Origin of the sequence: Moraxella pluranimalium, from assembly GCF_002014825.1 — a bacterium.
Lineage (GTDB): Bacteria > Pseudomonadota > Gammaproteobacteria > Pseudomonadales > Moraxellaceae > Moraxella > Moraxella pluranimalium.
On record NZ_MUYU01000025.1, the window covers coordinates 1 to 51,025 of the forward strand.

Sequence of the window (51,025 nt, forward strand, 5' to 3'; positions counted from 1 at the left end):
CTTTTGGGGTGCGGTTCAAGATGGCAGGGTTTTTCTATGGCTATAAAAAAGTGATGGCGTGACACCACCTGTCAAATCGCTTTGTTAAACTAGCGACCTAAGACAGGGATTGTGCTTGATGAATCAAGTCGATACCGTCTTGTGGGTTTAGCCCTAAGGCTTGGCAATACCACACAAACTCCACCACATCAAGGCGACGATCACCTTCTTCGATGCGCTGGACGAATGAGTGGGGGCGATCAAGCCTGTGGGCAAGCTCACGCATGGTGAGACCTAGGCGTAGGCGTTCACTGCGTAGCCAAGTGCGTACGGCGATCATTTCGGGGCTGTAGATACTTTTGGTCATATGTCTATTTACAGCAACTTGACCGAATTACCCAAATTGAGTACAATCTGCCTAAATAATGCCGATCATCGCTAAGTCCCATATCAGTCGGTCAGGTGCTGTCTGCTGTGCTATGATAGGGGTGGCGCTGGGTTTGCCAGTATGATTAATGACATGACAAGGAATATTCTTGTATGAGTGATTCTCCACACGAAAAACTGGCGTATCGGCTATCCGACATGATCACCATGCTCAATACTGGTGAGACGCTCAATATCACTGAGTTGACCGAAAAATATCAGGTCAGTCGCCGTACCATGCTTCGAGATATCGAAGATCGCTTGGGATTTTTACCACTCCAAAAAACCGCCCAAGGCTATAAGCTTGAGCCAAGCTATCTAGGACAGCTTAGTTATAAAGACATCCGCACCTTTGCCCAAATCTCAGGTATCTCAGGACTATATCCCAATCTTGATACGGCATTTTTGCGTGAGATTTTGGATCATCGTGCTAGCCAAGTGTATTCGGTCAAGGGTTACACCTTTGAAGATGCAAAGCAATTTGAGCCGATGATGAGTCAGCTCAAATCCGCCATCAAATCCTGTCGGATGGTGGCGTTCATTTATAAAGATAAATCCCGCTTGGTTGCGCCTTATAAGATCATTCATCATCGTGGCTGCTGGTATTTGGCAGGTGTGCAGGATGGTGAGCTCAAGGCATATCGTATGAGCCGCATCAGTGTGTTTCGCTTTGATGATATGCCAAGCTTTGCCATGGATAAGGCTATCGTTGATCGCATCAACCAGGATGAGAGTATCTGGTACGGTCAGGACAAGGTGGAGGTGGTGCTCAAAGTAAGTGCCGATGTGGCGTCGCACTTTGTGCAGCGACAGCTACTGCCCGAGCAGCAGCTCATCAAAGAGCTTGATGATGGCGGGCTACTACTATCAAGCCATGTGGTGAGCGCCAAGCAGATTTTGCCACTTGTGCGCTACTGGATACCACATCTGAAGATTGTCAGCCCTGAAGGGTGGCAGGAAAAAGTCGAGAGCGAGATTAGAGCCTATCTGCAAGAAGTGCCAAAAATATAAAATTGTACAAAAAATAATCAGTTGATTAAATATTTATGAATTTTTTCTAGACAAACTTCATTGGTTGCATTATATTGCTATAAGATTTCTGTACTCATTTTGAGTACATCTTGATTTAGATTGTTACATTGGTTCATTGATAAGGAGTGCCAAATGAAAAATAAATTGAATGCGGCTGCACTGCTTGCATTGTCAGCAAGTCTAGCTGCTTGTAGCTCAGGTGGTGGCAGTTCATCTACGCCGCAATCTACACCAGTTGTATCAGCTGAACAAAAAGCTGCTGCTGAAGCTGCCAAGAAACTAGCTGCCGAAAAAGCTGCTGCTGAAGCCGCCGCTAAGAAAGCTGCAGCTGAAGCTGCTGCAAAGAAAGCCGCTGAAGAAGCAGCCAAAAAAGCCGCTGCCGAAGCCGCTGCCAAAAAAGCCGCTGAAGAAGCTGCCAAGAAACTAGCCGCCGAAAAAGCCGCTGCTGAAGCTGCTGCTAAGAAGGCTGCCGAAGAAGCTGCCAAAAAAGCCGCTGAAGAAGCGGCAAGAAAAGCTGCTGAAGCCGCTGCTCTAGAAGCTAAAATGAAACCTCTAATCGAAAAAGCACAAAAAGTTGGCTTTAGTGATGCCGAGGCAAAAGCCTACGCAGTAAAAAATGTCGCTCTGTCCAATGTAGTTGCTGAACAAAATTTAAAAACAGAAATCGAAGCTAAGGCTGACCGTGATCGTGCGCTACGCATCCCTTATGTGGATGGGCAAAAGGTATTTAATAAAGTCAATGCTATTGATTCAACTTCAAAACAGTCTGGTGCTAAGGTAGAGTACAAACGACCGGATGGAGTCTACGGTGGATATTTCACAAAGCGCACTGATATTAATAATGCCAATGGTGTTGTTGTGATTGATGGTAAGGAAGTTGCGCAAACTCGCATTGGTTCTGAGATTGTTTTGGTTCAGCCTTACTCGATTGTCTATGGAAATATGCTGAATAATGTTTCGGTTGATGGGAAAACTATCATTGATCCGACTGATAGAGTTTATTTTCGCATTGACGAGATTGCTGGCTATGCAGTGACTGATGCGTCACTACCCACTGAAGGTAAGGCAGTTTATAAACCAGCAAATGATGTTCATTATTTGGCGGATTTGCGTAGTGCTACAACATCTAATGGGCTGACTTATAAACAAGATAATGATCGCATTGATGCCTATAGCTTCAGTTATACTGTCGATTTTGCAGGCAAAACAGGCAGTGGACAAATGGAGATTGGAGGCTATCTAGCCCCGAAAGATGCTAAGTCTAGCTACAATACATACAAGGTTATGCTTAATGAGGGTGTTCTTAAGAAGCTGAAAATTGATAATGTAACCACTTATGGTGTGCAAGGCTCCGTCAATGTAGCAAGCTCTGGCTATACTGGGGAGTATAAAACAGATGGTCGCTACATTGTTGGTCTATTTGGCCCGCAAGCCGAAGAGTTGGCAGGTCGTGTCACCATCAATGCGCCATTCGCATTAATCACAAACGGCACTCAAACCGATCGCAAAGATCAAGTGGAGATTGGTGTGGTTGGTACTCGTGGTACTATCCAAAAATAATCCATGGTGCGTGATAAAAGTTACCCAAGTCATTGGGTAACTTTTTATTTGGAACAAACTAGAGAGTGTATTATGTATCATCGTTTGACAGTACTTACTGTATTATCATTGGTATCGATTACGGCGCAGGCTGTTGATGGTATCACTCAGGCTGATATCGAGGCGACTGTTTTGACGCCTGAGCCTGTGAAGTTTGAACGCAATCTACAGATGGATATTCAGGCACCGACTGTTGAGGTCATCGAGCCACAGGTTGAGATTGGACAGTCCGATGATTTGGTGGCGCGCATCAATCAGGCTTTGGTCGCCAAGGAGTGGGCATTGCTTGAGAGTCTGTTGATAGAGTATCGACAGTCTGAAGTTTATAATGTCGGTTTTGATAATTATGCCCAAGGTGCAATGCTTCGCAGTCAAGGTAAGTATAAGGCGGCAATCTCAAAGTTTGAACAGCTATTGGCGCAAGATACCGAATTGATTTATCCAAAATTTGACTATGCGATTATGCTGTATGAGAACAAACAGTATCGCCAGTCGCAGCAGGCTTTTGAAGCGGTGCGACCGAAGCTACCAGCACCAATCCAAGCTATTGTCGATCAGTATCTGAAGAATATTGACCAGGCGAGCAAGGTTGACTTTCGCTACAGTGCGCAATATGAGCAAACAGACAATGTCAATAACGCATCCAGCTCACCAACGGTCAAAGTGGGTGATTGGCTGATGCAACGGACGGAAGATTCTTTGCCGCAATCAGCAAATGGTGTGCGCTACAATACTGGTGCGAACAAAGTCTATAACATCACAGGCAATCACTATTGGTATAATGATGTTGATGTCAGTGGTGTGCATTATTGGGATAATCGGGAATTTAGTGAGACTACAGGTACGATCGAGTCAGGTTATTTATATCAGGATTTTCAGCGTCAGTTTCAGCTAACTCCGATGATTTCGTATAATCTATTGGGTGGCAATCCATATAATTTGCAGTATGGGTTATCAGCTCGCTATCAGCAATCATTGACGCCTAAGATGCGTCTTAGTCTAAATGCTCAGCATTACCAAAAACGCTATGAAGAGGATGGGATAGCAAAGCGATATAATGGTTATCTGAATGCAGAATCGGCACATTTAATGTGGTTCAAATCTCCGAAGCTAATGCTCATGGGTGGGGTTGAGCTGAGCCAAGATCGTGTGGCGGATAATGTTGAAAATTCAACCAAGCAAGGTGTGATGATTGGCGGTACATGGACAGATGGTGCAATAGGCGTGAGATTGAATGCTCGCTATGCAGTGCGCCGATTTGATCATGAGCATTATTTATTTGATGTGATTCGTCGTGATGAGGAGCAGAGATATACCACTACTTTGTGGCACAACAAGATTGCCTATAAGGGATGGTTGCCGAAGTTGAATTATCAATATCATAAAATCGACAGCAATATTCCGGATTTGTATTCTAGAAGCGGTGGAGAATTTTTTGTCAGTATTGATAGATCGTTTTAATCTATTGTTATTTGGGTTGTGTGATTTCTCTCATTGTGGATGAAGCACCAAAAAAATCTCATCAGCAAAAACTGATGAGATTTTTTATGGTCAGTAGTACGGATTAGCGTACAACTTGGCAAGTAGTGCGTGCGTTTTTTACACCTTCTTGTGGGAAGTGTAGTGTACCAACTTCGCCATTGTCGCTCCAGCCGAAACCGTTAGCATTGCTATAAGTTGCTTTTAGGTAGTTGTTTGCTGGGTTGTGACCCCATAGGTGCCATGAAGTGCGCTTGTTACGCTCTAGGATTTCAGTTTGACCATCAACAGTCACACGCATATCTTGGTATGGTGCGCGTTGAGTAGTAACAGTTTTGCCGTCTTCACATTGGAAAGTAGTTTCAACATGTTGAACTACTGGTGCATTGTAAGCACCGGCTTTTTCGTTTGCCATTGCAGTGGCTGAAGTTGCTAGTACAGCAGCGGCTAGGATAACTTTGCTAAGTTTCATAATAAAATCCTAAAATTTAAGTACGATAAAATACAGTCTATATCAAGCTGATATATTTTAAATTATAGCATTTTATTTCATAAAGCGTAAGTCAAAATCACAAAATTGTACAATCATTTACGAAATGAAACATTTTAACCAAATTTTACCACCAATACGGCGAACGATAAGGACCAAATGGACCATACCAACCAAAGGAATAAGGATATATCCAGTCTTGATTTAGACGGCTTCTTTGGTAGTATTGCTGATAGCCTAGAGCGTGCGACTGTTGAATCTCGAGCAGTCCTTCTTCTGGGCAAACTTGATTCATCGAATAGCCACGCTGACCAAGCTCATAGGCGTGTGCCTTGGTGCAGTAGCTTTTTAGTCCTGCTTGGCGACCAGCTTCCCATTTGATAGTGAGAGATTTCATAGGCGTAGCGACCGGCTTTGCCATCTTGTTCGCCGAGCGCTTGCCAGTTTGGTGCTTGGCAGTTGATACCGGGTTTGGCTGTATGGTTGCCTGTGGTGGCGCAGGCGCTAAGAACGAGTGGGGCGACCAAGATGATACCCGAGACGATGCTAAGTCGTTTCATGACAATGCTCACAAAAGCCAAAGATGATTCATTATAAACCTGCAAGCATACAGGGCGCTAGTGGCTTTTGGTTACAGTGCTTTGCATTGTGTATCCATCAAGTGGCAAAAAATAAAGGCATACCGATGGGTACACCTTTAGAGTGTGTGGACTTGGCAGATTATGATGCTTGAGTGCCAACGCTTTGTGGCGCTTGTGGTGGTGTCATATCGGCGGGTTTGCCAGTACAAGTTAGGCTGTGCTCTTTGCCATTGACGGTGACAGTTAGGATGCCATCACGACCGTTGCTGTGCCATTCATATAGGCTTTGTGGGTTGGTTTCGTTCACAAAGCGCATACCTGAGCCTGATACCGCTGATGTCAGGGTAATGTCTTGATTGGTCAGTTTCCAAGTCGGTGCATTGACGGTCAATAGAGCATTGTCGTCTTTTGGATTGTATTTGGCGGTGATGGTTGCACCATCAGTACAGGTGTAGTTGGCGACTAGGTTGTTTTTGTCGCGCTTGCCTTTGCCATCACGACCTTCGTGCTTGCCGTGTTTTTCGTGTTTGTCGTGTTTGTCATGTTTACCATGCTCGCCGTGACGACCTTCGTGCTTACCATCACGACCTTCATGTTTGCCTTGCATCATGCGACCTTCTTCGTGCGCAGGTTTGGTTTGGTTGCTGGCACAGCCTGTGATGGCGACAGCGATAGCGGCAGATGCGATGAGTAATTTTTTCATAGGACACTCCCAAATAATAGGTGTTTAAACAGGTGATAAATCACAATGACAATAGTATAAGCCAAATCCCGATGGCGTGTGTAACGGCAGCCATCGCAATTTGTGGTAATGATGTGAGTGATGTTGATGCATTTCTCGCAAGTTTTGCTTAATGATGCTATGTGTGAAAATTTGCTACTTTGGCGATAACTTTGCGTAAAATTGGGCGTATTTGGGGTTTTGATAATCCGCTTTATCAGATGCTTGAGCGTGTGATAATGAGCGTGTGATATGATGACGATTAAGCAACATTATTAGCGAATTGACCCGTACCGCTAGCCATACTCAACATCAACAATGATGGCTGGTATATCGACCTAGCTTTGTGTATCCATATCGCCAAATAACAAGTTATCCACAGTCTTATCCACAAAATCTGTGGAAAAATTGTGAAACGCAGACAAGGGCGAATTTTTGGATTATAACTGCCAAAATTTGTCAATATCTTGACGATGTCAGTACAAAATATTTTATAACTATTTGATAATTAACAATTTAATTTGATATCAGAAAATTGGTTAAATTTTAACCAATTACGACAGAACCATGACAGATTAAGGGATTACACCTAAGATTTACGCCAATTTTTAAAAGTTATCCACAATTTTTTGGGGAAAAGTGAACAAGCCTTTATGGGACAAGGCTTGGCGATAGTGGATAATAATTTTGATAAGTATTATATCATTGTATAATTAATTATATTAATTAAACTGATGGCATAATCTTGCTATTATCGCACAATGTTTCACATCGATAGATGACAGCTGTGTGAAACCATCAGCACAAATCTGTATAAGCCAACCTGATAAATACATCATTAAACGCAATCGTGCTTAACCTAGCTCATCAAGCGTGTCGGGCGTGTGCTTGAGTGCATCTAGGCAGATACCCATTTCAAAACCCCGATATTGCAAAAATCGCAGTTGGCGGGCTTTTTCTTTGGGGTCGGTGGGGATGTTGTTGCCATATTTGCGGATGCGTGCTTCGACGGCAAGTCTAAGCCAATCCACTTCATCACCAGTATCAGCCAGCACTGTGCCATCGGTGAGACTGGCAAGGTCGGCTTGGGTGATGAGTGTGTCGAGTGATTCGGCAAGGGTGATGCGAGCGTCTTTGAAGGCTTGGCGGATGTGCTGTTTGCCACGACCTTTGCGGATATTTTCACGAATCAGCATATAAGCACAGCGTTCATCGGACTGATAGCCTTTGTTGGCGAACTCTTCGATGAGCGCATCGACGGCTGTGGGGTCGCAGTCTTTGGCGAGTAGCTTTTGGCGCAGTTCATGGCGAGACAGCTCACGGTGCGATAGATAATAAAACGCCAGCCAGCGCATATAGTTAGTAGCTCGGTCAGTGATAGCCAGTGGCTCGATGGCGACATCAGCAAGAGCGGCGGCTAGCTTATCGCTGATGACGGCATTGGTCTGACCAAGCTTGGCATCATCAAGCAGGGCTTTGATTTTGGGTGTGTCGTCATGGGATTGATTGTGATGACGGTTGCGAGTTTGGCGAGCCTTATGGGTGGTTTGGGCTTGCTTTGTGTTATTGGTTAAGCTTTGCTCATTCGATACTGTGCGTGGCTTGGGCTGTGCACGGCTACCAAGTTCATCACGCTCAAGCGTTTGTTTGGGTGTAGATTGTGTTGGCTGTTTGCTGTCGGTCTTTTTTGGCGTGCGTTTGGTTGAAGTAGGTTTTTTTGGACGCAGGGCCTGTTTTTGCTTAAAGGCGGGTTCGGTGGTGGTCAAGGCATAAAAATTGGACGCATCAAGCACGGTCGGCTGATACGACTCGGCAGAAACAGGCGACTCGCCCATCTCTGCCAAGATTTCGGATAAGGTCTTGATTGTCATAGGGTTTTGTATAGCAATGACAAGCCTTGATTAAAAGGCATCGCCATCTTCCATGCCTTCGACATATTCAGGCACTTCATCAGGCTCATCCGCTGATGCGGCAGGCTTGGTAGCAAGCTTGGCTTCACGGATTTTGGTTTCGATTTCGGCGGCGATGGCAGGATTTTCTTGTAGATATTTGACCGTATTGGCTTTGCCTTGACCGATTTTGCCGTCGCCATAGCTGTACCAAGCGCCTGATTTGCCGACAGCGCCGATGTCCACGCCCAAATCAATCACTTCGCCTAGGCGGTTGATGCCTTCGCCGTACATGATTTGGAACTCGGTTTGGCGAAACGGTGGCGCCATCTTGTTTTTGATGACTTTGACACGGGTGTCTGAGCCGACGATTTCTTCGCCTTCTTTGACACTGCCGATACGGCGGATGTCTAGGCGTACCGATGCGTAGAATTTGAGCGCATTACCGCCAGTGGTGGTTTCAGGCGAGCCGAACATGACACCGATTTTCATACGGATTTGGTTAATAAAAATCACCATACAGTTTGAACGCTTGGCATTACCGGTGATTTTACGCAGCGCTTGGCTCATCAGGCGCGCTTGCAGACCCATGTGGCTGTCGCCCATTTCGCCTTCGATTTCGGCTTTTGGGGTGAGGGCAGCGACCGAGTCCACGACAATCATGTCAATCGCCCCTGAGCGCACCAGCATATCAGCGATTTCGAGTGCTTGTTCACCGTTGTCAGGCTGTGAGACCAGTAGCGCATCGATGTCCACGCCCAATTTTTTGGCGTAAATCGGGTCAAGTGCGTGCTCGGCATCGATGAATGCACAAGTGCCGCCTTGTTTTTGGCATTCGGCGATGGTCTGAAGCGTTAGGGTGGTTTTACCCGAGCTTTCAGGGCCGAAGATTTCGATGATACGACCCTTTGGCAGACCGCCGATGCCGAGTGCAATGTCCAAGCCTAGTGAGCCTGTTGAGACCACATCAACATCAAGCTTGGCGGACTCGTCGCCTAGGTGCATGATGGTGTTTTTGCCAAATTGCTTCTCAATCTGCGCTAGGGCAGCTTTGAGTGCTTTTTCTTTATTTTCGTCCACAGTGGATTCCTTGATATTCTAGGCAATACTTGCCAAACTAAAGATTGGCTAATTATAGCATAAAAAGCCAAAGCGGTTGTGATTTTTGCGTAAGTGCGTTTGGCGGTCAATTTTGCTTTGTGCTGTCGTGCCATCAAAATAATGTAATGATGGCTATAAATGGTAAAATTGGCTAATGACACACAAGATTTGATAAGTTATCCACAGTCTTATCCACAAAATCTGTGGAAAAATTGTGAAACGATAAGCCTGCACTATCGATGAATAATATCAGCCAAAATTTGTCAATATCTTGACGCTGTCAGTACAAAATATTTTATAACTATATGATAATTAACAACTTAATTTTAAATCAGAAAATTGGTTAAATTTTAACCAATTACGACAGAACCATGACAAACTATAGGGTTGCACCTAAGATTTGTGCCAAATTTTAAAAGTTATCCACAATTTTTGGGGAAAAGTGAATGAGCCTTTGTGGGACAAGGCTTTGACACTATGGATAACTTTTGGATGGATTTTTTGATTAATTTTATGATATTGATTATTTATAAAATAGCCAGAAAAAATTTTGGATGTTTCACAATCAAGGATAATCAAGCGGTGAAACATCTTGCTATGACAGGTAGTAAGTGGCAGGCGGTGAAATGGGGTTTGGTGTGGGCGTGTTTGGGTGTTTTATTGATAAATTGCATAACAATTTGTGCTACAATAAATGATATAGTTTTTCATTTTTGCCGATGTTGGCAAGTGTTGATACCCCAATTGCAATCAAAAATTAGGAATTATGATGAGTCAAACCACACGATTTGCCGATGCCATCGATACGCTGAGTGCACGATTTGGCAAGCAGTTATCCACCAATCTAACAACCAGACAGCAGCACGCGCACACGACGACTTGGCTTGACAATCAGCCTGCCGATGCTGTCTTGATGGCGCAGGATAAATATGATGTCGCCGATGCGGTGAAGATTTGTCATGAGTATGCGATGCCTGTGATTGCCTTTGGGATTGGCTCATCGCTTGAGGGTCATGTCAATGCACCGATGGGCGGGCTGTGTATCGATATGTCGCAGATGAACCAAGTGGTGGCAGTCAATGAAGAGGATTTGACCGCAACGGTGCAAGCAGGCGTGACTCGTGAATCGCTCAATCAATATCTGCGTGCCACAGGGCTATTTTTCCCGCTAGACCCTGGAGCGAATGCGACCATCGGCGGTATGGTAGCGACTCGGGCATCAGGCACGAATGCGGTGCGTTATGGCACGATGAAAGATGTCACGCTGTCGCTTGAAGTGGTGCTACCCACAGGCGACATCATCCACACGGGCACCCGTGCCAAAAAATCATCAGCAGGCTATGATTTGACCCGTCTGATGGTTGGCTCTGAAGGCACGCTTGGGATTGTTACCGAAGTGACGGTACGACTGTTTGGCATACCTGAGTGTATCGGTAGTGGCGTGTGTCATTTTCCAAGTATTGACATGGCGTGCCAAGCGACGATTGCCACCATTCAGATGTGCTTGCCGATTGCTCGTATTGAGCTACTCGATGCGGTGCAAATCCGTGCCTGCAATCAGTATTCTGGCCTAAGCTTGCCTGAGCAGGCGACCTTGTTCGTTGAATTTCATGGTACACAGCAAGGCGTGGCAGAGCAGGCGGCGCTGTTTGAGCAGATTATCGAAGAGTTTGGCGGTCATGATTTTTGTTGGGATAGTGATGAAGCTGAGCGCAAAAAACTGTGGACGGCACGGCACAATGCCTACTTTGCCAGCTGTGCACTGAGACCTGATGCCAAAGCGTTATCGACTGATGCCTGTGTGCCGATTTCACAACTGGCAGAGTGCGTGACGCAGACGCAGGCGGATATCGAAGCATCAGGGATGCTTGCGCCGATTGTGGGTCATGTGGGTGATGGTAATTTTCATGTGCTATTGCTCGTCGATGTCAATGATGAACACGAAAAACAAACAGCCGAAGACATCATCGGACGCTTAGCGCAGCGTGCGATACAGATGGGTGGGACTTGCACCGGCGAGCATGGCGTGGGGCAGGGCAAACGCAAATATATGGCGGATGAGCACGGCGGTGCGCTTACGGTGATGCAAGCCATCAAACATGCCATCGACCCAAAAGGTATTATGAATCCGGGTAAGATTTGGATAGAATGATATGCTGAACTGAAGTTTCGGCACTCTTAATTGTGATGATGTTGAGCTTGTATGATTGACAGGGATTAAAAAGTCATGGAACTTGATAAAAATTCTCAAACGCTCATTGTTAAGCAATCAATATTGATAGGATTAACCAAATTGATTGCTTTATCCATGCCTATGATTGACCTAGTTATGCTTGCACACTGGTCAACTGTAGATGCGTTGTCTGATTATTCATTCATTACGCATCTTGTGCAAATTTTTGTAGTCATGACACTGGCTTTATCTATCGGAGTGCCGATATTTTTCAATCAGTCAGAGAATCAAAAAAGTGCAATCAGACGGTGCTTGGCATACGCTTTGGTTATGAGTGTACTGATTGTGCCACTAATCACCGTTTTCTTTTATGCGTTAGATTGGGTGAACCATTTTAATCAAATCCAAACATACACTTACTTTTCTTTGGTAGCGGGTATAGTAACTTTACCAACTTATGTTGTTATTAGCCATGTTTTGGATGCGATGGGTCAATCCAAAAAGATGATTTATTTAACGGCAATATTATCAATAGTCAATTTATTGATTAATTATTATTATATATTCATTGCAGATATTCAAGAACAGCTTGGGGTTGCGATAGCAACCAGTGCAGTTAGGGTTCTTGGTTTGATAATCATCTTACTTTGGCTACTAAGACTGTTTGGGTCGTCTGTATTAATTCCTAAGTTTGACAAAAAATCTTTGTTGAGCCTAATGCGACTTGGGCGGTCAGACCTTGTTACGGGAATGGCATTTAGTGGTGGCTTTGCTTTATTGTCATTTTATTTGAGTGCTAATTATTCAAGTAAACTTGTCGGTGAATTTGGGATATTGTTAAATATCATTAATATTGTCTTTGTGTTTTATATTGGGTTTGCGGCGGCATTATCCATACATTTATCAAAGCATCCATCACAAAAGCACGAATTGCTTACAGCTGATTGGGATTATTTTATCTTAAAATCTATTGCCAAAAGTTTTATTGTTGGGCTTTTGGTAAGTCCAATTGTTACGTTGGTTTATTTTTATCCAATGTTTGCGGACAAATTGGTAATTGTTGGCTTGGCAATCACGATTGCGGTGTTGGATGGGCTTGCGATTGCTCTGATATCTCGCCTAAGGGTGGTTGGCTATGCCAAATATCCGCCATTAACCAGATTAATGCTAATTTTATTCGGTATTCCACTGGGGGTTTGTCTGTTGCCACACATGGATATATTGGGCGTGTTGCTTGCGTTCGCTTTGGCAAACGGCTTGGTTGCTTTAGTCCTGATTTTGTACAGTAGGGTGATTTTTCGCAGGCTAAAGCAGGTGTAGGTGATGATTGATAAAGGTAAAAGCTTGAATCATTTTGAGATACACAAACAAAAACCCCTTGAAAATCAATCATTTCAAGGGGTTTTGGATATGGTAGGCGTAAACGAAACCAAACTAATTTTGTAAAGCCTTGCAAATAAAGGCTTGGCAAGGGGTAGTAAAAAACCGATACCAACACTGATACCAACAAATTAAAAAGTCACCCCCAAAAATCGCCATTTTTTACCCATTTTTGATGCCATTGGCAGGCGTGCAAACTTCCAATTTTGCGGTGGTATAAATTTGCATGGGGGTGCGGTCATCTGCACCAATCGCCCAAACTTTTTCACCGCCCCTGCATGGGTGCGTTTTTTATCGAAATCATTAGGCAAATTGGCAGGCGTGGCGGTTGCTTGTATATTGCCAAGTGTGGCAGGTGCGATAATCGCCAGCTATCATCACCAGTGGAATGACAACGGTAATCAAATTGATTACCGATGGAATTAATATCAGCAATTGCCAGCACTAGCACACCGCCAGCAGACAAACACCAGCACCGCCAGCCAGCACCAAAAGTAACCAGCGGTATGATAACGACGGTTAAAATGACCGCCATTACCAATAATGGGCAATGGCTGGATAACTTGCCTTGATGACTGCCAGCACCGCCAGTCATCATGCTATTGGTGGCATCATGCAGGCGTGGCATCATTGCCATTATGTCCTATGCCATTACCATTATGTCCTATGCGTGAACCGCCCCTAGATACGCACCATTTGGGCTGTAATAGCGTTTGGCGGTGCTGTTGGTGTAATGGGTGCTTGATGGGGCAGGCGTGCTGTAATGGCTTGGTATGGGCTTTAATTAGGTTTCCTAATTTCCCAATGCTCTATATATGTGTTGGCAAGTTGTATATACAAATATTCATATTATTATATATATCCCTTATTACCCCTATACCCCCCACTTGATAGAATATCACCCCCAAAATATCGTTTTTTTATTCAAACTATGGGAAAGTGGGGAAAGTGGGAAAGTGGTAGGCTCTAGCCCTTATGGTATAAGGGTTTGCATACTTTCCCACCAAAAACACCAAAAAGGAAAGTAGGAAAGTGACAAGTACAAAAAAAGGGAAAGCGTGATACTTTCCCCATTGTAAGCCCTTGATATATAAGGCTTTGCGGTTTTATGTTTTACTTTCCCCTTACTTTCCCCAATAGGTAGGGATTAATAACAATTTCTCTAGCCTTACCGCTTTTGCCCCTGTATTCAATTTGGATATGATAGCAACATTCCAAAATTTCCATCACGCCTGCAAAGCTTTGGGCGTTTCTTAGGTGCTTTGGTGAAATATTTCTTTGTACCGTTTGATATGCCATGCGGTCTGTATGTTCGCCTTGGCATTCTTTCACAAGCCAGTCTATCGCCATTTGCTCATCGCTTTTACTTTCGCTTTGGGTGTCATCATAGCCAAGTAGTTCATTCATGCCATACCACACCAAGGCAAAGGCATTATCAAGGTACTTTGGCGTTATCTCATGTTCCCCATCATAAAACGCCAGTAATGATGCGATACGGCTTGCATTCTCTGCCATGCGTGATGCAAATGAACTAACATCATGTAGTAATTTTCCATCACCCAAAAGCGTTTCTACAGACTGCTGAAAATCGGCAAATTTCTGTAAGGTTTGATGGTCTTTAAATCGCATCATTTGGCGGTTGGGTAAGCCGTATTCATTGTATAGTTGCGGTATGTATTCACCATCTGCCATGCGTTTAAATGGGTGTTTGATGCGTGCTTGATGCGTAAATGGGCTAAGGTTTCCCCCTTGTTGTTCGCTCTCACCGCTTGGCATTTCATGCGTGCCGTTGGCTAATTGTTGGTGTGTGTCCAATAGCTGATAGCACCAATGCCAAAAGCGATTTAATAAGGGGTCTGTATCGGTCGATTGGCTCAATCGCTCGGGCGTGTTCCACTGTCTAGCCCCCATGAGTGACGGCTCATAACACACCAAAAACCGTGCCAAAAAGCCTTGTTCGGTCATTAGGCTGTCACTCATTACCCCTTGCATGATAATTGGCTGTACGGCAATATCCATGGTTAGCCTGCATCGATACGCCTTATTTTTCTGTTTGAATTTATTGGCGGTCTTATTACTGCCTACTCGTGACTTATCCACTCTGCCACTGGAATGAATATTAGTCAGGCTTGCCAATGAACTGCCTGCCGTGTCTGATTTCATGCTATGACCGTGAAAGAACTTGCCCCCATCATCGCTAACCAAAGAAAGGTTTTTGATGCCATCATGTACATATCTATCCAAAATCTTTTCTATGGTCGCATCGGTGAAAATGGGCGTTAGGTCGATTGGCTCTTTTGGCTCTGTAAATTCCTTTCTTTGCTTTGGCGGTAGGCTTTGATACTCGTTATACGCTTGAATTTGTTGTTCAAATCGTCTGTTTTCGCATTCGGTAAATTGATAGATGCCGTTGTAGGTCAAATCCTGTAAGGCGGTTTTACCTGCACCGCTTTTACCTTGTGTTAATAGCCAAAGACTTACGGGCGTGTATTTACCAAGTAGCAAAGGGGCATCGATAAAGCATTGAGCAACGGTCGATAATGCACCCAACACGCTTTGCCCTGCCCATGATAGTGGCACTTGTGCGAAATATGCACACCGTTTGACCACCGCCCCCAAATCATCACCAAACGCATCTATTGGATAGGGGTTAGCCGTGACGGTCTTTTGTGGTAGGGGCTTTGGCGTTTGCCACTGAATACGGCTCAATTCCACCTTGTCGGATTGTTCGCACACATCATCAAGGCTATCATGCGCTAATGCTGTTTGCAGGTCTGCAATGGTCAGATATAACACGCCATTGACGGCGGTTTTTAGGCTCTCTAGGCGTTGTTTGTCGGTCAGTGGTGCATATACCGCCAAAGGCTTGTTAAGCGTGCCAAAATGCGTAATAAGGGCGTTAAAATGATGCTCTAGCAGGCGTGGCAGGCATACCACACACCCTAAGTCATCTTTGACGGCATTATATAGCGCATCGGCATTTTCAAAGCCAATTACGGCATGGATTTTGGTGCATAACGCCACATCACCCAAAACCACTGCTTGCCCTTGATAATCTTTGATGACAAAGGGGCGTTTGAAATTGCTCTGAATGTCGGTATTTGGATAAATGATCAGATTGTTTTTATCGCCTGTATTGTCCTGTAAAATCACGCCTGCACTTTGTATGGCTGGATAGTCTTTGGCATCGCTATTGACTGATACAAATAAATCACACCATGCGGTGTGCATCGCAAAAGACAAATCATCATGATAAGTTGGCGTGTGGTCTAGTAATGGTAATTCTTTAATCTCAATCATGCCACACCCCCAAACATAACGGGCGTAATGCACACATCAAGCCCACAATACGCAAATATCTGGGCGATTCGCTCGGCTTGGTCTAGTGTTGGCAAGGTGCGGTGATAGTTGCCCTTGTGGCTTGTCAGCGTGTAGGCGGTTGGGCGTGGTGTGCCTGTCATGGCAGGCGTGATGGCTGAAATAGGGGCAATGACTGCCCCCTTGGTGTTGGTTTGGGTATTGGTGTTGTATGCGGTCATAATTCGCCCCCTGTATGTTCTTTTAACTCTTCCAAGGCTTTTTCGGTGCTTGTCCACATCGTCCAAAGCAATGCTTGTAGTTCATCGCTTTCTAGCGTGTTGTTATGGATAATGGCAAATAGCTGTGATAGGGTCTTAAGGCTAAATTCTGCACTCTCCACCGCTGATTTTAAAAAGTAGTTTTCTTGTTGTAATGCGTTCATCTTACACCCCCATAACCGCTAGAATGCCAAAGACAAGGCAAGCGATAGGCAAGCCAAGGACAAAGCCCAAAATTAGGCTTTCAATAGGGGTAAAGATTGAAAATTTTTGAATGGTGTTTGAGATTGCATTCATGGTGAACGCTCCTATTTCATTTTGAGTTTGAGAAAATCGCCCAAATAGGGTGATGGGGTTCACTCTCGGTTGAAATAGATACCGCCCCACATATTCGCCAAATGGCTTATTTTGTGGTGTCACCCCATCATAATATGATAGGTGCTTTGTCTGCACAAAGTCCTTATATGATGGGTTCACGCCTGCACCAATGCCACTTGTGGCGGTGTTTGGGCGTAAAAAAAGCCATTTTTGGCAGTTTGGCGAAACTGCTATTTCATTTTGAGAGAGAACGCCATTATCACCGCTCATTGCATCGATAGCAAATGATATTTTTTCATGGTTCAATGGTTTGTGATGAATATTATTCATGTTATAATTGCCCCGTTGGTAATTGATAAGTTGGTATTAGTGATACTTGCCCCTAGTTTGCATGGCTAGGGGTTTTTTTTATTCTTTGTGGGTTTGTTGTTTCTTGATGGCGTCAATATTTTTATAAATCGGCTCATCAAACAACAATAAGGCAGATAAATCCCCTGTTATTGTAGGTAAAATAACGGGGTATAATTCGGCATTATGGTAGCGTTTTGATAGCAGCACATGGGCGTATAGCTTACCGTTGTTATCCAGTTCAAGCGTTGTTACTAAACCAACGGCTTTCTCATCTTTAATATCAAAAACCAATGCGGTATCATCTACAAAAATAACAAATGGGCTTAGCGTTTGACGGCTGTTAAATGTGTTCATTATCTGTTTTATGCTATCAATGCTTAGCCCATCGCCTGCATTCATCACATGAATTTTTATTAATCCCTCTAATCCTTTCATGCCATCACTCCTGTCAGTTTGGTAATGTCGCTTGGCTCTATCCAATAGATGGCATGGCGTTTACCGCTAGGGGCTGTTGTCATGCGTGATTGGATTGGATAGCCGTCCTGTTTTAGTTCGGTGATACGCTGTGATAAGCTCCAACACCCCCAAAGGTTTAAGGCGGTCATTGGCTCAAGCGTTGCCCCTGTCTTTAGGTATGCCAAAATCAATGCCTTGTAGCTGTCTAGCGTGTTCATTCATTGCCCCCTTGTTCATCAATCCATGCCAAAATATCGGCGTTTTTCCAGGCGGTGCAATGCGTGCCAAACTTGATAGGCTGTGGAAATGTGCCGTTTTTTACCATTTTCCAAAGGGTCGATTTACCAAATGGCAGTAATGGCAAAATGTCTTTAAGTCGGCTCATGCCTTGCGGTGATAGTGTGGTTTGATTGGCCATTTCATACGCTCCAATAGTTCGCTTGTGGTTGTCGCACTTTATAGCGGTGCTTGGGCGTATGATAGGCGGTGAATGCACCGTAACGGCAATACCATTAAGGCTCACGGCAAGCACCGTTACCCCTGTATTTATCACCATCACGCAATAAAAAAGCCCTTGAAAATCAAGGGCTATAAACTGTAACGGTAAAAGTTAATCATGCGTGCCATGTCGGATAATTTTATCAATCCATCTTGCTTTACTTTGGTTCAATTCGGGGTAATTTTCCATAATCCACCGCTCTATATATTCTTGCTTTGGCTTGGTTGTTTCGTTGGTTGGGTCATAGTCCTGCCAATGCGTAACAAGCACATCATGCAGGGCTTGTAATGCCGTGTTGGTGTGATTGATGGCAGGCGTGGCATTGGCTTGTTGGTTGAGTTCGCTCTCAAGTTTTGCAATGCGTGCCTTTAGCTTGGCATTCTCTGCCTGCAGGTCTGCTATCTGCTGTTGGCTGTCATCGTTTGCGGTCGTGGCGTTAAGCTGTCTTTGTAGGTCTAAAATGCGTGTTTGTAAGCCTGCTATTATCTCACCTGCATTCATGGGGCTGTTGCTGTCATTCACGCCTGCCATGCTTGGTGATTGTTCCCCAAATGTCGGCAATTCTGATTTTTTCAAATAGTCGGTATAGGTTGGGTTGCTTGCTGTATCATGTTCAAGTTTATAAACATTCAATTCACCAGTAAAGCTATCAATGTAGCTTTGTAGCGTGTCCAAAGTATTTTCAAATATCGTGCGTTCATCATACACGCTTAGCCCTGTTTTTCTTTTCGGTGTGTAAACCGCTTTTTCATCTCTGCGATAAACGGTTAAATCCTTATAGGTAGTTTGCAAGTGTGTAATCACCGCTTGTATATCGCTATCATGCGATATTGCCAATTCATTCACCCATTGCCAAACTGGTATATATTCACCATCTTTTTGTTTGATCAGTTCATCAAAAAATCCCATTTTTTTTGCACCTTATCAATTAGCACCTTGACCAAATAGGGTGCAGGGCGTGGCGGTCTAAGGTGCAAAAATAACCGCCTTTCGGTAGCTACTCCTAGCCCTGCGAAAGTGTTTAGATTATACTAATCTACAACAAACTTTTGTTGTGGGTTTTTTTCGTCTAAGTTCGTCTAAGTTCGTCTATCATCACCGCTTTAGATGATGCCAATCTACAACAAACTACAATACCGCCAAAAATGCCGTTACTTTCCCAAATGGTAGGAAAGTTGGGAAAGTGTGGGGAAAGTGATAGGAAAGTTGGCAAGCCCTTTATTTTCAAGGCTTGGCGGTTTTCGTTGCATCGTTTTACTTTCCTACTTTCCCCTACTTTCCTTTGATAATTTTTTATGGGAAAGTGCCACAAAGCCTTATATAGCAAGGGTTTGCGGTAGTTACTTTCCTACTTTCCCCATTTTCTAGGGTAAATAATTAATTTTCCCTATTTCACCATCTATCATATCTGCCCATTCTTGCATCATCTGTTGGCGGTAGGGGATATGCTTGGCGTGGTCATACGCCCCTGCCACTTTATCCTTTTTTTGGTGTGCAAGCTGTAGTTCAATAGCTTCATGTATATATTGGCGTTCGTGTAATGTAGTACTTGCTAATCCCCTAAAGCCGTGACCAGTCATTTTGCCTTGCCACCCTAACCGCTTTAATGCACTGGTGATAAAGTTCTCACTAACTGGGGCTTTTGATACGGTGTTATAAAATACAAATTCATCACTTAGCCCCATTGCCTTGATGGTCTGTAAAATCTCTATGGCTTGGCTAGATAATGGAATAATGTGTTCTTTGCCCATTTTCATACGCTTGGCAGGGATGCGCCACAAACACGCCTGCCAGTCTATTTCCTGCCATGTCATAAACCGCATTTCAATGGTTCTAACCATGGTATAACAAATAAACCGAATGGCAAGCTTGGTTAATGGCTCACAATTGGAATGATCAATATCGGCAAATAGGGCGTTTAATTCGTTAAATTCAATGCGTGCAAAGTGTCGCTCGGTGCGTTCCTGCAGTCGCTTTTCTAGCCCCTTATGCGGTGATATGCCGTTGAATTGGTCATGTATGATAGCGTGGTCATAGATAGCACCAATTTGGCGATTAGCACGCCTTGCCATATCACCTGCACCCCTTTTATCAATGGCACTAATCACATCAAACACCATTGCAGGCGTGATGGCTTTTACATCGATATGGGCAAGCTTTGGGGCTATATCCCGTTGGTATAAATTAAAGTCTTTTTGATAGGTGCTAGGCGTAACGGTCTTTTTGCCTGCATTGGCAGGGCTTGCAGGGTTACGGCTCTCATGATAGGCGTGTGCCACATCACCAAATAGCACCGCTGATGGCTTGGCGTGCTTTGGGTCAATGCCTTGTTTGATTTTCTCTTTGATTGATAGGGCGTGTATGCGTGCCTGCTGTAGGCTGATAGTTGGATATGTGCCAATGGTCATGCTTTGCTGTTTGCCATGCCATCGATAGGCAATCACCCATGATTTTACGCCCGTATGTCTTACCCAAAGTTGTAAGCCGTTCCCATCGGTGTATTTATCTACTTTGCCATGCGTACATTTGTCTGATGGCTTAAGCTTTTTTATGGCGGTATCAGTCAGCATTTTAGCCCCATTGTTGGTATCACAAAATCCGATACCAACAATGATACCAACATTTTATTCGGATTTAAAGGGATTTAGGCGGACTATGTAGGACAAGGAAAAGGGCGAAAACCCTTGAAAATAAAAGGGTGTCACACCGAAATGGACACCCTTAAATTAATGTTTGGTAGGCGTAAACGGACTCGAACCATCGACCCCCACCATGTCAAGGTGGTGCTCTAACCAACTGAGCTATACGCCTAAGATGTGCGTTATTCTAGCAGAGTTTTTGGATAATGCAAGCAGTTTTTTCAAAAAATTGCGAAATTTCAGCGATTTTGATGGCGATAAATATCAATCGGCGTCTTAAATGGGCGATTGGGCAACTCTTGCACAAGCTTTGGCACCAGATATCCGGGCAAGGTTTCGAGCAGTTGCCAATAAATAGTCACCGCCTGCTCAATCGGCAAATCAAAATGCGCCGCACCTTGTACCTTATCCAGTATATGCAGATAATAGGGCAAAATCCCTGCATCAAACAGACGATGGCTAAGTGCCGATAGCGTGTCTGCATCATCATTGATGCCTTTTAAGAGTACAGTTTGGTTCAGCAGGGTGACACCAGCTGATTTGAGCTGTTGGCATTTATCAATCAATATCTCATCGATTTCATTGGGGTGATTGATGTGTAGCACCATCACCAGTTTTTTTGGAGAATTGGCGAATAGGGCAAGTAGCTCATCATCGACACGATTAGGCAGAACCACAGGCAGGCGAGTGTGTAGGCGGATGGTGTGAATGTTTGGCAAAGCAGCAATGGCATCGAACCATAGCGACAGCTTGCGCTGATTGAGATTGAGCGGGTCGCCACCGCTTAGTAGCACTTCATTGACATCGGCGTGCTGTTTGATATAGTCCATCACCGCACTCATCTGCGATTGGCTTGGCAGGTTCGCCCCATAGTCAAAATGCTGACGAAAACAGTACCGACAATGCACCGCACACGCCCCTGTGACGGTCAGTAGCACTCGTGAGCGGTATTTATGCAATAATCCCTTGATAGGATTGTGGTTATTCTCATCGAGTGGGTCAGTGCCATAACCTGCAACCGCTAGCGTTTCTTGATGGCTTGGCAATACTTGTAATAACAGCGGGTCTTGGGCATTGCCTTTTTGCATTTTGGCGACAAAGGCTTTTGGCACACGCAGGGGGAATTTTTTGGGCGTATGGCTATCACCACTTGGCAAATCTAGCAAGGATAACAGCTCATCGACATCGCTGATACCATCAGCAAGCTCGCTTTGCCATGAGTCTTGATTGCTTTGTGATGGGTTTTTTGAGTCTGCGTGCAAAATTTTTGATAATTTCATGGTTTATTTTTTGACAAAAATCAGTAAAACTTTATATAATGCAATGTTTGAAAGTCATGATTGCGTTTGCTTGTCATTATAACGCATTTTTTGACGGCAAATTGATTTTTTAAAAAGTATCTTTTTGTGCTTTTCTTGTTTTTGCTAATGATTAAGGTATTATTATGGCAAGTTTTTCTACCAACGATTTTAAAGCCGGTCTAAAAGTTATGCTAGACGGCAACCCATGCTCAATCATCGAAAATGAGTATGTCAAACCAGGTAAAGGTCAAGCCTTTAACCGTGTTAAGCTACGCAACCTACGCACTGGCAAAGTGCTTGAGCAAACCTTCAAATCAGGCGATACGCTAGAAGGTGCTGATGTGATGGATGTCGAGATGAACTATCTATATAATGATGGCGAGTTTTGGCACTTTATGCACCCAGAGACTTTTGACCAGCTACAAGCGGACAAAACAGCGATGGGCGATGCAGCACAATGGCTAAAAGAAAACTCAAACGCACTATGCACCATCACCCTATTCAACGGTGCACCATTGTCAGTAACACCACCGAACTTCGTTGAGCTTGAAATCGTCGAAACTGACCCAGGTGTGCGTGGCGATACTTCAGGCGGTGGTGGTAAGCCTGCACGCCTAGAAACTGGCGCAACTGTGCGTGTACCGCTATTCGTTCAACAAAACGAAATCGTGCGTGTCGATACCCGTACTGGCGAATACCAAACTCGCGTTTCTGCTTAATAGCCTATTTAAGCAAAGAACAGATGTCAGCGATGGCATCTGTTTTTTTGTGCTTTTTTATGCAGTCATTTGGCAATTATCCATGTATTTTGCCAAAATAAGTCGGATAATTGATTAAAATTACAAATCATAAAACAAATCAAACACAATTATTGATAAAGCCGAGTGTGCGACTGATGACAAAATTCGTGTCAGGTGTTAAACTACTACAACGACACATTTTGAAATATTTTGACCAATTAACCGAGTATCACCATGACACAGCTATTTCAACGTACACTTGCCAAGCCCATCACCGCCACAGGGATTGGGCTACACAGTGGCAAAAAAGTGACGCTGACTTTGATGCCTGCCGAGCCAAATACTGGCATCGTCTTTGAGCGTACGGACTTGGGCGCAAGTGTACCGATGGACGCCACGCTCGTGGTGGATACCATGATGTCATCAAATCTGGTGCAGGGTGAAGCACGAGTGGGCACGGTGGAGCATCTGCTATCTGCGGTGGCGGCGTGCGGATTGGATAATTTAATCATTCAAGTGGACGCTGCCGAGATTCCGATTATGGACGGTAGTGCGGCGCCGTTTTTGTTCTTGATTGACCAAGCGGGCATCTGCGAGCAAACTGAGCTCAAAAAATTCATCAAAATCATCAAGCCCGTCGAAGTCAATGATGGCGATAAATGGGCGCGCCTTGAGCCTTATGATGATGGCTTTTTGATGGATTTTGAGATTGATTTTAATCATGCTGCCATCGCTGCGACCGAGCAGACCACGCAGCTTGATTTTAATACCGCAAATTTCGCCGTTGAAGTCGGTCAAGCGCGCACCTTTGGATTTTTGAAGGACTTAGAATACCTACAAAAGCACAATTTGGCATTGGGCGGTAGCCTTGATAATGCGGTCGTGCTCGATGATAATTCTGTCGTCAATGAAGGTGGTCTGCGTTACCCAAATGAGTTCGTCCGTCACAAGATGCTGGATGCGGTGGGTGACTTGTATGTCATTGGTCATGCGTTGTTGGGTAAGTTTTCGGCATATAAATCAGGCCATGCGGTGAATAATGCACTGATTCGTGCGGTGCTGGCTGACCCTAGTAGCTATGAAATTGTAACATTTTATGACAAAGATGCTTGCCCGATTGCTTATGTTGAGCCAAGTTGCTAACAGATTATTGAGTTTACAGTTGTATTTTTATTCTGTCTTAACAAAAATCGCTTAGCAAAATAGCAGAAATATCGCCAAATCGAGTAAAATCTGTATAAAATTTATACAAACCAATCCGATCCGATGTCAGTCGTGGTCGGATTTTTGTTTGTGGGGTGTCTATAAGCTTGATAAATCAAGCGATTGGACAGAGTGGCATGGCAGGTGGGTCAATCATGCGAAAGTTGGGGAATTTGCTGGATTGATAGCTTGCGTGATGATGTCCAAAGTTTGTTTACAAAACTTTACAAAAATAAGATACGATATAACAAATAAAATCCCTTGATTTGTTCAAGGGATTGAATACGACATTATTAATAATTACCACAAAGTGAATGTATCTGATTAGTCATCATTGCCTGCTAATTTAAGTAAAGCTGTATGCAGACGTTCATTTTTGGTGACAAATTGAGCGGATTGTGCTATGATTTGCTTCGTGTTTTCGCTTAGGGTTCTTTTTGGATCATCTTGGCGAGAGTCTGATTGGGTCATTTGCGGTGCCAAAATCACCTTGATTGACTGTAATTGACAAAAGCGCTCATCATATGCACGCAAAGCTTGAACACAATCCATCATCATATAGCGTGCGTGATTGGCAGCGGTCGATGAACCCATTGCTAGGGTAATCTCGGCCGGCAAAGTAGCCACCACATAACAAGTTGTCAGCATCTGTTCAGGAAAAATCTGAGACAGTGCTTGGCGGACAAGTTGTGTGGTCTGTTGCAGATGGTAATACTGATGCGACAGATGCTTTGGGACAGCAGCGCCAGCAGCGGCTTGATGTTCAAGTTGGCTTGCTAGATGATTGGGCTTGCAAGTTTTGGCAAGCAAATCATTGATGGCTGTGGTTTTTGTAGAATCAGACATATCTCACCTTGGATAACATTAGAGCCTATGGACATGGTGTCCGCAGAGCAAGTGTATCACGCCTAAAGAGAAAAGGGTATCTTTGACACGCTTTTCTAGTACGCAAAGGAAGTGTGCTGCGTCCACGAGCTTTAATCAAAACCAACAATCAAGACACGAGCAAAGTAAGCAAAGGGGCGGTATCTACGGATACGATTGGCACTCACCATTTTTAGCCAATATGCCAAGCAAGCTTTGAGCGTGGGAGAAACTACATGAAACGAGTATTTTGGCTAATGTCGGCCGTTGGCTTAACGCTAGCACAATCAAGTGCAGCACAAACTAACTACACAACAGATGCTTATGTTGCCAGTGTGCCGGATGTGGACATCGATAATGCAATCAATAGTTTGATTGCTAGCAGTACCCAAGGCTCTCGTACCACCACTTATTATCAAGCTGGTACTGCACCAGCTGCTACCAATTTTAGTGCCAATTTCCAATCGGCAGCACCTGCTCAATTAACTGCCAATAGCGCACCTAGTATTGCAGCAAAATTTGCTTCACGAGCTGCTCATTCTAGCAGTCTCAAAAAGTGTGCATTGTATGTACGTCGTGCGTTGCAAGCAGCAGGTTATCAATTTACGCCACAAGTATCTGCTTATATGTATGCATCAAATGGTATTCTAGCTAATGCAGGCTTTGTTAAGCTAAAAAATGATGGCTATGTACCACAGGTTGGCGATGTTGCAGTATTTAATCGCACTTCTAGAAATCCACATGGTCATATCCAAATCTATGATGGCAACCAATGGGTATCGGATTTCCGCCAAAATAAATTTAGCCCTTATGCTCAACATAATGGCTATAGCGTATGGCGTGACGCTCGCTATATCGACGCATCTGCTAATACAGGCACAGTCCTAGCAATGAATGATCAGTAATTAATCCTGACAACAAAAAAGNNCTTTTTTGTTGTCAGGATTTTGTACTATTCGCAGGAATAGAAAGAGATATCAGAAATTTTACAGGTGTTTCCTGTGCACTTAAATTTAAAATAATTGGTTGCTGTTTGCCCATATTGCTTAAAGGTAGCTTTGACCCGACCGTTGGAAGCATTACTAACTTTGACAGCAGCATTAGTTTGGGGGTCTTGATTGCCCCATAATGGATCATTGTCACAAATTGTAGTTCTGTTATAGTGATTGCGCAAACCTGGTGTTGCATGACGCATAATTGCAGCCATACTGTCATCTGTTCGCTTGGCTTCACTGTATATAGACTTTACGATATTGATTTTTTGTTGCGTTTGATTAGCATTAGCTAAATTGGGTGTGATAGCTACTGCCAATACCGTGACTAGTCCAACTAGTTTTTTCATCATCGCTCCTTATGGCTGTTGGCGGATTAAATTTATCATATTTAATCATACCATATTTAAATTGTCTTTCAAATAAAAATGCACCGTAAAAACGGTGCATTTTGTTAAACAGAGCCAATTAAATAGCTTGGTAAGATTATTGTCTTACGCCTGTTTGAGTGCCAGTGATGCTCTTGATGGTTAGGTTGTTACCGCTTACCGTGATGTTCACTGTGCCTTTGATGCGTAGTGTTGGGTGTTCGCCTTTACCTTTGTACTTGCCGCCACCTTGTGACTGGATGTCAGTTAGGATGGTGCGACCTTCGGTTTTTTTGGCTTTTTCGGTTAGACCTTTGGTCATCACGCCAACGAATTTATCACCTGATTGGCTGATGGTGATGATGGCTTTGGCTTCACCTTTTTCGGTCATCTTCCATTTACCGACGATTGGGTCAGCTGCCATTGCTGATGCTGATAGTAGAACGCCAGCACCGATTGCCATTAGTTTGGTTGCAAATTTCATAATTCACTCCTTGTGGTTTGTCATGGATAATCAATAAACCCACTTGTGTGTACAAGCTTAATGGCATTATAACCAAGCTATACAACAAAAGCAAACCGGTATAGACAGATTTTTGTAGTGATTTGCCATGCTTTTGTTACAGTCGGTGAACGCTTGTATCTTATTGACTTTGATGGAGAAATGCTTTGGTTAAATTTTAGGCAAATGGATTGTCAATCTCTTCAACTGGGGCAGTCGCTACGCTCATCTCATCGGGCAAATCTGCCATCTGCTCAAGCGCTGTCACAAGCTGACTACTGATGGCTTGTAGTGCTTTGGCTTGGGCAAGTCCGTCTTTGCTTTTGGCAATCGTCAATTCCCCAAACAGCACCACAGTATCCAAGCCGTTTTCGATGGTCAAACCGCCGATGGTCAGCACTTCATGGTCATTATCAAAAGGTGTCATCGTTGTCATGTCATTCATTAGAGTATTCATTTAGCTTGTATTATTTAACTTCTTAAAAATGTCACCACATAGCGCACCATCGCATCACCAAAGGCAAGCCAGCTGTGGGGCGTATTAAGCATGATGGCTTCGGCTTGCTTGTCGGTCATTGGGCTAGGTAGGGCATGGGCGTGGTTTTGGACGGCGGTCGCAAGACTTGGCATGGCAAGGATGCCCGTACGCTTGGCAAGCGCTTGTAAGCTGATGACTTCATAATTGCCCGTGCTGTCATTGGGCGAATAATACACGCCAGCTTGGTTTAGCTTTGGGATATATACCGCCTTAAAAAAGTGGCTCGGCACCATTACACGGCCGCCGATACGCTGTACGCTTTGCCCATCAAAGACCACGCCAGTCACCACATACACTTCACCATAGCGTACTGCCAGCGTGCGGGTGGCGTTTTCGATATGACGCCAAAGATTGCGGTTGTGCTCGCCATGTTGGGGTGCGATATTGGCAAGGCTAAAGCTAGCATACTGCTCATCGACGGTCGCCATGTCGCCATTGGGGGCGATGTGTCCACGGTCAAACCCCGAACGGCGATAGTCGGCAAGCTCGGCACGCACATCGCTTGGCAATCGGCGCTCGGCACGAAAGCTGTCATTACGCGCTAAGGTGCGAGCTTGTTGTACTCGCTGATTGGTCAGGTGCGATGCCGACCAAAATGGCGTGCGAGAGATGCCCGAATACAGCGTGGCAAAGCCGTCAAAGCACAGCGCATACAGCTGACGGTTGAGCTTATCGCCTTTTGTGCCGACAAGCGCAGGCGCGCTTTGATAAAATTGATGTTGGCAAGCTTGATAGCTGTCAAATCCCGTCTCAAAGCGATAGCTAAGTGGCGAAACCGCAGGCGTGGTATCGCTTGGCGTCGGTACTGTGTTTGGCGTTGGGCTTGGGCTTGGATTTGGTGTAGGCTCAAGGCTGATGGTACAACTGCTAAGCAGGATGGTTATCGCTACACAAGCGGTACGGAATAAAAATCGGCTCATCATCGGTGCGTGCAAAACAAAGATTGTAATTGGTGTCATAGCTTTTTATAATGAACGAATTTTAGCAGTTAATCATCATGACAACAACCAATTTGACAGCGGATTTGACAATCAGCACCTGTGATACTACCGAGATGGTATTGCCAAGCAAATTTGCCACACGGCTTTTGGCGTGGTTTGAGCAATCGGGGCGACATGATTTGCCGTGGCAGTTTCATCATCAAGACCATGCTGATATCTATGCGGTATGGCTGTCTGAAGTGATGCTACAGCAGACGCAGGTGGCGACAGTGATGGGGTATTTTGAGCGGTTTTTGGCAAAATTCCCCACCGTGCAGGATTTGGCGGTAGCGTCATGGGATGATGTTGCGACCTTATGGGCGGGGCTTGGCTACTATGCTCGGGCACGCAATCTACACGCAGGGGCGGTTCAAGTGGCTGATTTTATTGATAAAACTGGTCATTTTCCGCAGACGGTGGATGAGTGGCAAGCCATCAAAGGTGTTGGACGCTCCACTGCAGGGGCGATTGTGGCGATGGGTGTGCGTGATTTTGGGGTGATTTGTGATGGCAATGTCAAGCGAGTGCTGACACGCCACCGTGCCATTGATGGCGATATCACCAAGTCCGCTACCGATAAGGCGCTATGGCAACTTGCCACCGCTTTGACACCTAAGATGGATAGCGGTAAATACGCACAAGCGATGATGGATTTGGGGGCGACCATCTGCACTCGCACCAAGCCCAAGTGCGATATCTGCCCTGTGGCAATCGACTGCCAAGCACGGCTTATGGGCAAACAAGCCACTTATCCTGTCAAGAAAAAATCTGCACCCAAGCCGCACCGCCATAGTCTAGCGGTCGCACTCATGTACCAAGATGATACGCTATGGCTGCAACGACATAATGATGGCGGTATCTGGGATGGGCTGTGGTGCTTGCCAATGATGACACTGGCATCGGATGCGGATGGGTTGCTTAGCCAAGATATGCTTAATCAGCTGATGGATAATGCGACCGAGATGTCATCACTAGCTGAGCAGGTGCTATTTGATGCGCTTGGTACGCTACCACATCCGCCCGTAGAGCATCATATCAAGCATACGCTGACGCATTTTCACTGGCATATCTATCTTGTGACGCTCAAGGTGGATGAGCGGTTGTATCAACTGCTAAATCACTCGCTACAATCGGTTCATGCGGATTTTGTGTGGGCTGATGGTGAGAATTTGGCAAAGCCTGTGGCGATGGATAAGCTGTTAAAAAAGGCTTGACGGGTTTATCGTCAAGCCTACTGCTCAAAACGCACGCACCTGTAGCCACTGTACAATCTGCGACAATAAATTGTCATCGCCAAACGACGCCACGGCTTGTTCGGCATCATCAAATAACTGGTCGGCATAACGGCGTGCGCCATCGACACCGAGCAGTTTGACATAGGTGGATTTTTCAAGTTTTTCATCACTGCCGGCAGGCTTGCCTAGCGTGGCGGTATCGGCGGTGACATCCAGTACATCATCTTGCACCTGAAAGGCAAGCCCTACCGAGCGAGCATATTGACCGAGCTTTTGCATCATCGTATCATCAGCATGAGCGCAGATGCCACCCATCATCACTGATGCTTCGATGAGTGCGCCTGTCTTATCACGGTGGATGGCTTCGAGCTCGTCTTGATTGAGTGTTTTTTGTTCACCTTCGATATCGAGCATCTGACCTGTCACCATGCGCCGTGCTCGTGGCACAAGTGTTTGTAATAGCTTTAGGCTGATATCAGACGGCTCATCTGATGACCCAGCCAGCACTTCAAAGGCAATTGACTGCAAGGCATCACCTGCCAAGAGTGCCACACCTTCACCATAGACCACATGACAAGTCGGCTTGCCACGGCGTAGCTCATCATCATCCATACAAGGCAAATCATCATGTACGAGCGAATATCCGTGTATCATCTCAACGGCTGCCATTGCACGCAGTACCCACGCCATCTGCGCTGTGGTGATGGGGCGAGATGTATGCGCTGATACCGTCAAAAAAGTCGCCAAGACAAGCAGTGGCCGCACTCGTTTACCGCCATTACTCATCGCATAGCGACAAGCATCATCAAGCGGACTGGGTAGGGCGGCCTGCGTCAGTGCTTGGTCGATGGTATCGCTAAGGTGCGTCATCTGCCATGTCTGTAATTCGCCAAGCATCTGAATCTGTTGGATGGATTGTGTCATATTATTTCTTAAGTTTATTTTGATAATATCGTACAGTCAAGATGGCTTGGGTCAGCCCAAGTACAATCATCAGCACCCACGGTACGCTCAAGGATGGATTGCCTGTGGCGATGATTTGACTGATTAGATAAGCGATATAAACCGCCAAGCCAAAGGCATAAATCTTAAACTTGGTTTTGGGGAAATTTACCGAAAAAGCCAAAATCACCATCAAAAACACCGCCGAGCCAATCAATAGCCACAGACCGCCCATGCCAAGAATGCCGACCAGCACACCGCTAAGCATATAGGCGGTGAGCCAGTCTGTGATATCTTCCAAGAATGGATAGCGTGCTTTAGGTTTATTATTCATCTCATATCCTTATGATTTTACGCTTAAGCTTTGGCTTTGCGGCGGCTTTTGGTTTTGCCCAAGTTGCCTGATTTACCTGCCTTGCCTGTTGATTTGGGTTTATCGATGGCTTTGGCAACGCCATCACTGCCCAATTGGCTCAGCTGTTCGATGAGTTTAAAGTCAATTTGCAATAAATCCATATTCACACCTGCCACTTGGATCAGTAGGCTGTCACCCAGTCCGAATTTTGAGCCTTTATCGCCGATGAGTTTTTGTTCTCGCTCATCATAATCAAAGTACTCATTGCCCAGTCCTGAGATGTGAATCAAACCTTCGATAAACAGCTCATTGAGAGTTACAAACAGCCCAAAGCTTGTCACCGTGGCGACAGTTGCGGTAAATTCATCACCGATATGACGCTGCATATAGTGGCATTTTAGCCATGTTTCGACATCACGGGATGCTTCTTCGGCACGGCGTTCAGTAAGGCTTGTCTGCTCACCGGCTTCATCGAGCGAGCCATATAGGGTATCGGCAGGTTTTTGGCCGGTGACTTTGTCTTTGATGGCACGATGTAGCATCAAATCCGGATAGCGACGAATTGGGCTGGTAAAATGGCTGTATTCATCATACGCCAAGCCAAAATGTCCAATATTATCAGGGCTATAATTCGCCTGCATCATCGAGCGTAGTAGCATACTATGGATGCTTGCCGCATCAGGGCGGTCGGCAGTGGCCTTGATGATACGCTGATAATCTTCATGCGTTGGCGACTCGCTTGGGAATGATAGGCCAAAGCTTTTGACATACTCGTGCAGGCGAGCAGATTTTTCGTCATTGGGCTTATCGTGGTTGCGATACAGCACAGGCAGTTCGTGCTTGAGTGCAAAATTTGCCGCACAGGTATTGGCAAGTAGCATCATCTCTTCGATGAGCTTGTGTGCATCACCACGAGTGCGAGCGACGATATCGACGATGTCGCCATCTTTGCCAAATTTGATATAAGTCTCAGCGGTCTCAAACGCCATCGCACCTCGCTCTTCACGACGGGCATCTAGGATTTGGTACAGCTGATGCAAAGTATCAATCGATTTGAGCACATCGCCATTACGCACCAAATCATCGGGCAGGGTTTCGTTGGTCGGGTCGTTAAAATAGGCATTGACTTGATTATAGGTCAAGCGTGCCTGTGAGTGCATCACCGCAGGGTAGAACTCATAGCCAGTCACCTTGCCGCCACGAGAGACCTTAATATCAGCGACCATGCACAGACGGTCAACCTTTGGGTTCAATGAACACAAGCCGTTGGATAGGGCTTCTGGTAGCATCGGAATGACTCGATGTGGGAAATATACCGAAGTACCACGCTCATAAGCATCGACATCAAGCGGTGAGCGTGGCGTGACATAATGGCTGACATCAGCGATGGCGACGACGACACGATAGTTACCGCCAGCACGCTTTTCGGCATAGACAGCATCGTCAAAGTCACGAGAATCTTCACCGTCGATGGTCACCAGTGGCAAATGACGCAAATCCACACGCCCTGCAAAGTCCTTATCAGATGGCTCATCAAAGCTTGATGCCTGCTTGAGCGTCTCTTTGCTAAATTCATGCGGAATGCCATAATTATACAGCGTGGTCTCGATGATTAATTCACGATCATTCAGGTTGCTCAGTAGTTCGGTGATTTTGCCAGTAGCGAACTCTTGATAAGTCGGCAAATCGATGATGGCAACCTTGACATCATCACCGATACCAGCATTCATCGCCATCACATTGTCATCGCTGACGGTGATGGGCTGATGGGCGTTAGCACCAGATAACTGCACAAAAAAGCCTTCGCCGTCATAAGCAAGTTTGCCAATGAACTCCAGCTGATGACGGTGTGTCACCGTCGTGATGCGTGCTTCTGCCTTGCCACGGTATTCGCTAGCGACCACTTCGACCGTATCGCCATCAAAGACCAGTCGCATTTGTTTTTCGTGCAAAAACAAGTCAGGCATATCAGGCAGCACCACAAAGCCAAAGCCTTTTGGGTTGGCGGATACTGTGCCAGTCAAGATGGTCGGCAAGGGGGCGACACTAAAATGAATACCATCGCTACGCTCAAGCTGAGAATCTCTGAGCATGGCCTTTAGGCGATTGGTCAGGGCAAAAAATTTATCTTCATCATCCAAGATGCCAAAATGCATGGCAAGCGATTCTTGGGTGGCAGGATTGCCTTGATTGGTGATGTCTGCCACTGTCTGCAAAATCAGCAGGCGTGACGGAATTGGGTTTTGGTATTTTGTTGCTTCGACCGCTGCATTGGGGTCATTCCATTTGGTTTTTTTTGTTTTGTTGGTCATAATTTACCTTAAAAATTTCTCTTCTGTGTTTTATCTATTGTAACATAAAGCTTGAAAAATTGTGCTTTATGGTCTATAAAATTCAGCAGGATGTCGCACTTGTTCATAAGTACGATGCTATGTTTTGTGAGTGTTTGTCGGTGATTGTTAAGTTGTTGTGTTGGTTTATTGTGGTTTGTTGTGGGTGAATGGGGTAAAAATGTCGATTATGATTATAAACTTGGCAAAGGGCAATATCGATGCTGATAAGCGGGCTTGTCAAACTCGGTGGCTGGATGAAGTTGCCAAGCTTGAGCGTGTCTTATTGCCTGATGATGCGTGGGAGGTGGATGAGATTTGTTCAAGTCTTGGGCAGTTTGGGGCAGGGCTAATGCTTGCTGTAGATGGGACTGATACCCAAATAATCAAGGGCTATTGTATTTATCAAATCGTCTTTGAAACTGCCGAAATCCATCGCATCGGCACGCATCCAAGCTATGCTAGGCAAGGGGTGGCGGCATCACTCATCACAGCACTCGTGGATGAAATGCAACATCAGCACAGCGACAATCTACTGCTAGAAGTCCGAGCGGACAATGCGCCTGCCATCAGCCTGTATCAAAAAATGGGCTTTGAAGCGATTGATGTGCGAAAAGGCTACTACCAAACTGCTACAGGTTGCTGTGATGCCATCATCATGCAAAAGCAAGTTGCACCAAGCCATGCTAATTCCATGTCAATTCAGAATGATTAGGCTAATTGCCAAGAATGCTTGGTAAAATAGTCAAATCAATCAAAGCACAAAAGGTGATTGCCAATCATTAGCAATCACCATAGAATGCATTTGATAATCGTGGGCGATTATTTTTTCTTGGCAGGGCCAAGTAGCATACCCATTTGGCGGCCTTCGACCTTCGGCGCTTGCTCAACGCTTGCAATCTCGGCAGTATCGGCGATGATGCGTTCAAGCTGTGCTTTACCGATTTCTTGGTGAGCCATCTCACGGCCACGGAAACGGATGCTGACTTTCACCTTGTCTTTATCTTCGATAAACTCAACGATTTTACGAAGTTTGACTTGATAGTCGGCTTCTTCGGTGCCTGGGCGTAGTTTGATTTCACGCACTTGGGTTTGTTTTTGGTTCTTTTTGGCTTCTTTGGCTTTTTGTTTTTGTTCGTACAAATAGCGCTTATAATCCATCACTTTGCACACAGGTGGCTTGGCATCAGGCACGATTTCTACCAAGTCCAGGCCATCATCAGCGGCGGTTTTTAGTGCGGTTTGGATATCTACCACGCCAAGCTGTTCGCCATCTTCTTTGACTAGGCGGACTTCTTTGGCACGGATTTCTTCGTTAATATTTAAACGGTTTGACGGTTTAATGGGTCTTACTCCAATCTAATTGCTCTTTTGTCAATCGCTGATGCTCTCTTGGCAATCACTCATTGACCTGTCTGCCAATACTTTGGCATTAAAGTGTCTATTATTAACCATTTGCTAAATTTTTGTCAAATGGTTTTATGCACTTTTAAAAAAATTTGCCCAATATTTGGGGTATTGGGCAAATTTCATCAAGGCTTATTTTTCAGCTTTTTCAGCAGTCTTTGCGACATAATTGCCTTTTTGGGCGACTGCGTCATTCAGTAGGGCGATAAAGGCATCAACAGGCATAGAGCCTAGGTTTGCACCTTCACGAGTACGCACATTGACTGTGCCTTCTTCGACTTCTTTATCGCCAAGCACCAGCATAAACGGAATGCGTTCTAGGGTGCGTTCACGAATCTTAAAGCCGATTTTTTCGTTACGCAAATCGCTCACCGCACGCAGACCAGCGGCTTTTAGCTTGGCGACGACAGCATCACAGGCATCGGCTTGCTTGTCGGTGATGTTCATCACCACTGCTTGAGTTGGTGCAAGCCAAGGTGGCATCAGACCTGCGTATTCTTCAATCAAGATACCGATAAAGCGTTCGAATGAACCTAGAATCGCACGGTGTAGCATCACAGGACGCTCTTTATCGCCATTTTCGTTGATAAAGTCGGCATCTAGACGCTCTGGTAGGTTGAAGTCTAGCTGTAGTGTGCCACATTGCCACATACGGCCTAGGCAGTCTTTTAGGCTAAATTCAATCTTTGGACCATAGAATGCGCCTTCGCCTTCTTGTAGCTCCCAAGCCAGACCTGCGGTATCTAGGGCATCCGCTAGAGCTTTTTCGGCATCATCCCACAGATGGTCAGCACCGACACGCTTTTCTGGGCGGGTTGATAGCTTCATCACAATGTCGCTAAAGCCAAAGTCTTTATAAACATCCAAAGTCAGCTTAATAAAGGCTTGGGCTTCGTCACGGATTTGGGCGTGTGTACAGAAAATATGCGCATCATCTTGGGTAAAGCCACGCACACGCATGATACCATGTAGTGCGCCTGATGGCTCGTTGCGATGGCATGAGCCAAATTCTGCTAGGCGTAGTGGCAAATCACGGTATGATTTTAGCCCTTGATTAAACACCTGCACATGGCAAGGGCAGTTCATCGGCTTGATGGCATAATCACGGTTTTCAGAACTGGTGGTAAACATATTTTCGGCATAGTTTTCCCAGTGACCTGATTTTTCCCATAGGCTTCTATCGACGATTTGCGGGGTTTTGATTTCAAGATAGCCATTGTCTTGTTGCACTTTACGCATATATTGCTCAAGTACTTGATAAATCGTCCAGCCATTTGGATGCCAAAACACCATACCCGGTGCTTGCTCTTGTAGATGGAATAGACCGAGCGCCTTACCAATCTTACGATGGTCACGCTTTTCGGCTTCTTCGATACGCTGAATGTAGGCTTTAAGCTCTTTTTTGTCCGCCCAAGCTGTGCCATAGATACGCTGAAGTTGCTCATTTTTGGCATCGCCACGCCAGTACGCACCGCTCATTTTGGTCAGCTGGAACGCCTTTAGAAAACGAGTATTTGGCACGTGTGGGCCACGACACATATCGATGTATTCTTGGTGATAATACAAGCCCATCGCTGTTTCATCAGGCATATCATCGATTAGGCGTAGCTTATAGTCTTCGCCACGAGATTTAAAGATTTCGATGACTTCATCTCTTGGCGTCATTTTTTTGATGACATCATAGTCTTGGTCGATGAGCTTTTTCATACGCTCTTCGATGGCTTTCATGTCTTCGGGGGTGAATGGGCGTGGGCTGTAGATGTCATAATAAAAGCCGTCTTCGATGACAGGGCCGATGACCATTTTGACATCAGGGTATAGCTGTTTGACCGCATGGCCGAGCAAGTGGGCGCATGAGTGTCGGATGATTTCGACACCTTCTTGGTCTTTGGCGGTGATGATAGACACGCTGGCATCAGTGGTAATCGGGTCGCAAGCATCCACCAATTTGCCATCGACACGACCTGCGATGGTGGCTTTGGCAAGTCCGGGACCGATGTCTTGGGCGATTTGCATGACGGTGGTTTGTCCGTCGAATTGACGAACACTGCCATCTGGTAAAGTGATTGCAACCATAATAACTCCTAATGTTGGCGTTGGTAGTGATGTTTGCTACTTTCAAACATATAACCGCTACCGAGTGGGATTAAAAAACAAAATAATCCGACCATTTTAGCAAATTTTGCTACAATAAGCAAAAATCACCCGCTGGAATTTGTTGTATTATGATTAATGAATTTGCGTATTTGACGGTCAAAGCAAGGCAGGCAGAAGCGTTTGAGTTGGCTTTTGATAAAGCCAAGCACATCATCAGTGGTATGCCCGGATTTATCAGTCTAAATTTATACCGTCACCATGATGGCGTGGGGCGTTATTTACTTCATGTGGTTTGGCAGGATATCGCATCACACCAAGATGGCTTTAGAAAATCTAGCCAATATCAGCAGTGGCGAGAGCTGTTGCATCATTTTTATGAGCCGTTTCCGACGGTTGAGTATTTTGAGACAGCGGTGACACTCTAAGCGTGCCAACCGCTTGGATTGATATTATGATAATAAACTTTGGCTTAATTATCCATCACGCCTTGATATAAATCAAATCCCAAACGCCATGACCATGCGTGATGCCACGCTGTTCAAATTTGGTCAAAGGGCGATACTCAGGGCGTGGTGCAAAATTCCCCACGCCATGCGGATTACTAAATTCAGGCATGGTATCAAGCACTTTTAGCATCCAAAAGGCATAATGCTCCCAGTCGGTCGCTGCGTGAAATTTACCCCCTGTAGTCAGCACCCGCACGACCTTTGCCATGCGGTCATGGGTGACAAAGCGGCGCTTATAATGACGCTTTTTTTGCCATGGGTCGGGGAAGTATAACTGCACGGTATCCAGATGATTGTCAGGCAGGTTATCAAGTAGGGCGATGGCATCACCGTTGATGACTTTTAGGTTTGTTAGGCCCATCTCATCTGCCAGGAGTGCTAGGCGGCCGATGCCCGGCTCATGCACTTCGATACCGACAAAGTTGGTGCTTGGGGAATTTTTTGCCATCTCAAGCAGGCTATCACCCATCCCAAAGCCAATCTCAAGGGTAATCGGCGCATCTGCCCCATTGGACATATCAGCGAATAACGCACGCAAATCGGTGATGTGGCTTACATCACCCAGCTTACCCAGCTCGCCTGTGCTATTGACATAAATATGCCCAAGACTGCCATCCACAAGCACCTGTTCGACCTGCTGGCTCATGTGGGTACGGCGTTTCATAAAGGTGTTGATTTTGCGAAATTGCTCGGGCGTCTGCGCAAGCTTGGCAAGGCGTGTGCTGATTTCGTCAGTATCGATGATGGCGGTGTCGGCTTGGGTGGTTGAATTTGTCATAAAAGGGCGTAAAATGTTAGCTTAAAAATAGCCGTCATTATAATGCGTTTTGTGATTTTGAACAAGCGGACAAACTTGCCTGCCATGCCGTCTGCTGTCAAGTTGTGCCGTTGTCTGTCGCTTTTTTGTTTTCGTCAAATTGTTTTTTCAAATTTTGCCAAGCTAAGCCAAGTTATGTTTCGTTTACCATTTTTAGAAGATACCACGCCGCCGCCATTTTATCAGGCGAATATCAGCGATGCCAAGCGCCGTCAGCTTGACCAGTGGTTTATCGGTCATCGCTCGCAGGCGTATTATCTGAGACGCTTTGAAGAATTTGACAAGGCGGGTAAACTGCACGCACGCTGGCATTGGGCGGCGTTTTTTATGACTTTTGGGTGGCTGTTGTACCGTAAGCGTTATCTGGACTGCGTGGTGTATTGTGTCGCTGGTTGGTCGTTTATTAAGGTGAATATTGCCATCATCTTGGCGGTGAGTGAGTTTGTGCTAATTAGCCATTTGCCCGAAGCATGGCAGGTGATGACCCGTGTGGGGATTGGTCTTGTGGTATGGCTGTTTTGGGCGGGGATGGTTGCTAGGTGGTCGGATGCGTATTATTATCGCATGGCTCGGCGTGAGATTGCCGATGTGTTTGAGCTGTATCCGGATGATGACGAAGCTCAAAAAGCGCATCTGCGCCACGAAGGCGGGGTGAGTCTTGTGGGGCTGTCGGTGGCGTTTGCGATTTTTGGGATATTGCTGTCGATTATCGTGACGCAGTTTGTGCCGATTTATGCCAAGTCAAAAGAACAAGAACTGCTGTACGACACCTATCGCAGTGCCAATGCCGTTGCTCGGCGAGTGGATGTCTTGATGGCAAGTACAGGGGCGTGCCCGACGCATCTGCCTGTGATGACCCAATACCCAAAAATCCGCATCCACATCACCGATGCACCTGCAGGCATAAAGACAGACTGTGCGGTGGTGGCGACCATCACAGGGGCGCATTATCCGATTCGCTATCTCAATGAACGCACGATGACCATCTATCGCACCCATGCCGATGATGGGCAGACGCTGTGGCGGTGTCAGACATCACTGTCCAAGAAACACTCGCCAAAGCACTGTTTGGATTGATGGCTAGGATTTAGATTAAATGACGATGGCTATCAAGCGATTAAGCTTATTTGACCTAAAGCTCATCATGCTGGTGGCGATGGTCATCGACCATGTGGCGTGGGCGTTTGTGGCGACTGATAGCATCGCAGGCGAGCTGATGCATACCATTGGGCGGATGGTTGCGCCGATGATGGCATATTTCTTGGCGATGGGGTTTGTCAGTAGTCGCAATGTGATGCACTATCTTGGGCGGCTGTTTGGCTTTGCGGTAATTTCGCAGCCTGTGTTTATGTGGTTTCAGTACCAAATCGGCATGGCAGATAGCATCGGTGATGTCATCTGGGGCAATGTGCTGTTCTCGCTTGGCATGGCTTTGTTGGCATTAATGCTGTGGCAGTCGCGACTTGAAATATGGTTGAAATTAGTCACCATGCTACCGCTGATATTGTTGGCGACTTATAGCGAGTATGGGCTGGCGATGATGCTGTGGGCGGTGATTTTTTGGTATTGGATGGATAATCCTAGGTATCAGCTGATGATGTATCTGCTGAGCCTGCCTGTGGCCTATGTGCTGATTTATGGGATAAATGCCACAGTGGGGCTTGGCTTTATGCACATTGGCATGGCACTGACTGCAGTGCTAATTGCACTGCACAACGGACAAAAAGGGCGAGCGATACCGTCGTGGCTTGGCGGTCGCTATGTGTTTTATGGATTTTATCCTGTGCATTTGGCAGTGCTTGCGGGGATGGTGTGGGTGTTTGGTCTTGACAGGTGGTGCATTTATCCATCATCATCTTAATACAATCATTCTTATGCTTGGTTATTCATCAAATTCATGGCGATAGCTTTGTTCACCAAGCGTTCACGGATTTGGCGACGGGCTTGTGTGCTATCAATGGTGAGACCGATGCCCGTATTGGCTTTTGCTATGCGTGCTTTGATGATTTGCCAAGCTTGTTCATCAGTCGTCTGCTCATGGTGCTTGGCAGAGCATGAGTTATCATAATTGTCTAACAATTTACCACCCCACAGGATCAACATCAATACTCATCCGCACCGCCTTCGTGCTTGGTAGTGCTTGCACCTGCCCCCACCAAGTATCCAAAAACTGATGCAAGCTCGGTCTATGCTTAGATAAAATCAGCATCTGCACCTGATAGCGGTTGTTTTTCTTTGCCATTGGCGCATCGGCGACATTGATGGCAAAGGGATGATCGGCAGGGATGAGCTGCCTTGCCTGTATGATGGCATCTTTGGCACGGGCATACTGACCGCTCTCAGCACGGATCAGCACCGCATGGCTATAGGGCGGTAGTCCTAGTGCTTGACGCTCGGTGAGCAGCTGATGGGCAAAGGCATGATAGCCATCACGCATGAGTGACATCAGTAGCGGACTGTTCGGCTGTAGTGTCTGAATGAGTACAAGCCCCTGTTTCTGCGCTCGTCCTGCTCGTCCTGCCACTTGGATGATACGCTGCGCGGTATGCTCAGGCGAGCGAAAATCAGGGGACAAAAAGCCTAAATCCGCATTAGCAATCACCACCAGCGTAACATTGGGAAAGTGATGCCCCTTAGCAATCATCTGCGTACCGACGAGTATCGCAGGCTCACCTGTGTGGATTTGTCTTGTAATGGTATCCCATGCGTCTTTTTTTCGCATGGTGTCACGGTCGATTTGGATAATCGGATAAGTCTGCTGACTCACCTGCGGATTGGCAAACAAAGCGTGCAGATGCTCGACCAGTCGTGTCGTCCCCGTGCCGACACTGTCGAGATTGGCACTATGGCAGTCAGGGCAATGGCTTGGCATCGGTGTGATATAGCCACAGTGATGACAGCGTAGAGTGCTGTACATCGGCTGTAAGTTATTTTTGTGCACGGTCAAGTGCGCATCGCAGTTGGGGCAGTCTGCCTGATGACCACAGGCGGAGCAGATGAGTATCGGTGCATAGCCACGACGATTGAGAAACACGAGCACCTGCTCACCCCTCTCAAGCCGTGCTCGTATCTCACGCACCGTCACAGGGGAGAGCGTGCTGTCACTGCTTTTGCCATCGGTGTGCATGGTGTGCTGTGTGCCCAGTCGCATATCGACAAGCTGATATCTCACCGCTTTGGCATCCCCTGCACGGCGAGTGAGCATCAGACGGTGCAATTTACCATCTTGGACAAGCTTCATCTGCTCAAGGCTTGGTGTTGCCGTCCCAAGCACCACCACAATCTTGGCAAACATCGCTCGCACCATCGCCACATCACAGGCATGATAGCGTAGATGGTCTTGTTGCTTATACGATGTGTCATGCGCTTCATCGATGATGATCAGACCCAGATGATCAAAGGGATACAGCACGCTTGAGCGTGTGCCGATGATGATTTGGGCGACACCTGTTTGGCAGTCATGCCAGCCTGATAGTCGTTCGCTGTCGGTGAGATTGGAGTGTAGTACGCAGATATTGGCATCAAAGCGATCGCCAAAGCGTGCACGAGTCTGCGGTGTCAGCCCAATCTCAGGCACGAGTATCAGCACCTGCTTACCCTGTGCAAGCGTATGCGCCATCGCCTGTAGATAGACTTCGGTCTTGCCAGAGCCCGTCACACCATCGAGTAAGAATGCCTGATAGCATCCGCCATCACAGGCATCGGTGATGGCATTGAGTGCCTGTGCCTGCTCAATATTGAGCGTGAGCGCAGGGTGCTTGAGCGTGGCAGGGCGTGGCACAGATGGCTGTATCAGGGTGTCAAACGGCTCAATCAGCCCCTTATCCTGTAGTGTCGTCAGCACCTGCCGAGTCGCCCCAAGACTCATCAGCGTCGTCTGGCTGATACCATCGGGATGTGCGATGAGCGTTTGTAATATCGCTCGCTGTTTCTTGGCGGTCTTTGGCAGGCGAGCGATGAGATCATCAGCCATACCATCAGCCATAGCATCAGATACGCCATCAGGCAGGATGGCTCGATAATGGCGTATCGGCTGGGTGATAGGCTTACCTTGATTGATGAGTGTCGGTAGCATTACCGAATACACATCACCGAGCGGATGATGATAGTAGTGCGATAGCCACTTGGCAAGTCTGATGAGCTCATCATCAATGATTGGTGTGTCATCGATCATCTGCTCAATGGGCTTTAGCTTATCCATCGGCACTTGGCTATCAGCGCGATCAATCAGCCCGACCACGATACCGATGAGTAGGCGACGACCAAAAGGCACAACCACACGCATCCCCACCTGTGGCAGGGACAGATGTTTAGGGCATAGATAATCAAAAAAATCCCCCACAGGCACCGCCAATGCGACTTGGGCTAAGCGATCATGGTGCGAGTGGGGCATACGATATTCCGTGCTTTTGATGGCTAATGGTCAATCACAGTGCCGACAGACGCTCAACTGATGGCGCATAATAATACGCCCCCGATACCGCTGTGGTGACATTCTTGAGCAGTAGGTCAGTCTTGCCATCAGTCTCGCCGAACATCGACAGTAGCTGTGCTTCGATATTCCACAGGCGTGCACTATAGGCGATGAACATCAGCCCATGCTCACCACTGACCGTGCCGTATGGCAGACTGCGACGGACGATTTCGAGTGTTTTGCCGTCTTCTTTGAGATTGGTGCGACCCAAGTGCGAGTCAGGCAGACGATCAGCCTTATCAAACTCGATATTATCCACCTTTGAGCGACCGATACAGTGCTCTTGTTCGGCGATAGGCAGGGCATCCCATTTTGGCAAATCATGGCGATATTTTTGTACCATCACATAGCTACCACCGGCATCGATACCATCTGCGATGACGGCGACTTCGTTGATATGCTCGCCTTGGGGGTTTTCTGTGCCATCGACGAAGCCTTCTAGCCCGCGATTTTCGACCCAGCGAAAGCCATGCGTTTCGCTCTTGATATCAATCAAGCCATCAAACGCACGCACCACCGCCATCGCTAGGCTGAAGTTGATATCATGGCGCAGCGACTGGATATGAAATAGCACATCCTGCTGTGTCGCAGGAGCAAGCCCACCGCCGAGTGGACGGAACGGCTTGATTTGGCTACCTTCACCATCTTTGGCAAATCTCGCCCACGCATCCGCCCCAAAGCCGATGGTGAGGCTAAGCTGTTCACCGGCGTACTTATCCTGTAGCTCGGAAAGTGTGCTCAGTGCATCACGGCACGCTGCAGCAATGGCAGTCGTGTCATCGGTGGTGAATGTCGCTTCAATAAAAATACCCGCACGGCAATGATCAAAGATGATGGCTGACTGTGGTGTGGCTGTCATGGCTGATCCTTATAAGTTTAATGTTAATCAATGGTAAATGGAGTTGAATAATATCAATGTTTAATCATTATACCAAAAAAATCCCAAGGCGTGGATAGCTACGCTGATAAATTAGCAACCATCATCAATCAGCCCATCCATCCTGACAAATCCGCCAACAAGCCCAAGCCACACCGCCAATCAGTCGCTCAAATATGATTTGCAATTTGGTTAATTCAATCATAAAAATTTGTAATTAGTAATAACATATCATTTCACCATTTGAAATTTACAAAAACTATACACAACCCCCCCCATTGATAAAATTGTATAAAAATACACGGAATAAACTATATATAAATCAAATAGTTATCATGCAAAAATTACTAGTACGAACTTACAAAATGAATAAAATATTTCAGGTTATCTAGACGAATTTATGCTAAAATACACCATGATAATTTCTGTAAGTTGCGCCATTGTTAGGCGAATCTTACGGCTTCAATTGGTCTTAAGTGTATGTAATTATTTTGCGACTATTTCGTGATAATCCACCACTTAAGTTTTTTTGTTCTAAACTAATAGAGATAATATGAACAAAGTCTATAAAGTAATTTGGAACCATGCGACTCGTACATGGGTCGCTGCTTCTGAAATCGCTCGCTCAAAAGGCAAAACAAAATCAGTCAAGACTGCTAAGACAGCCCTAGCGGCAGCCGTGGCAGTAGCTGCAGCAACTGCAGGCACTTCTGCACATGCAGCGATGGCTGTGGGTGGTGATCCAAACGGTGCAATCGATGAAGTTGTTGCAGCGGATTGGTCAAGTTTGTCAGCTGCACAACTCCAAGCTATCTCAATTACCGCCGGTTCAGGTAAGAGTGCCGCAACAGTTTCAAATGCGGGCAAGGGTATGGCAATTGGTGAAAATGCAACTGTGTCATACGTCCATGCTACAAATGCTGGTTTGATGAGAAATGCTGGTGGTACTGCAATTGGTTACAACTCAACAGTTGAAAACTCAATGAAGGGTACTGCTATTGGTGCGGAAACATATACTAACTATAATGCGGTTGTGATTGGTGCTAATGCTAAATTCATTGGCGATAGTGCCGATAGATCGGTTGAATCAAGACCTGCTGTTGTTATTGGTAGTGATGCACTAGTACGAAATGTTGGGACGGATGGTCAGAATCGTGGAGCAACCGTAATCGGTGGTAATGCACTCGCTGGATTTTTAACCCCTGCTGGCGCTGCTGCTGGTACTGCGGGAAGTCTAAGTGATGTAGATTATACTACATATAGTGGCGGATTGGATGCAGGCCGCTTGATGTATCGCGCAGGTGTTACTGATGATACAGGTGCTCAATCTCGACGCTTGCAATCAAATGAAGCGGTTGCGATTGGTTTTGACTCTCGTGCTATCGGCGATCAGTCAATTGCAATCGGTGCCCAGGTTGTATCAGGTCATTCATCGGTTGCGATTGGTTCAAATGATTATGACGCAATCGTAACTCAGCCTAATGTTGCTAACAAATTCTACGATATCACAGGAACGGAATTACCAAAAAACAATGTCAGTGGCTGGTATGAAACTACCTATGCTAAAGATGGCTCTGTAGCTATTGGTGCAAAAGCACATTCAAATGAGTTGTTTGGTACAGCACTGGGTTCAGCCGCTTATGTACAGGCGGGTGCTGAGCTAGGTACGGCAATTGGTGCGGGGGCTCGTGTAGGCAACCAAACAACAGCAGCTGGTGCTAATATGACCTCCACCTCTATTACTTCTACCAAAGGTGGTGTGGCAATCGCAGCAGGTTCGGTGGCAGAAGGTGATTTCACTACCGCAGTAGGTACAGGTTCTAAAGCTCTGGCAGTGAACGCAACGGCTCTAGGTTATAAAGCACTTGCAAATGCAACTAACGCAACCGCAGTTGGTGCGGCAGCCATTGCAGCAGCTGACAATGCTCTTGCTTATGGTGCGAACGCTACCGCATATGCAGATAACTCTGTCGCTATCGGTACGAATGCTACCGTTACTTCTACTGGTACATCGTCTATCGCCTTTGGTTCAAATGCCAACGTATCAGGCGAGCGTTCAGTTGCACTAGGTAATAATATCACTGCTCTAAGCACCAATGGCTCAGTCGTCCTAGGTGATAGCTCAGTCGAAGTGACTGGTAAAGGCGCTGGTGCACCAGAAGCAGTTGCGACTGTTAAAGAAGTGACCATTGGCTCAGGCGCAGCGACATTGACCTACTCAGGCTTTGCAGGTCAGGTCAAGGACGCAGGTCAGTACGTATCTATCGGCTCAGTGGGCGCAGAGCGTCAAATCAAGAACGTCGCACCGGGTGCAATCACCAATGTATCTACCGATGCCATCAACGGCTCACAGCTATATGCTGCGTTGGATGTTGTTGGTCAACAAATTGGTAACATCTATTTCCATACTAATGATGGAACAACTACTCAAGGAGCAGGTGATTCTGCAACTAACCTTGGTAAAATTACCGATAAAGCAGGTGCAACAGGTGAGTATGCAGTGACTGCTGGTGTGAATGCGACATCTCCGTCAATAGCAGGTGTTGCAATTGGTCACGGTGCAAAAGTTGAGAAATCATCTAGCACCACAGGTTCTGGTATTGCTATCGGTACAAATACATTGGCACGTGATGGCAGTGTTGTTATCGGCCAAGAAGCTAAAATTATAGGAGATACTGGTCCGTCAGGTGCTCCAGGCGCAGTTGCTGTTGGTAAAGGTGCAACTGTTGAGCAATACAAAGGTGGTCATTCAACGGCAATCGCAATCGGTAACAATGCTTATGCGATGGCTTCACAAACTACTGCACGTGGAACGGATCGCTTAGGCAATGAGGTTATTGTCGGTGTTGGTACCTCTATTGGTGATAGCGCTGTTTCTGGCCAGAGTTCTGTTGCATTTGGTCAGCTTGCCAAAGCTGAGAAATCGAATGCTGCTGCATTAGGTACAACCGCGCTTGCATCGGCTGATTATGCTTCTGCTGTAGGTTTTGCTTCAAAAGCAACTGGTGATCAGTCTGTCGCTGTTGGTTATAACGCCACCGCTGCTAAGTTTATGGATACCGTGATTGGTCCGATGTCTAGTGCAACAGGTGGAAACTCTGTTGCGGTAGGTCCAGGTGCTCATGCAACTGCCGGTACTGCTATCGCGATTGGTTCTGCTTCAAATGCTAACTCAACAGGCTCAATTGCAATGGGTTGCCAAACTAAAGCATTTGCAGTGAATGCGACCGCTATCGGTCATGCTGCTACAGCAGCTGATGTTGCGGCGACCGCAGTCGGTGTGGCGGCACGTTCATTTGGCGATAGCTCGTTTGCTGCTTCTCGTCTATCTCGTGCACATGGCGACAGCTCAAATGCAGTTGGTTTCCGTGCATTTGCATTAGGTACCAACTCAACAGCAATCGGTACCAATGCGACAGCATCAACAGGTAACTCAATTGCTATCGGTTCAGGCGCGGTGTCTGGTCAAGCGACTGCAGACTTGACAAGACTAAATGCTGCTCATGCAACTCTTGCTCAGCAGTACAATACTGCAAATGATCCAGCAATCATCGCAGCACAAAAAGCAATCATCGCTGCTGAAGAAGCAAAACTGGCTGCTGCGAACGCACAAAATACCATTGCAATTGGTAATTTAGCCCAAGCAACTCACGCAGATGCAGTGGCTTTAGGTAGTGGCTCAATTACAACAACAGCTAATCCAACCACTGAAGGTACGGTTGCAGGTGTAACTTATGGCACATTTGCAGGTACAACACCGACATCAGTAGTATCTGTTGGTTCTGAAGGTAAAGAGCGTCAAATCGTTAACGTAGCGGCAGGCCGTATCTCACCAACATCTACCGATGCAATCAACGGCTCACAGCTATACTATGCTTATAAACAAGCGGCTAAACCATTAACGATCACTGCCAACACCAATGCAGATACCGATGCTGAGACGCTAGATAAGACTTATGCAGCAGGTGACGGTACACAGCAACAATTAGGTGAAGCACTTGCTATCATCGGTGCAGCGACTAAAGTAGATGGCGTTGCTCGTGATACAGCAGCTCCAACAGCAGGTACTTACTCAGCCAAAAACGTACAAACCGTTGTTTCTAACAATGAAGTACAAATCCAAATCGCTGAAAAACCTGAGTTCAAAGAAATCAAAGTTAAAGCTGATGATGCAGACAACAACCCAGTTGTTATCTCAAGTGGCGCAGGTGATACTGGTGGTACGATTTCTAATCTAACTACTGTTATCCAACCACCAGTAGGTGCAACCGAAACTACAGCGAAACCAACCACTGGTCTAACCAACGCTGCTACTCTAGGTGACGTACTAAATGCTGGCTGGAACCTAAAAGAAAACGGTACAGCTAAAGACGTAGTAACACCATACGACACTGTGAACTTCGTTAACGGCAATGGTACTACTGTTACTGTAACGCCAAGCAATAACGGCGCTTCAAATGAAATCAAAGTTGACATTAACCTTGCTGATCCAAACCTAACCACGACTGTTGGTGATAATAAGCTTGCAGATGATACAGCAGGCAAAGATGGTAAAGTTGAAGCACCGACAACAGGTGGCGACAAACTGGTTAATGCAACCACTGTGGCTAATGCTATCAACGCATCAGGCTTTACTCTGAAGTCTTCTGCAACTGCAGAAGGTACCAAAGACGTAGCAAGCACTGGTGATGAACTTATCAATCCAGGTGATGTGATTGAGATGGTTGCTGGTAAGAATATGGCTGTTAAGCAAGCAGCTAACGGTACAATCACTTACTCAACTGAAGATAGCGTTGAATTTACCAACGTAAACGTCACTTCAAAACTACCAGTTACTTCAATCAATGTCGGTGAAAAAGCCGCAAAAACTGCAACCGATCTACTTGATCTGACCACTGCAGCGAAAAACACACCTGATGCTGTTGTTACCGCCAAAGATCTAGCGAACTACGGCTGGGTAGTAGCAACACCTGACAATGGTTATGATGCAGCTGTGAAGAATGCAAACACTGTAAACTTCATCGGCGACAACCATATCTCTGTGACTGGTGCAAACAATGCAACAACTGGTACTTATGATGTGAAGATTGAGCTTGCTGATTCAGGTGCGATTAGCTTTGTAGAAGATACCACAGGCGCAGCCCCAGTTAATACAGGTGCTGTCAAAGCGGGCGATACAGATGGCAACAACCCAACTGGCTTTGTAAGTGCCAAGACCGTCGCTGACGCTATCAACGGCTCAGGCTGGAGAACCAACTCAACCACAGCAACTGGTCCAGCAACCGAAACCTTGGTTAACCCAGGTGAACAAGTCAACTTTGAAGCTGGCAAAAACATGGTTGTCACTCAAAAAGTTGAAAAAGATGCAAACGGTGCAGATGTGATCTCTTACACCTATGCAACAGCTGATGACGTAACCTTCAACAGCACCACTGTTGGTGGCAACGAAATCACTTATACAGATAAAGATGGTAATCCAGTTACTAAAAATAAAGCTGGTGATTTTGTTGATGCTCAAGGCAATGTTGTAGATCCAGCAGATGTTATCACCAAAGTGGAGAACCCAATCACTATTGGTACTGTAGATGGTAAGAATGTGATTTCTAACCTAAATTCTACCTTGCCAAATACAACAAGTGTCGGTGATGCACCTACAAAAACTGCGCCAAACAAAGCGGATGGTACACCATTTACCGCAAAAGACGCTCAAGACCTTGTGAACACTGCAGGTAATAACGCAGCAACACTAGGTGACGTACTAAATGCTGGTTGGAATCTGAAAGTTAACAATGAAGATGTGGACTTTGTTAAGCCATACGACACTGTTGCCTTTGTAAACGGTACTGGTACGACTGCACGTGTTGAGTCTAAAGATGGTGTTCAAAGCAATATCACATTTGATGTGAATGTTGATAACAAGACCACCGAAATCACTTATGCAGATGCTAAAGGTAACCTACTAACTCCTGTTAAAGATGCAGCTGGCAACATCACTGGCTATACCAATGAAGATGGTTCTCCATACACTGGTCCTGTAACCAGCCAAATCTCTGCTATTGGACCAAAAGTTAATGGTGAAAACGTCACTGGTCCAATCAGCCTAGTTAATGGCGATACGACAACCGTGACTAACACACCAGATGGTATCAAGGTTGAGGTGAATACTGGTGAAATCACTCCTGAAGCCGACGGCTCTGTCACAGGTCCTGTAACCCCAGCGTTGACTGATGCGCTAAAAGCAGCTGAAGATGCACTAGCAGCACTACCTGATACTGCAACTGAAGCTGAGAAGAAAGCAGCTCAAGATGCCGTAGATGCAGCACAAACTGCAATCAACAATGCAGGTAATCAAGTTGCAACTGCTCAAAACGTTGCAGATGCAATCAATGGTTCAGGTTGGAACCTACAAGAAAACGGTAACCATAAAGACCTAGTTACACCATCTAATATCGTGAACTTCGTCAATGGTACTGGTACAACAGCTAATATTACCACCAGCAAAGATGGTACGATTAGCAATGTGACTTATAATGTGAATGTAGATAACAGCACAACCATGATTACTTATGCTGCGACCGATGCAGATGGTAATCCAATCACAGCATATCTACAACCAGATGGCACTTACAACACCCAAAAAGATGGTAAGGGTGCGACTGTAGAAGCAGATAAGATCACAGGTAGCCAAATCACAGCGATCGCTCCGACGACTCAGGTCAATGGCAATGATGTAACCGGCCCTGTAAATCTAGTGAATGGCAATACTACCACGGTATCTAATACACCAGATGGCATCAAGGTTGAAGTGAATACCACACCGCTAACCAATGCTGATAATGGTAAGGTCAACACACCTGCTAAGCCAGATGCAATCGCAACCGCTGGTGATGTCGCTAAAGCAATCAATGGTTCAGGCTTTACACTAACCGCGCAAGGTGCAAATGGTTCATTGGTAAGTCCAGGTGAAACTGTAGATATGAAGAATACTGATGGTAACATCAATATCACCAAATCTGCAGATAACAATGATGTGATCTACAATCTGTCAGCAGATGTGAATGTATCTAACTCAATCACAGCGCCAAATGTTAATGCAACGACAGTGAATGTTGGTGGTGCAGTCAATGGCGCACCAAACACAGCGCTAACCACTGTTGCAGGCACTGTACTTGAGTCTGATGGTACAACTCCAGCAACTGCTGATCAAGATCCAAATACTGGTGCAGGTACTGGCTATGCCCTAAGCGTTGGTGGTAACCAAATCACTCACGTAGCAAATGGCGCAATCAGCCCATCTTCTACTGATGCGATCAACGGTAGCCAGCTATATGCGCTACAAAGCAACATCAATAACCAAATTGGTGATGTGAACAACCGCATCGGTGATCTAGATGCTAACCGTAAAGCTGGCTCAGCATCAGCGATGGCTGCTGCAGGTCTGCCACAAGCATACCGTGAAGGTCAGTCTGGTATCGTAGCGGCTCTAGGTCAGTACGAAGGTGAGACTGGTGTGGCTGTAGGCTTTACCTCAATCTCTGACAATGGCAAGTGGTTGTTCCGTGGTTCATACGCAACCAACAGCCAAAACGAGAATGCAGGTAACCTAGGTATTGGTTACTACTGGTAATGTAAGTATTTAGTACACAATCGCATCGCAGCTATTGCGGTGCGATTTGTGAATTATTTAATTACTTTCTAACACAACCCTTAACGGTTGTGATAAAATATAGTCACGCAAAGTAAACATTGCGATAGACTTCATTGATTTTAATCATCTTAAGGAACTTCTATGAAAACCCTTTACAA

At 45.8% G+C, this 51,025-nt stretch carries 46 protein-coding genes and 1 tRNA gene; 14 read left to right on the forward strand and 33 right to left on the reverse strand.

Features of this window, described 5'->3' with window-relative positions; genetic code table 11:
* Nucleotides 1–97 precede the first annotated feature (97 nt).
* Nucleotides 98–346 (reverse strand): helix-turn-helix domain-containing protein, encoded by a 249-nt coding sequence (locus B0680_RS08855; protein ID WP_078254737.1) that lies wholly within the window; start codon nucleotides 344–346, stop codon nucleotides 98–100.
* A 173-nt stretch (nucleotides 347–519) separates the two neighbouring features.
* Between B0680_RS08855 and B0680_RS08860 the strand changes: the two genes are divergently transcribed.
* The 3 genes from B0680_RS08860 to B0680_RS08870 all read left to right on the forward strand — a co-directional run bounded on the left by B0680_RS08860 (nucleotide 520) and on the right by B0680_RS08870 (nucleotide 4,497).
* Nucleotides 520–1,416: a helix-turn-helix transcriptional regulator gene (locus B0680_RS08860; protein WP_078254738.1), complete on the forward strand. Its 897-nt coding sequence runs from the start codon at nucleotides 520–522 to the stop codon at nucleotides 1,414–1,416.
* Nucleotides 1,417–1,569: 153 nt separating this feature from the next.
* Nucleotides 1,570–2,997 (forward strand): factor H binding protein domain-containing protein, encoded by a 1,428-nt coding sequence (locus tag B0680_RS10920; protein ID WP_078254739.1) that lies wholly within the window; start codon nucleotides 1,570–1,572, stop codon nucleotides 2,995–2,997.
* 72 nt (nucleotides 2,998–3,069) lie between these two features.
* A complete protein-coding gene (locus B0680_RS08870) occupies nucleotides 3,070–4,497 on the forward strand; it encodes a porin family protein (RefSeq protein ID WP_158078318.1) in 1,428 nt (475 codons plus the stop codon).
* A 103-nt stretch (nucleotides 4,498–4,600) separates the two neighbouring features.
* Here the strand turns inward: B0680_RS08870 and B0680_RS08875 are convergent, their stop codons facing one another.
* From B0680_RS08875 to recA, 6 genes are all read right to left on the reverse strand, one after another.
* Entirely contained in the window at nucleotides 4,601–4,987 is a 387-nt protein-coding gene (locus B0680_RS08875; RefSeq protein WP_078254741.1) for a hypothetical protein, read from the reverse strand.
* 145 nt (nucleotides 4,988–5,132) lie between these two features.
* Nucleotides 5,133–5,426 (reverse strand): DUF2799 domain-containing protein, encoded by a 294-nt coding sequence (locus B0680_RS08880; RefSeq protein WP_078254742.1) that lies wholly within the window; start codon nucleotides 5,424–5,426, stop codon nucleotides 5,133–5,135.
* A complete protein-coding gene (locus B0680_RS10840) occupies nucleotides 5,323–5,565 on the reverse strand; it encodes a hypothetical protein (RefSeq protein ID WP_158078319.1) in 243 nt (80 codons plus the stop codon). The genes B0680_RS08880 and B0680_RS10840 overlap by 104 nt, the downstream gene beginning before the upstream one ends.
* Nucleotides 5,566–5,725: 160 nt before the next feature.
* Nucleotides 5,726–6,289 (reverse strand): MliC family protein, encoded by a 564-nt coding sequence (locus B0680_RS08885; RefSeq protein ID WP_078254743.1) that lies wholly within the window; start codon nucleotides 6,287–6,289, stop codon nucleotides 5,726–5,728.
* An 872-nt stretch (nucleotides 6,290–7,161) separates the two neighbouring features.
* Nucleotides 7,162–8,178, reverse strand: a complete 1,017-nt coding sequence (locus B0680_RS08890) for a regulatory protein RecX (RefSeq protein WP_228143787.1) — start codon at nucleotides 8,176–8,178, stop codon at nucleotides 7,162–7,164.
* A 30-nt stretch (nucleotides 8,179–8,208) separates the two neighbouring features.
* The gene (recA, locus tag B0680_RS08895; protein WP_078254744.1) at nucleotides 8,209–9,276 is read right to left on the reverse strand and encodes a recombinase RecA; all 1,068 of its coding nucleotides are present in this window, start codon (nucleotides 9,274–9,276) and stop codon (nucleotides 8,209–8,211) included.
* Nucleotides 9,277–10,066: 790 nt separating this feature from the next.
* Between recA and B0680_RS08900 the strand changes: the two genes are divergently transcribed.
* Together B0680_RS08900 and B0680_RS08905 are read left to right on the forward strand one after the other, a co-directional pair.
* Complete coding sequence (locus B0680_RS08900; protein ID WP_078254745.1) at nucleotides 10,067–11,449, forward strand: FAD-binding oxidoreductase; 1,383 nt, start codon at nucleotides 10,067–10,069, stop codon at nucleotides 11,447–11,449.
* A 75-nt stretch (nucleotides 11,450–11,524) separates the two neighbouring features.
* Nucleotides 11,525–12,790, forward strand: a complete 1,266-nt coding sequence (locus B0680_RS08905) for an MATE family efflux transporter (protein ID WP_078254746.1) — start codon at nucleotides 11,525–11,527, stop codon at nucleotides 12,788–12,790.
* A gap of 325 nt (nucleotides 12,791–13,115) precedes the next feature.
* Here the strand turns inward: B0680_RS08905 and B0680_RS08910 are convergent, their stop codons facing one another.
* From B0680_RS08910 to epmB, 12 genes are all read right to left on the reverse strand, one after another.
* Entirely contained in the window at nucleotides 13,116–13,487 is a 372-nt protein-coding gene (locus tag B0680_RS08910) for a hypothetical protein (protein ID WP_078254747.1), read from the reverse strand.
* 476 nt (nucleotides 13,488–13,963) lie between these two features.
* Nucleotides 13,964–16,150: a DUF3987 domain-containing protein gene (locus tag B0680_RS08915; protein ID WP_078254748.1), complete on the reverse strand. Its 2,187-nt coding sequence runs from the start codon at nucleotides 16,148–16,150 to the stop codon at nucleotides 13,964–13,966.
* Nucleotides 16,147–16,389: a hypothetical protein gene (locus tag B0680_RS08920; protein ID WP_078254749.1), complete on the reverse strand. Its 243-nt coding sequence runs from the start codon at nucleotides 16,387–16,389 to the stop codon at nucleotides 16,147–16,149. Before B0680_RS08920 ends, B0680_RS08915 begins: the two co-directional genes overlap by 4 nt.
* On the reverse strand, nucleotides 16,386–16,592 hold the full coding sequence (locus B0680_RS08925; RefSeq protein ID WP_078254750.1) for a hypothetical protein: 207 nt from the start codon (nucleotides 16,590–16,592) through the stop codon (nucleotides 16,386–16,388). The genes B0680_RS08920 and B0680_RS08925 overlap by 4 nt, the downstream gene beginning before the upstream one ends.
* A 1-nt stretch (nucleotide 16,593) precedes the next feature.
* Nucleotides 16,594–17,076 carry a hypothetical protein gene (locus B0680_RS08930; RefSeq protein ID WP_078254751.1) on the reverse strand — a complete coding sequence of 161 codons (483 nt, stop codon included), beginning with the start codon at nucleotides 17,074–17,076 and terminating at the stop codon, nucleotides 16,594–16,596.
* Nucleotides 17,077–17,154: 78 nt separating this feature from the next.
* On the reverse strand, nucleotides 17,155–17,532 hold the full coding sequence (locus tag B0680_RS08935; protein WP_078254752.1) for a hypothetical protein: 378 nt from the start codon (nucleotides 17,530–17,532) through the stop codon (nucleotides 17,155–17,157).
* Nucleotides 17,529–17,771 carry a helix-turn-helix domain-containing protein gene (locus B0680_RS08940; RefSeq protein ID WP_078254753.1) on the reverse strand — a complete coding sequence of 81 codons (243 nt, stop codon included), beginning with the start codon at nucleotides 17,769–17,771 and terminating at the stop codon, nucleotides 17,529–17,531. The genes B0680_RS08935 and B0680_RS08940 overlap by 4 nt, the downstream gene beginning before the upstream one ends.
* A complete protein-coding gene (locus tag B0680_RS08945) occupies nucleotides 17,768–17,971 on the reverse strand; it encodes a helix-turn-helix transcriptional regulator (RefSeq protein WP_078254754.1) in 204 nt (67 codons plus the stop codon). Before B0680_RS08945 ends, B0680_RS08940 begins: the two co-directional genes overlap by 4 nt.
* Nucleotides 17,972–18,163: 192 nt before the next feature.
* Nucleotides 18,164–18,961 (reverse strand): FtsB family cell division protein, encoded by a 798-nt coding sequence (locus B0680_RS08950; protein ID WP_078254755.1) that lies wholly within the window; start codon nucleotides 18,959–18,961, stop codon nucleotides 18,164–18,166.
* Between the two features lie 455 nt (nucleotides 18,962–19,416).
* A complete protein-coding gene (locus B0680_RS08955) occupies nucleotides 19,417–20,622 on the reverse strand; it encodes a tyrosine-type recombinase/integrase (RefSeq protein ID WP_078254756.1) in 1,206 nt (401 codons plus the stop codon).
* Nucleotides 20,623–20,786: 164 nt separating this feature from the next.
* A tRNA-Val gene (locus tag B0680_RS08960) sits at nucleotides 20,787–20,863 on the reverse strand.
* A 67-nt stretch (nucleotides 20,864–20,930) separates the two neighbouring features.
* A complete protein-coding gene (gene epmB / locus B0680_RS08965) occupies nucleotides 20,931–21,971 on the reverse strand; it encodes an EF-P beta-lysylation protein EpmB (protein ID WP_078254757.1) in 1,041 nt (346 codons plus the stop codon).
* 164 nt (nucleotides 21,972–22,135) lie between these two features.
* On the opposite strand from epmB, the gene efp reads away from it, so the two are divergent.
* A complete protein-coding gene (gene efp / locus B0680_RS08970; protein ID WP_078254758.1) occupies nucleotides 22,136–22,711 on the forward strand; it encodes an elongation factor P in 576 nt (191 codons plus the stop codon).
* A gap of 255 nt (nucleotides 22,712–22,966) precedes the next feature.
* A complete protein-coding gene (lpxC, locus tag B0680_RS08975; RefSeq protein WP_078254759.1) occupies nucleotides 22,967–23,875 on the forward strand; it encodes a UDP-3-O-acyl-N-acetylglucosamine deacetylase in 909 nt (302 codons plus the stop codon).
* Between the two features lie 384 nt (nucleotides 23,876–24,259).
* On the opposite strand, the gene B0680_RS08980 is transcribed toward lpxC, so the two are convergent.
* Nucleotides 24,260–24,781 (reverse strand): hypothetical protein, encoded by a 522-nt coding sequence (locus tag B0680_RS08980; RefSeq protein ID WP_078254760.1) that lies wholly within the window; start codon nucleotides 24,779–24,781, stop codon nucleotides 24,260–24,262.
* A 254-nt stretch (nucleotides 24,782–25,035) separates the two neighbouring features.
* Between B0680_RS08980 and B0680_RS08985 the strand changes: the two genes are divergently transcribed.
* Nucleotides 25,036–25,704, forward strand: coding sequence for a CHAP domain-containing protein (locus tag B0680_RS08985; RefSeq protein ID WP_078254761.1), 669 nt, complete (start codon nucleotides 25,036–25,038; stop codon nucleotides 25,702–25,704).
* A gap of 47 nt (nucleotides 25,705–25,751) precedes the next feature.
* Here the strand turns inward: B0680_RS08985 and B0680_RS08990 are convergent, their stop codons facing one another.
* From B0680_RS08990 to B0680_RS09005, 4 genes are all read right to left on the reverse strand, one after another.
* Complete coding sequence (locus B0680_RS08990; RefSeq protein WP_078254762.1) at nucleotides 25,752–26,141, reverse strand: hypothetical protein; 390 nt, start codon at nucleotides 26,139–26,141, stop codon at nucleotides 25,752–25,754.
* Between the two features lie 136 nt (nucleotides 26,142–26,277).
* The gene (locus tag B0680_RS08995; RefSeq protein WP_078254763.1) at nucleotides 26,278–26,643 is read right to left on the reverse strand and encodes a DUF2147 domain-containing protein; all 366 of its coding nucleotides are present in this window, start codon (nucleotides 26,641–26,643) and stop codon (nucleotides 26,278–26,280) included.
* 196 nt (nucleotides 26,644–26,839) lie between these two features.
* Complete coding sequence (locus B0680_RS09000; protein ID WP_228143788.1) at nucleotides 26,840–27,106, reverse strand: hypothetical protein; 267 nt, start codon at nucleotides 27,104–27,106, stop codon at nucleotides 26,840–26,842.
* Nucleotides 27,107–27,132: 26 nt separating this feature from the next.
* The gene (locus B0680_RS09005) at nucleotides 27,133–28,158 is read right to left on the reverse strand and encodes a DNA/RNA non-specific endonuclease (protein ID WP_078254764.1); all 1,026 of its coding nucleotides are present in this window, start codon (nucleotides 28,156–28,158) and stop codon (nucleotides 27,133–27,135) included.
* A 38-nt stretch (nucleotides 28,159–28,196) separates the two neighbouring features.
* On the opposite strand from B0680_RS09005, the gene mutY reads away from it, so the two are divergent.
* The gene (gene mutY, locus B0680_RS09010) at nucleotides 28,197–29,393 is read left to right on the forward strand and encodes an A/G-specific adenine glycosylase (protein WP_078254765.1); all 1,197 of its coding nucleotides are present in this window, start codon (nucleotides 28,197–28,199) and stop codon (nucleotides 29,391–29,393) included.
* 24 nt (nucleotides 29,394–29,417) lie between these two features.
* Here mutY and B0680_RS09015 read toward each other — a convergent pair whose 3' ends face one another.
* Genes B0680_RS09015 through rnr form a run of 3 tightly spaced genes read right to left on the reverse strand, consistent with a single transcriptional unit; the run spans nucleotide 29,418 to nucleotide 33,023 of the window.
* Nucleotides 29,418–30,338: a polyprenyl synthetase family protein gene (locus tag B0680_RS09015; protein ID WP_143821407.1), complete on the reverse strand. Its 921-nt coding sequence runs from the start codon at nucleotides 30,336–30,338 to the stop codon at nucleotides 29,418–29,420.
* Nucleotide 30,339: 1 nt separating this feature from the next.
* On the reverse strand, nucleotides 30,340–30,690 hold the full coding sequence (locus B0680_RS09020) for a hypothetical protein (RefSeq protein ID WP_078254766.1): 351 nt from the start codon (nucleotides 30,688–30,690) through the stop codon (nucleotides 30,340–30,342).
* Nucleotides 30,691–30,713: 23 nt separating this feature from the next.
* Entirely contained in the window at nucleotides 30,714–33,023 is a 2,310-nt protein-coding gene (gene rnr, locus B0680_RS09025; protein ID WP_078254767.1) for a ribonuclease R, read from the reverse strand.
* A gap of 199 nt (nucleotides 33,024–33,222) precedes the next feature.
* Here rnr and rimI point away from each other — a divergent pair, with 199 nt between their 5' ends.
* Complete coding sequence (rimI, locus tag B0680_RS09030) at nucleotides 33,223–33,756, forward strand: ribosomal protein S18-alanine N-acetyltransferase (protein ID WP_228143789.1); 534 nt, start codon at nucleotides 33,223–33,225, stop codon at nucleotides 33,754–33,756.
* Nucleotides 33,757–33,863: 107 nt separating this feature from the next.
* On the opposite strand, the gene infC is transcribed toward rimI, so the two are convergent.
* Both infC and thrS read right to left on the reverse strand, forming a co-directional pair.
* Nucleotides 33,864–34,361 (reverse strand): translation initiation factor IF-3, encoded by a 498-nt coding sequence (gene infC / locus B0680_RS09035; protein ID WP_199174105.1) that lies wholly within the window; start codon nucleotides 34,359–34,361, stop codon nucleotides 33,864–33,866.
* Between the two features lie 219 nt (nucleotides 34,362–34,580).
* Nucleotides 34,581–36,524, reverse strand: a complete 1,944-nt coding sequence (gene thrS / locus B0680_RS09040; protein WP_078254769.1) for a threonine--tRNA ligase — start codon at nucleotides 36,522–36,524, stop codon at nucleotides 34,581–34,583.
* A gap of 149 nt (nucleotides 36,525–36,673) precedes the next feature.
* Here thrS and B0680_RS09045 point away from each other — a divergent pair, with 149 nt between their 5' ends.
* Nucleotides 36,674–36,970 carry an antibiotic biosynthesis monooxygenase family protein gene (locus B0680_RS09045; protein WP_078254770.1) on the forward strand — a complete coding sequence of 99 codons (297 nt, stop codon included), beginning with the start codon at nucleotides 36,674–36,676 and terminating at the stop codon, nucleotides 36,968–36,970.
* Nucleotides 36,971–37,025: 55 nt separating this feature from the next.
* On the opposite strand, the gene trmB is transcribed toward B0680_RS09045, so the two are convergent.
* Nucleotides 37,026–37,829 (reverse strand): tRNA (guanosine(46)-N7)-methyltransferase TrmB, encoded by an 804-nt coding sequence (gene trmB, locus B0680_RS09050; protein ID WP_078254771.1) that lies wholly within the window; start codon nucleotides 37,827–37,829, stop codon nucleotides 37,026–37,028.
* Between the two features lie 174 nt (nucleotides 37,830–38,003).
* Here trmB and B0680_RS09055 point away from each other — a divergent pair, with 174 nt between their 5' ends.
* Both B0680_RS09055 and B0680_RS09060 read left to right on the forward strand, forming a co-directional pair.
* Nucleotides 38,004–38,945 carry a DUF2628 domain-containing protein gene (locus B0680_RS09055; RefSeq protein WP_078254781.1) on the forward strand — a complete coding sequence of 314 codons (942 nt, stop codon included), beginning with the start codon at nucleotides 38,004–38,006 and terminating at the stop codon, nucleotides 38,943–38,945.
* Between the two features lie 19 nt (nucleotides 38,946–38,964).
* Complete coding sequence (locus B0680_RS09060; RefSeq protein WP_078254772.1) at nucleotides 38,965–39,729, forward strand: TraX family protein; 765 nt, start codon at nucleotides 38,965–38,967, stop codon at nucleotides 39,727–39,729.
* An 11-nt stretch (nucleotides 39,730–39,740) separates the two neighbouring features.
* Here the strand turns inward: B0680_RS09060 and B0680_RS09065 are convergent, their stop codons facing one another.
* The 3 genes from B0680_RS09065 to B0680_RS09075 are packed head-to-tail and all read right to left on the reverse strand — an operon-like array spanning nucleotide 39,741 to nucleotide 43,201.
* Nucleotides 39,741–39,947 (reverse strand): hypothetical protein, encoded by a 207-nt coding sequence (locus B0680_RS09065; RefSeq protein ID WP_143821408.1) that lies wholly within the window; start codon nucleotides 39,945–39,947, stop codon nucleotides 39,741–39,743.
* A 1-nt stretch (nucleotide 39,948) separates the two neighbouring features.
* Complete coding sequence (locus tag B0680_RS09070; RefSeq protein WP_078254774.1) at nucleotides 39,949–42,261, reverse strand: primosomal protein N'; 2,313 nt, start codon at nucleotides 42,259–42,261, stop codon at nucleotides 39,949–39,951.
* Between the two features lie 34 nt (nucleotides 42,262–42,295).
* Complete coding sequence (locus B0680_RS09075) at nucleotides 42,296–43,201, reverse strand: Dyp-type peroxidase (protein WP_078254775.1); 906 nt, start codon at nucleotides 43,199–43,201, stop codon at nucleotides 42,296–42,298.
* A 571-nt stretch (nucleotides 43,202–43,772) separates the two neighbouring features.
* Between B0680_RS09075 and B0680_RS09080 the strand changes: the two genes are divergently transcribed.
* Nucleotides 43,773–50,846 carry an ESPR-type extended signal peptide-containing protein gene (locus tag B0680_RS09080; RefSeq protein WP_078254776.1) on the forward strand — a complete coding sequence of 2,358 codons (7,074 nt, stop codon included), beginning with the start codon at nucleotides 43,773–43,775 and terminating at the stop codon, nucleotides 50,844–50,846.
* Nucleotides 50,847–51,025: the final 179 nt, after the last annotated feature.

Coding starts and splice junctions, on each gene's coding strand:
- B0680_RS09020 (WP_078254766.1), bottom strand. CDS start 30,690: ATGAATAATAAACCTAAAGCACGCTATCCATTCTTGGAAGATATCACA.
- B0680_RS08980 (WP_078254760.1), bottom strand. CDS start 24,781: ATGTCTGATTCTACAAAAACCACAGCCATCAATGATTTGCTTGCCAAA.
- B0680_RS08985 (WP_078254761.1), top strand. CDS start 25,036: ATGAAACGAGTATTTTGGCTAATGTCGGCCGTTGGCTTAACGCTAGCA.
- B0680_RS08870 (WP_158078318.1), top strand. CDS start 3,070: ATGTATCATCGTTTGACAGTACTTACTGTATTATCATTGGTATCGATT.
- thrS (WP_078254769.1), bottom strand. CDS start 36,524: ATGGTTGCAATCACTTTACCAGATGGCAGTGTTCGTCAATTCGACGGA.
- B0680_RS08860 (WP_078254738.1), top strand. CDS start 520: ATGAGTGATTCTCCACACGAAAAACTGGCGTATCGGCTATCCGACATG.
- B0680_RS08910 (WP_078254747.1), bottom strand. CDS start 13,487: ATGGCAATGATGCCACGCCTGCATGATGCCACCAATAGCATGATGACT.
- B0680_RS09070 (WP_078254774.1), bottom strand. CDS start 42,261: ATGCCCCACTCGCACCATGATCGCTTAGCCCAAGTCGCATTGGCGGTG.
- B0680_RS08925 (WP_078254750.1), bottom strand. CDS start 16,592: ATGAACGCATTACAACAAGAAAACTACTTTTTAAAATCAGCGGTGGAG.
- B0680_RS08950 (WP_078254755.1), bottom strand. CDS start 18,961: ATGGGATTTTTTGATGAACTGATCAAACAAAAAGATGGTGAATATATA.
- B0680_RS09015 (WP_143821407.1), bottom strand. CDS start 30,338: ATGACACAATCCATCCAACAGATTCAGATGCTTGGCGAATTACAGACA.
- mutY (WP_078254765.1), top strand. CDS start 28,197: ATGACAACAACCAATTTGACAGCGGATTTGACAATCAGCACCTGTGAT.
- B0680_RS09045 (WP_078254770.1), top strand. CDS start 36,674: ATGATTAATGAATTTGCGTATTTGACGGTCAAAGCAAGGCAGGCAGAA.
- lpxC (WP_078254759.1), top strand. CDS start 22,967: ATGACACAGCTATTTCAACGTACACTTGCCAAGCCCATCACCGCCACA.
- B0680_RS09005 (WP_078254764.1), bottom strand. CDS start 28,158: ATGACACCAATTACAATCTTTGTTTTGCACGCACCGATGATGAGCCGA.
- epmB (WP_078254757.1), bottom strand. CDS start 21,971: ATGAAATTATCAAAAATTTTGCACGCAGACTCAAAAAACCCATCACAA.
- B0680_RS10920 (WP_078254739.1), top strand. CDS start 1,570: ATGAAAAATAAATTGAATGCGGCTGCACTGCTTGCATTGTCAGCAAGT.
- rnr (WP_078254767.1), bottom strand. CDS start 33,023: ATGACCAACAAAACAAAAAAAACCAAATGGAATGACCCCAATGCAGCG.
- B0680_RS08900 (WP_078254745.1), top strand. CDS start 10,067: ATGAGTCAAACCACACGATTTGCCGATGCCATCGATACGCTGAGTGCA.
- B0680_RS09000 (WP_228143788.1), bottom strand. CDS start 27,106: ATGAATGACATGACAACGATGACACCTTTTGATAATGACCATGAAGTG.
- B0680_RS08880 (WP_078254742.1), bottom strand. CDS start 5,426: ATGGCAAAGCCGGTCGCTACGCCTATGAAATCTCTCACTATCAAATGG.
- B0680_RS08875 (WP_078254741.1), bottom strand. CDS start 4,987: ATGAAACTTAGCAAAGTTATCCTAGCCGCTGCTGTACTAGCAACTTCA.
- B0680_RS09080 (WP_078254776.1), top strand. CDS start 43,773: ATGAACAAAGTCTATAAAGTAATTTGGAACCATGCGACTCGTACATGG.
- B0680_RS08855 (WP_078254737.1), bottom strand. CDS start 346: ATGACCAAAAGTATCTACAGCCCCGAAATGATCGCCGTACGCACTTGG.
- B0680_RS08920 (WP_078254749.1), bottom strand. CDS start 16,389: ATGACCGCATACAACACCAATACCCAAACCAACACCAAGGGGGCAGTC.
- B0680_RS08940 (WP_078254753.1), bottom strand. CDS start 17,771: ATGAACACGCTAGACAGCTACAAGGCATTGATTTTGGCATACCTAAAG.
- B0680_RS09055 (WP_078254781.1), top strand. CDS start 38,004: ATGTTTCGTTTACCATTTTTAGAAGATACCACGCCGCCGCCATTTTAT.
- B0680_RS08885 (WP_078254743.1), bottom strand. CDS start 6,289: ATGAAAAAATTACTCATCGCATCTGCCGCTATCGCTGTCGCCATCACA.
- B0680_RS08930 (WP_078254751.1), bottom strand. CDS start 17,076: ATGAATAATATTCATCACAAACCATTGAACCATGAAAAAATATCATTT.
- B0680_RS08935 (WP_078254752.1), bottom strand. CDS start 17,532: ATGAAAGGATTAGAGGGATTAATAAAAATTCATGTGATGAATGCAGGC.
- B0680_RS08990 (WP_078254762.1), bottom strand. CDS start 26,141: ATGAAAAAACTAGTTGGACTAGTCACGGTATTGGCAGTAGCTATCACA.
- B0680_RS09075 (WP_078254775.1), bottom strand. CDS start 43,201: ATGACAGCCACACCACAGTCAGCCATCATCTTTGATCATTGCCGTGCG.
- B0680_RS10840 (WP_158078319.1), bottom strand. CDS start 5,565: ATGAAACGACTTAGCATCGTCTCGGGTATCATCTTGGTCGCCCCACTC.
- B0680_RS08955 (WP_078254756.1), bottom strand. CDS start 20,622: ATGCTGACTGATACCGCCATAAAAAAGCTTAAGCCATCAGACAAATGT.
- B0680_RS08915 (WP_078254748.1), bottom strand. CDS start 16,150: ATGATTGAGATTAAAGAATTACCATTACTAGACCACACGCCAACTTAT.
- B0680_RS08905 (WP_078254746.1), top strand. CDS start 11,525: ATGGAACTTGATAAAAATTCTCAAACGCTCATTGTTAAGCAATCAATA.
- B0680_RS08995 (WP_078254763.1), bottom strand. CDS start 26,643: ATGAAATTTGCAACCAAACTAATGGCAATCGGTGCTGGCGTTCTACTA.
- B0680_RS08890 (WP_228143787.1), bottom strand. CDS start 8,178: ATGACAATCAAGACCTTATCCGAAATCTTGGCAGAGATGGGCGAGTCG.
- trmB (WP_078254771.1), bottom strand. CDS start 37,829: ATGACAAATTCAACCACCCAAGCCGACACCGCCATCATCGATACTGAC.
- rimI (WP_228143789.1), top strand. CDS start 33,223: ATGTCGATTATGATTATAAACTTGGCAAAGGGCAATATCGATGCTGAT.
- B0680_RS08945 (WP_078254754.1), bottom strand. CDS start 17,971: ATGGCCAATCAAACCACACTATCACCGCAAGGCATGAGCCGACTTAAA.
- B0680_RS09060 (WP_078254772.1), top strand. CDS start 38,965: ATGACGATGGCTATCAAGCGATTAAGCTTATTTGACCTAAAGCTCATC.
- efp (WP_078254758.1), top strand. CDS start 22,136: ATGGCAAGTTTTTCTACCAACGATTTTAAAGCCGGTCTAAAAGTTATG.